Below are 56996 nucleotides of genomic sequence, written 5' to 3'. Positions count from 1 at the left end.
GACTGGAGCGCGGACGCGCCCTACCGACTCGACGCCCTGCAGCGGCTCTTCCTCTTCAGTCGCGCCGACACCATCTACGGCGGCTCCGACGAGGTGCAGCGGAACATCATCGCCGAGCGGGTGCTCGGTCTGCCGAGAGAGGCCAGGGGGCCTCGGTGAGGGGCATGCGTGATGAAGGGCGTTGTCTTCGACGGGACGCGGGCCGAGGTGGTCGACGACCTGGAGATACGGGACCCGGGGCCGGGGGAGGTGCTCGTCGCGGTGGCCGCGGCGGGGCTGTGCCACAGCGACCTCTCGGTGATCGACGGGACCATTCCGTTTCCGCCGCCCGTGGTGCTCGGGCATGAGGGGGCGGGGGTCGTCGAGGCGGTGGGCGCCGGGGTCACCCATGTGGGGCCAGGAGACCACGTGGCGCTCTCGACGATCGCGAGCTGCGGGGCCTGCGCGGACTGCAACCGGGGCCGTCCGACCATGTGCAGAAAGGCCATCGGCGCGCCGGACCAGCCGTTCTCGCGGGGCGGCAAGCCGGTGTACCAGTTCGCGGCCAACTCCGCCTTCGCGGAACGCACGATCGTCAAAGCGGTACAGGCCGTACGGATTCCCGACGACATTCCGTTCACGTCGGCGGCGCTGATCGGCTGCGCCGTCGTGACGGGCGTCGGGGCCGCGCTGAACCGTGCCCGGGTCGGGCTCGGCGACTCCGTCGTGGTCATCGGTACGGGCGGCATCGGGCTCAACGTGCTGCAAGGCGCGCGGATCGCGGGGGCCTCGACGATCGTCGCGGTCGACGCGAACCCGGCGAAGGAGGCGGTGGCACGGCAGTTCGGGGCCACGCACTTCTTCGCGTCGACGGAAGGGGTGCGGGAGGTGCTGCCCCAGGGGGCCGACCACGCCTTCGAGTGCGTGGGCCGGGTCGAGCTGGTCCGGGAAGCGATCGACCTCCTCGACCGGCACGGGCAGGCGGTGCTGCTCGGGATGCCCGGTGCCGGGGCGGAGGCGTCGTTCGTGGTCGCGTCCATGTTCCTGGACAAGTCCATCCTCGGCTGCCGGTACGGGAGTTCGCACCCGCAGCGGGATTTCGCGCTGTACGCGGAGCTGTACCGGAGCGGGCTGCTCCTCCTCGACGAACTGGTGACGACCACGTACGCGGTGGAGGACTTCGGGAAGGCGGTGGAGGACGCGGGGGCGGGGCGGGTCGCGCGGGGGGTTCTGACGTTCTGAGGGGTTCCGCGGTGGGTCCGGCGGGGGTGAAAACCCCGAGACTCCGAAGGTGGGGGCAACTAGCGTCGGCGTATGAGCTATCGCGAGATCGTGTCCGGCGCCGTGGTGCGATGGGCCGCGGTGGCCGTGGGGGCGAGGACGCCCGTGGCGGCCGCCCCCCTCGCCCTTGTGTTCCTCGTCAGGGACCGCCCCGGCGGCTACACGCTGGGAGCGGTGCTCGCCGCGGCGTACGTCGCGGGCGAGATCGCGGGCGCCCCCCTGCTCGGCATGCGGCTGCGCCCCGAACGCGCCCGCCCGCACCTCGCGGCGGGCCTGGCCGTGGGCGCCCTCGCGTTCACCGCACTGGGCACGTTGCCGGACGCGCACCCCGCCGCGCTCGGCGCCTTCGCCTTCCTCGCGGGGGCCGCGCCCGCCGCGTCCCCGGGCGGCCTGCGCGCCATGCTGACCAGCCTCGTGCCGGAGCGGGCCGCCGCCCAGGCCCTGGCGGTCGAGTCGATGCTGACCTTCGGCGTGTGGGCGGTCGCTCCCGCCGCCGTGACGGGCCTCGCCCTCGGAGTCTCCGCCGCGCTGCCGCTGCTCCTCGCGGGCGTGCTGATGGCGTCCTCCGCGGTGGGGCTGTGGATGCTGCCCGCGGGGTGGGAGTCGGACGCGGGCGACCGGGGCGGGGAGTCGATGGCGCGGATCCTCGTACGGGCCTGGCCGGTCTTCGTGACGGGCGCGGCCAGCCTGTCGATGCTCGCCCTCGCCGAACTGGTGCTGCCCGCGCTGCTCGAACAGCGGGGCATCGAGGTGGGCTGGGCGGGCCCCTTGCTGGCGGGGCTTGCGGTGGGGTCGGCCGTGGGGTCGTTCGTCTACGGGCTGCGGCGGTGGCCAGGCAGGCTCCGGACGCAGAGCATGGTGCTGATGTTCGCGGTCTCCGGGTGCCTGGCGCTGGTGGCCGTACTGCCCGGCGTCTGGTGGCTCCTGGCGGCCCTGCTCGTCGCCGGGCTGCTGCAGGCGGGGGCCATGCTCACCCGGAACCTCTCGCTGCGCGAGGTGCTGCCGCCGAGCGCCCTCGCGGCGGGCTATTCGGTGATGTACGCCTCCGTGGGCGCCGGTTACGCGGCGAGCGGCTCGCTGGCCGGCGGGCTGTTGAGCGTCGTCTCGCCGTCCACCGCGATCCTGGCGGGGGTGGGCCTCGGCGTGGTCCTCACCGTGATCGGGGTGCTGGGCGAGGTGAAGCCGGTGGGCGCGGAGGCGGGGCGCGCGGAGGCCGGGAGCGTTGAGGCCGGGCACGTCGCGGCTGGGCGCGTCGAGACCGGGCGCGTCGAGACGGCGGGGTCAGCGGGTGGCGACGTCACGGAAGGTGCGGCGGTACGTGGTGGGGGTGACCCCGACCGCTGCCTGTAGGTGCTGCCGCATCGACTGGGCCGTGCCGAAGCCCGCGTCCCGCGCCACCTGGTCGACGGAGAGCTCGGTCGACTCCAGGAGGTGGCGCGCGCGTTCCACCCGCTGCTGCGTCAGCCACTGGCCTGGGCTGATGCCCACTTCCTCGCGGAACCGCCGGGTGAACGTGCGGACCGACATCGACTCCTGTTCCGCCATGTCCCGCAGTTGCAGCGGCTGGTCGAGGCGGCCGAGCGCCCAGGCCCGCGCGGTGCGCGTGGTCGCCAACTGCGGTTCCGGCAGGGGCCGGTGGATGTACTGGGCCTGGCCGCCGTCCCGGTGCGGCGGTACGACGGTGCGGCGGGCCACCTCGTTGGCGACCGCGGTGCCGTGGTCGCGGCGTACGACATGGAGGCAGAGGTCGATGCCCGCGGCCACCCCCGCCGACGTCAGCACGTCGCCGTCGTCGATGAACAGCACGTCCGGGTCCACCCGGACCTGCGGAAAGAGCTGCTGGAAGTGGTCCGCGGAGGACCAGTGCGTGGTCGCAGGGCGGCCGTCGAGGAGGCCCGCGGCAGCCAGCACGTACCCGCCCGTGCAGATGGAGACCAGCCGCGTGCCGGGCCTGATGTGGGCGAGGGCGGCGGTCAGTTCGGGGGTGAGACGGCCCTCCTCGTAGACCGGTCCCAGTTCGTACGACGCCGGGATGACGACCGTGTCCGCGGTGGCCAGCGCCTCCGGGCCGTGCTCGACGAGGATCGCGAAGTCGGCGTCCGTGCGGACGGGGCCCGGCGGGCGGATCGAGCAGGTCACGACGGAGTAGAGGCGGCGCTGCTCGGGGGTGGTGCGGGCGCCCTTGAAGATGCGCTGGGGGATGCCCAGTTCGAAGGGGATCACACCGTCGAGGGCGAGGACGACTACGCGGTGCCTGGCCGGTTCGGCCGGTCCCGTGGGCGTCTCAGGGGGTGCGGTGAGGTGGGCCATGGCCCGATCTTAGCGAAGGCTGTCCCTCGGGCCACTCGTTCGGAACGAACCGTTTCCCGATCCTGAGTGACGTGACCCAGACAACCGAGACGCCCGCGCGGAGCTCCTCCCCGCCGAACGCGCCGCAGCGCCGTAAGCCCCGTATCCACCGCGCGTGGTTCGTCGCTGCCGTCACCTTCGTGACGATCATCGGCGCCGCCGCGTTCCGCTCCCTGCCCGGTCTGCTCTTCGACCCGCTGCACGACGACTTCGGCTGGTCGCGCGGCACCGTCGGGCTCGCGGTCTCCGTCAATCTCACGCTGTACGGGCTGACCGCGCCGTTCGCCGCCGCGCTCATGGACCGCTTCGGCATCCGCAGGGTCGTCGCGGTCGCGCTGGTCGTGATCGCGTGCGGGTCCGGCCTGACGGTGTGGATGAACTCGGTGTGGCAGCTGCTGCTGTGCTGGGGGCTGCTGGTGGGGCTCGGGTCGGGATCGATGGCCCTCGCCTTCGCCGCCACCGTCACCAACCGGTGGTTCACCAAGCGGCGCGGCCTGGTCAGCGGAATCCTGACCGCGGCCTCCGCCTCGGGCCAGTTGATCTTCCTGCCGCTGCTGTCCTGGATCGTCGAGACGTACAAGTGGCGGCCCGCCGCCGTGACCGTCGCGCTCACCGCCCTGGCGGTCGTCCCGTTCGTGTGGCTGCTGCTGCGGGACCACCCGGCCGACGTGGGCCAGAAGCCCTACGGGGCCACGGAGTTCGTCGCCAAGCCCCCGCCCGTCACGGGTGCGGCCCGGCGCGCGATCACCGCGCTCGTCAAGGCCGCCCGCACCGGGCCGTTCTGGCTGCTCGCGGGCAGCTTCGCGATCTGCGGCGCCTCGACGAACGGGCTCATCCAGACCCACTTCGTGCCCGCCGCCCACGACCACGGCATGGGCGTCAGGGCCGCCGCCTCGCTGCTGGCCGTCATCGGGATCTTCGACATCATCGGGACCGTCGCGTCGGGCTGGTTCACCGACCGCTTCGACTCCCGGCGCCTGCTCGCCGTGTACTACGCGCTGCGCGGTGTCTCGCTGCTCTTCCTGCCGGTCCTGCTCGCCCCGAACGTCCACCCGCCAATGGTCTTCTTCATCGTCTTCTACGGCCTGGACTGGGTCGCCACCGTCCCGCCGACCCTGGCCCTCTGCCGCGAGCAGTACGGCGACGACAGCGCGATCGTCTTCGGCTGGGTGCTGGCCTCGCACCAGGTGGGCGCCGCCCTGGTCGCGTTCCTCGGCGGCGTGGTGCGGGACGAATTCGGCTCGTACAACGTGGTCTGGTACGCCTCCGGGGCGCTGTGCGCGGCAGCGGCGCTGATGGTGCTCGTGATCCGGCGGCGGGGGCCGGAGGCGGGGACTGTGGCGGTCGCTGTGTGAGGCGGCGTGCGGGGGAGCGGATACGCGTGGGCGTCAGCGGGTGAAGCGGCCGAATTTTCCCCGGTGGAAGAGCAGCGGGTCCGCGTCGCCGTCGGCCGTCCCCAGGGCGTCCACCCGGCCCACCACGATGAGGTGGTCGCCGCCCGTGTGCACCGCCTGGATCGTGCAGTCGACCCAGGCGGGGGCGCCCGCCAGCCGCGGCGAACCGGACACCGGCGCCGCGTCGAAGACCACCCCGGCGAACTTGTCGGCGCCGCTCACCGCGAAGCCGCGGCAGAGCTCGCCCTGGTCGGCCCCGAGGACGTTCACACAGAAGACGCCCGCGCGCGCGATGCGCGGCCACGTCGTCGACGTACGCGCCACCATGAAGGAGACCAACGGCGGGTCCAGGGAGAGCGAGGCGAAGGACTGGCAGGCGAAGCCCGCCGGGCCCGCTCCGTCGCCCTCGCCCTCGGTGGGCGGCGCCGTGATCACGGTGACGCCCGTTGCGAAGTTCCCGAGCACCCGCCGGAATTCGCCCCGGTCGAGCGGCGCCCGCTCGTCATCGCCGACCGCGCGCAGCTGAGGGCGCGCCAGGCGAGGCAGGCGCGGCGGGCCCTCGACAGGGGCCGTGGTCGTGCTGGCCCCGACCGACCTGAGGTATCGGACGGCGGTGGCCGCCATTCCTGCGTGTCCCATCACATCCACCATTGAAGCTGACGGAGTGTCAGATGTGAAGGGCGTGGCCGGATCGCTGTGGTCCCAGGCGCATCTTCACCCCCTGGAGTGGGGGAATGCGTGTCTGACCTGGGGTGATGTGGATATGCGGGGGGGGCGTGGCCGGGCGGTCTGCTTCGGCCTGCACGCCCCCATTTGTCAGCGTCCGCGGTACGAGGGTGCGCGGCGCTCCACGAAGCCGGCCACGCCCTCGTTCGCGTCCGCCGTCGTCATGTTGATCTCCTGGGCCGCGGCCTCGGCGGCGAAGGCCGTCGCCCGGTCCGACTCCAGGGACGCGTTGACCAGTTGCTTGGTCAGGGCGAGGGCGCGCGTCGGGCCCGCCGCCAGCCGCTCGGCCCAGGCCCGTGCCGTCTTCTCCAGCTCGTCGGCCGGTACGACGCGGTTGACGAGCCCCATCCTCTCGGCGTCGGCCGCGGACACGGCATCCCCGAAGAACATCAGCTCCTTGGCCCGCTGCGGCCCCACAAGGCGCGGCAGCAGATACGCCCCGCCGCCGTCCGGCACGAGGCCGCGGCGCACGAACACCTCGATGAACCGGGCCTGTTCGGCCGCGACCACCAGATCGCAGGCGAACGCCAGGTGGGCGCCGATGCCTGCCGCGGTGCCGTTCACCGCGGCGATCACCGGCTTCTCGCAGTCGAGCACCGCGGAGATCAGCCGCTGTGCGCCCCGCCTGATGGTGCGGGCGACGTCCCCGGGCACGCGCTCGCCCGTCGCCGGTGCCCCGCGCAGATCGGCGCCCGCGCAGAAACCCTTGCCCGTCGCGGTGATCACTACCGCCCGCACCGTGGGGTCGCCGGATGCCTCATCCAGCAGCGCGATGACGCGTTCCCGCTGGTCCCATGTGACCGCGTTCATGGCCTCGGGGCGGTTGAGCGTGATCCAGGAGATGGCGTTGTCAGTGGTGTGGAGTATCAATGAATCGAGGGGGGCGGCGTTGGGGTGGGGTTGTTGGTCGTGGTGGGGGTCGGGGGAGGCTGGCATGGGGGCGTGGCTCCGTTTCGGGCGGGTGCGGGTGTGGGTGAGGGAGCAGGTGCGGGTGCCGGGGCAAGTGCGGGCGTGGGGGCCGGAGAAGGTGCGGGCGTGGGTGCGTGGGGTGTGGTCAGCGGCAGACCGCGAACGCGTCCAGCGCCACCGCCCCCTGCCCCCTGGGCAGCACCATCAAGGGGTTGATGTCCAGTTCCGCGATGTCGTCGCCCAGTTCGAGCGCCATGCGCTGCACCCGGAGCACCACCTCGACCAGCGCGTCGATGTCCGCGGGCGCCGCGCCCCTGACCCCGTCGAGCAGTGCGGCCCCGCGCAGCTCGGACAGCATCGCCTTCGCCTGGTCCTCACCGAAGGGAGGCACCCGCACGGCCGCGTCCCGCAGGACCTCGACCAGCACGCCGCCGAGCCCGACCGTCACCGTCGGACCGAACAGCGCGTCGTGCGTCACGCCGACCACCATCTCGACGCCCCGCTCCACCATCTGGCAGACGAGGATGCCGTCCAGCGCCACGCCCTCGTAGCGTGCCGTGTCCGTGAGCTCCCGGTAGGCGTCGCGCACCTGGCTAGCGGAGGTCAGCCCGATCTTCACCAGGCCCAGTTCAGTCTTGTGCGCGAGCTGCGGCCCCGACGCCTTCATGACGACCGGATAGCCGACGAGCCCCGCCGCCCGCACGGCCGCCGCCGCGCTGGTCACCAGCTGCTCCCTCGGCACCCGTATCCCGTACGCGCGCAGCAACTGCTTCGCCGCGTGCTCGCTGAGCTGCTGGCCGGGTCGCATCAGGGCCTGCGCCTTGCGGAAGGAGGGGGAAGGAGTGCGCGGCGCCTCGTCGAAGGGGGAGCGGTAGCCGGCCGTGAAGCGGTGGTGGTCCAGATAGGCGCGCACCGCCGTGATGCAGTTGGCGAAGGTGCGGAAGGTGGCGACGCGCGAGGAGCCGAGCAGCGTCTCGCGGTAGGCGTCCTCCGTGCCGACCGGCGATCCCCACACCACGCACACCAGCTTGTCCGTCCGCTCCGCCGCGTCCACCAGGTCCTGTGCGAGCTTGTCGCTCATCGGCGGGAAGGGGCCGGTGATCGGGCAGATCAGCACCCCCACCTCAGGGTCGTCCAGGATCGCGTCGATGATCTTGCGGCCGCGCCAGTCGCCGACGGGGTGCCCGCCGTTGTCGATGGGGTTGGCGACGTTCAGGTACTCCGGTATCCACTGGTGCAGCTCCGCCTGTTTGGCGTCGGAGAGCGTGGGCAGCGCGAGCCCCGCCTCGGTCGCCAGGTCCGAGAAGTGCGCGCCCGTGCCGCCCGAGATCGAATAGACGGCGACGCCGTCCGCCTGCGGCGTGCGGGCGCGGGCCAGCAGGGCCGCCGTATCCTGGAGCTCGTCGAGGCCGTCGACCCGGATCACGCCGAACTGCCGCATCGCCGCGTCCACCACGGTGTCGGCGCCGGTCAGTTTGCCGGTGTGTGAGGCCGCCGTGCGGGCGCCTGTCTCGGTGCGGCCGACCTTCACGGCGACCACCGGCACGCGGCGCCGGGCCGCTCGGTCGGCGGCGAGCAGGAAGGCGCGGCCGTCCTTGAGACCCTCGACGTAGCAGGCGATGGCGCCTACTTCGGGGCGTTCGGCAAAGTAGGAGATGAAGTCGGAGGTCTCTAGGTCGGCCTCGTTGCCGGTCGGCGCCCAGTGGGAGAGCCGGATGCCCAGCTCCTGCAGCGCGAAGACGGGGCGGCCCTGGTGGCCGGACTGGGTGATCAGCGCGATGGCCGGGCCTTCCAGGTCCTCGCGGAACTTCTCGAAGGCGTTCAGGTTCGTGTTCGGTCCGAGCATCCTGAGGCCGGAGCGTTGGACGGCGTCCGCCAGGCGGGCCTGGGCGGCCGCGCCCTCCTCGCCCGTTTCGGCGAAACCGGAGGCGAAAGCGACTGCGAACCTCACCTTCTGCTCTGCGAGTTGCTCGATCGCGTTGAGCGGGTCGCCGATCAGCAGCGCCGCCAGGTCGACCTGTTCGGGCAGGTCCGCGACGGTCGGGAAGCAGGGGATGCCGAAGACCTCGCTGCGGGTGGGGTGTACGGGGTGCACGCGCGCGCCTACCCGCTCGGCCCAAGTGATGAGCTGGCGCGTGATGCCCGTGTTGGGGCGCCCTTCCGTGTCCGACGCGCCGACTACGGCGACGGATGCCGGGCGGAAGAAACGGTCGAGATCGGGTACGCCGGCGTAGAGCGGGCGACCGCTGACGTCCAGGTCGTCCGCCGTGGCGGCTCTGCCGTGGACGGCGCTGGGAGGGAGTTCGCCGCAGGCCACAACATGCGCGCGGCGGGGGTCGGTGGTGAAGGTGCCGTGAGTCGATCCAAGCATCGGTCCGCCCGCTCCTGTGTGACAGCACTTAACTGACGCATAGTCAGATTACTGAACTGACGCTGTGTCAGGAATGGGGCTGCAGGCAAAGCCTGGCGGGGAGGGGTGGGGCGCGGGGTGTGTGCGTGGTGCGGAGTGTCTACGGAACCGTAGGGGCCGGGCGTTGCCAAGGTCGCGAATCAGCCGTCGGGGGGATCGGGGTGCTGTGGGGGCGCGTGAATGGTGGGTGGGGGTGTGGTGTGGTTCAGCGGGTGCGGGGGCTCTTTGGCCGGGGTGTTGTGGGGCGGGGGCGCGGGGGTATGTGCGTACTCGCTATCCCTGCGTCACGCCGTGCGGACAACGGCGGCACAGTGTGCTCGGTGCTCCGTTCGCACATACCCCCACACCCCCTCCGGAGCGCGATCACCTGCCGGCCGGTGGGGGGTGCCCGTTTCCCCCGGGTCTCCACAGCCCCCCCTTCGCTGAGGAGCCCCTCACGAACGCCATCTCGTCGACCTGACGCGAAATAGTCACATCCCACGCCTCCATCGGGATCGGTCTGAGATCCTGGAGATCGATCGAGAGGGGCCGCAGGCATGGAGTGGACGACCCACGGGGAGCGCCAGGTCTACACCAACAAGTGGGTGAATCTGTGTCTGGTCGACGTCCAGCAGCCCGACGGGCGCAGGTGGGAGTACCACGTCGTGCGCCTCCGGCACCTGGCCGTGGCCGCCGTGGTGAATGATCGCCAAGAGGTCCTGATGATGTGGAGGCATCGCTTCATCACGAAGTCATGGGCCTGGGAACTGCCCATGGGTCTGGTGGAGGAAGGCGAGACTCCTGAAGAGGCTGCTGGCCGTGAGGTCTTGGAGGAGACGGGCTACCAGCCTGGTCCCGTCAAGCCCCTCGTCTACGGCGAGCCTGCCAACGGGATCACCGACTCGCAGCACCACGTCTTCCGCATCGACGGCGGGACTTATGCGGGGCCACCGACCGAGAAGAACGAGTCGGACCGCATCGAGTGGATTCCCCTCTCAGAGGTACGCGGGATGATCGACCGCAAGGAGATCGTGAGCAGTGGTTCGCTCATCGGCCTTCTGTACCTCCTCATGGATGAATCGATCCGCTGACTGGTGGGAGGAGTGCCCGTAGCCTCGCTTCAAAGGCCAGGGCTACGGGCTCGTGCCTGTGCGGGGCGAGTTGGTCGTAGAGCTCCCTGAGGTGACCCGTCACTCGCTGAGACGCCACCGTCGAGGCCGACTCCAGGGCCAGCGTGGCGGTGTGGCAAGCCTGATCCAGCTTGCCCTGGTCCAACTGCGTGCGCGCGAGCCAGAACGAGTGGAACGCACGGCCGCGCTGGTTGGCTCGGTTCTCTCGACGTAGTGCGTCCGCGATCAACGGCTCCGCGATCACCGCCTCGCCCAGACGCCCGTGGGCAATGCCCGTGTCCACGATGAGCTTCGCCTCGTCGAAGTAGGACACCCACGAAGGATCCGGGTCGGCTGCCTGGATCTGTTCGAACACGCTCCACAGGCTCGGAGGGGGCGGGTCCCACATCTCCATCCGGAGGTGACCTGTGCGTGCATCCGGCTCCCCTGACGCGAAGGGGGTGCGCCCACAACAACTAAAACCGGCAACAACCGCGCTGCCCGGCCTATCGCGCTATCGCCTTCGCTATCTTCCGTGCGTCCAGCGCCAGTTCGCGGAACATGCCGCTGATCGGGTTCGTGAAGCCGGTGAAGTACAGGCCTGGGGTCTGCTTCGTCGTGCGGCGGCCGTGTGTGGTCGGGCGGCCTCGTGCGTCGAGGATGTCGAGGTCGCCGACCAGGTCTTCGAGGGCGCGGCGGTATCCCGTGGCCGCGATGACGACCTCCGGGGCGATCCTGCTGCCGTCGGCCAGGACGACCTTGCCCTCCTCGAAGGACTCCACGGCGGCGACCGGTTCGACGCGGCCCTTGCGGACGGCGTCGATCAGGCCTACGTCCTGCACCGGGATCGCGCCCTGCTTGGCCCGTGCGTACAGGCCGGTGTCCGGGCGCGGCAGCCCCTGCGCCGAGAGGTCGGGGACGCCGACCCTGGCCATCGGCTTCGCCAGGCGGTCGACGAGCGCGACCGGGAGTCTGCGGCACAGGATGCCGGAGAGTTGCGCGGGCCACCCCGCCGTGGAGCGGCGCACGATGTGCGGTGCGGTGCGGACCGCGAGGCGGACCCGGGCCGCGCCGCCGTCGATGAGGTCGACGGCGATCTCGGCGCCCGTGTTGCCGACGCCGACGACGAGGACGTCCTTGCCGGTGTAGGGGCGGGGGTTGCGGTAGCTGCCCGCGTGCAGGAATTCGCCGGTGTACGTGTCGAGGCCGGGCCAGTCCGGCAGGTGGGGGGTGTGGTTGTAGCCGGTGGCGACCACTACCGCACTGGCGTCGAGTTCGCGGCCGCCGGTGGCGCGCAGCAGCCAGCCCGCGCCGTCGGCGGCGCGCTCCAGGCCGGTCACCTCGACGCCGGTGACGACGTCGAGCTGGTGGTACTCGGCGTACTTCTCCAGGTAGCGGACGACGTTGTCGCGTGACACCCAGCGGCCGAACGACCGGGGGATGGACAGCCCCGGCAGGGCGGAGAGGCGGCGTGTGGTGTGCAGGTGGAGGCGGTCGTAGTGGCCGCGCCAGGAGGCGCCGACGCGTTCGGACCTCTCCAGGACGATCGCGCGGACGCCGCGTGCGCGCAGGGCCGCCGCGACGGCGAGGCCGCCTGGTCCGCCGCCGATGACGTACACGGGGCGGTCGTGCCGGGGCGTAAGCGGAGGGGGCGAGTCGGCCATGACTGGAGAGTAACCGCGCGATTACTTGATGGGTGACGGTCAAGTCCGAAACCGATTGCGAATTGATCACGGGGAGGGGGATGGAGGAGGCCTCCGCTTTTGCGTATTCGGTGCGTGCGAGGTTGAGCTGACGTACCGTCAGGTGTGAGGGGTTGGCTGTTCGTGCTTGGAGGGGCAGGGGGCTCTGTGAGGGAAATGGCTGGTTCGCGTGGGGGTGGGGTGTCGGCCTGTGCGGTTGGTGGGCCTCGTGCGCCCCGTACTTCCCTTGTGATCCACATCCCGACGACGTGATCGGACGGCTTCTCTGATGAGTACGGACCAGCGCGCCGCGCGCTTCGACCTTCCCGAGATCGATGCCTTCACCCGGCCCTATTGGGACGCCGCCGCCGAGGGGCGACTGCTGATCCGCCGCTGCGGCGCGTGTGGCGCGGCCCATCACTACCCGCGCGAGTTCTGCCCGCGCTGCTGGAGCGAGGACGTCACCTGGGAGCGGGCCAGCGGGCTCGCCACGCTCTACACCTGGTCGGTCGTGCACCGGAACGACCTGCCGCCGTTCGGCGGCCGCGTCCCCTACGTCGCCGCCGTCGTCGACCTCGCCGAGGGCCCCCGCATGATGACGGAGATCGTCGACTGCGAGGAGGGTGTGTTGCGGATCGGGATGGCGGTCGAGGTGACCTTCCGGGGTGCGGGTGCGGATGCGGATGCGGAGGTGGTGGCGGGGGTGGGGGTGGGGGGCTTGGCTGTCGCCGTCTTTCGGCCTGCTCTGTCCGTGGCTAATTCGGAGGCGGAGTCCGGGGGTTCGGGCGACGATGGCTCATGACTTCAGATGATGCCGCCGCGTTCTCCTCAGAGTCCTCGGGTGACGCGCCCGTGGCCCAAGGTTCCGGCCCCGGCTGGTTGTTGACCTACGACCTCGAAGCGTTCATGGTCCGCGCCGGGGAGTTTCTGCGCTCCGAGCCCGCCCTGCACACGGTCCTGCTCACCGTCACCGAGACGCTCCGCCTGCGGGGGCTCCAGGTGTACGGGAGCGGGGTGCCCCTCTTCGGCACCTACGCCGACGCCGACGGCACCGTCCGGGGCGCCTTCGCCCGCACCCCGCCCCACCACCTGGCCCTCAGCCCCGTCACCCCCGAGGCCGCCGACGCCCTCGCCAGGCAGCTCGCGGGCGCCGACCCCGAGCTGCCCGGCGTCACCGCCGAGTGGGCCACCGCCGAGGCCTTCACCCGGGCCTGGGAGCGGCACACCGGAGCCACCGCCACGCTCGACACCCGGCAGCGCCTGTACCGGCTCGGCACCCTCATGCCGCCGGAACCCGGGCCCGCCGGGCGAGCCCGTCTCGCCACCGAGGCGGACCGGGACCTGCTTGTCCGCTGGCACCAGGAGTTCGCCACAGCCGTCGGAGAGCCGCCCGCCATGGACTCCCGACCCTGGGTGGACGCCCGTCTCTCCTATGGAGGAGTCACCTTCTGGGAGACCCCCGACGGCGTCCCCGCCGCCATGGCCGGTGCCACCCGTCGGATCGCCGGTCAGGTCCGCGTGGCGCCCGTCTACACTCCTGCCGAGCTTCGCGGGCGTGGCTACGGCGGTGCCGCCACCGTCGCCGTCACCCGCGCCGCCCTCGACGCGGGCGCGGCCGAGGTCGTGCTCTTCACGGACCTGGACAACCCGACCAGCAACGGCCTCTACCAGCGCATCGGCTACCGCCCGGTGCGGGACTTCGCACAGCACAGCTTCCTGCGCCGGAGCGGGGCCTGACGGGCATGCATCACGGCCATAGCAGCTCCTTGGTCCAGCGTGCGCCGGAGGCCGCCCCGGCCTGCTCCGTCTTCCGGTACCGCAGCCGCACGTGCCGGCGCCGCGCGTCGCCCTGGAAGAACTCCGCCTCCAGCGGGTCGAGCACGTACAGGGTCCAGGTGGGGGCGTCCGCGTCCGGCTCCGCCTGCGCGCGCTCCCAGGCCGTCTCGGACGCCGCCGCCAACTCGGGGGTGGAGTGCAGGACTTCGCTCTGGTGGCCCACCAGCGCTGCTGCCAGTGCGCCGGTCGACCTGGCGTGCAGGTCGGCGAGGCTCTCGGTGTGCGGTGCCGTGACGACTCTGCCCCTGATCCGGATCTGCCGGGCCTGCGCCGCCCAGTAGAAGTGCAGGGCCGCCTCAGGGCGGGCCGCGAGCTGGCGGCCCTTCCTGCTGGTCGCGTGCGAGGCGAAGTGCCAGCCATGGCCGTCGGCGTCGTGCAGCATCACGGTCCGCACGTCCGGACCGCCGTCCTCCGCCACCGTCGCGAGCCCCATGGTGTGCGGCTCCGCCTGCCCGGCGGCCACCGCCTCCGCGAACCACGCGTGGAAGAGGGGGAGGGGCGCGGCGGGCGCCGAGGCGGGATCGAACCCGGGCAGCTCGACGTCCCAGACCCGCTGGGCTCTCAGCAGCTTCTGGAATGTGGAGGGGGGAGGGGTGGGGCGGGCGCCGGAGCTTGCGGCTGGAGGTGGCGGCGGTGTCGTCATACGGGGATTGTCACCGGTCGGCCCGCCTGCCCCGTCACCCCTGCCCCGTCACCCCCGCTCCGTCACCCCCGCTCCGTCACCCCTGCCCCATCACCCCCGCCCCAGCACCACCGTCCCCGACGAGCAGAACCACCCGCCCGTGCCTGACGCCACCGCCAGCTGGGGCAGGGTGCCGTCGGGGCGTGCCACCTGGCCCTCGCCCGCCTGGCCGCGGAGTTGTCTCACCGCCTCCACCAGGAGGAAGAGGCCGCGCATGCCGGGGTGCTGGGCGGAGAGGCCGCCGCCGTCCGTGTTGGTCGGGAGTGCGCCGTCCCGGAGCAGGCGGCCCTTCTCCACGAAGGGGCCGCCCTCGCCCTTCCCGCAGAAGCCGAGGTCCTCCAGGGTCACCAGCGTCATGTAGGTGAACGCGTCGTAGATCTCCGCGATGTCGATGTCCGCGGGCCGCACCCCCGCCCGCTCGAAGGCGAGGCGGCCGCTCACCGCCGCCGGGGAGACCGTGAAGTCGGCCCACTCCGACATCGTCGTGTGCGAGACGTGTTCGCCCGTGCCGAGCACCCACACCGGTTCGGCCGCGCAGTCCTGTACGTACTCCTCCGCGGCGAGCAGCACCGCACAGCCACCGTCGGAGCGTATGCAGCAGTGCAGCTTGGTGAACGGGTCCGCGATCATCGGGCCGTCCAGGACCTCGTCGACGGTGAGGGGGGCGCGGAACATCGCGTCGGGGTTGGTCGCCGCGTTCGCCCGTGCCTGTACGGCGACCTGGGCCAACTGCTCCAGCGTCGTGCCGTATTCGTGCATGTGGCGGCGGGCGGCCATCGCGTACTTGGCGATCAGGGAGTGCCCGTACGGGACCTCGAACTGGAGCGGGCCGCGCGCGCCGAAGGAGAGGTTCGACGTACGGCGCCTCGCCTTGATGTCCGCGCGGGCCGTCGACCCGTACACGAGGAGGACGGCGTTGGCGTGGCCCGCGGCGATCGCGTCGGCCGCGTGCGCCGCCATGACCTCCCACGTGGCGCCGCCGACCGAGGTCGAGTCCACCCAGCGGGGCGCGAGCCCGAGGTACTCGGCGACCTCCACCGGCGCCAGCGTGCCGAGGCCCGCAGACCCGATGCCGTCGATCACCTCGCGGCCGAGCCCGGAGTCGGCGAGTGCGCGCCGGGCCGCCTGGGCGTGCAGGGCATAGGGCGTGGCGTCGTCCACCCGGCCGCAGTCCGAGAGGGCGACCCCGACGACGGCGACCTTGCGGGGGCTGCAACAGGCGGCAGAAGACATGGATCTGACGGTACATCAGGTCGGGGGTGGCGGCAGTGGTCTGTGCATATTGGCGCTGTCGCCCTAATATGACGGCCCGTCAGAAATGGGGTCCGGGACCCGTGCCCGGGGGAGGAGCCTGCCGATGGACGCCGCCTTCAGTGCGGAGCAGGGCGAGATCCGCCGCACCCTTCGCGAAATGATCACCAAGCGGTGCGGGCCCGACGAGGTCAGGGCCGCCGTGCGCACCCCGGCCGGTCACGACCCCGCCCTGTGGGCCGCCCTCGCCGAACAGCTCGGCCTGCCCGGTCTCGCCATCCCCGAGGCGTACGGCGGGGTCGGCTGTACCAGCGCGGAACTGGCTCTCGGGTTCGAGGAGTTGGGGCGCGCGCTCGCCCCTACGCCGCTCTTCGCCACCGCCGTCCTCGCCGCCCCGCTCATCCTCGCCCTCGGCACCGACGGGCAGTGCACCGGACTCCTGCCCCGTATCGCCGGGGGTGAGCTGACCGCCGCCCTCGCCGTCCCCGGCGCCGGGCTCGCCACGGCACTCGGCCTCGTCGGGGACAACCGCGGCGACTGGGCGGGCGGTGGCCGCGCGGGCGGTGTGCAGGCGCGGTCGGTCGACGGGGTCTGGCGGCTCTACGGGCAGGCCGAGCAGGTCGTCGACGGGCACAGCGCGGGGCTTCTCGTGGTCGCCGCGCACGCGGGAGGCTTCGCCCGGTCCCGCACGCTCCTCTTCCTCGTACGCGAGGGCGAGCCCGGCATGGTGCGGACGCGGCAGACCGCGTTGGACGAGACTCGTACGCAGGCGCGGGTCGAAATGCGCGACGTGAAGGCGGAGTTGCTCGGTGGGGACGAGTCCGACGTGCCCGGCGCGCTCGCCGCCGTCGGGGACGTCGCCGCCACGGTCGCCGCCGCCGAGGCCGTCGGTGCCGCGGACCGCGCCCTGGAACGTACCGTCGAATACGTTCAGGAGCGCGAGCAGTTCGGTCGCGCGATCGGCTCCTTCCAGGCGGTCAAGCACCGCCTCGCGGACGTGTACGTGCAGGTGCAGGCGGCGCGGTCGGCCGCCTATTACGCGGCGTGGGCCGCGGGCGCGGAGGCCGCCGGGTTCGGCGGGCAGGGCGCGGAACGGGCCGGAGGGCTCGCGCTCGCCCAGGCGCTCGACGCGCTGCGGACCGCCGCGTCGGAGGCGGTGCAGCTGCACGGCGGCATCGGCTTCACCTGGGAGCACGAGGCGCATCTGTACTTTAAGCGGGCGTCCAGTGACGAGCTGCTCTTCGGTCCCGTGCACCGGCTTCGGGCGCGGGCGGCGGAGCGGGCCGCTCTGTTCGCGACCGGGGACGGAGAGGTTCGCTGATGCCGCCCGGGGTGCGTCTGATGCAGAAGATGTCGTCCACCCGGACCTTCGCGAAGCTCGCTCCGCACTTCATCCCCGCGCTGGACCGCGCCGTGCACCGGCTGACCCGCGGCAAGGTGCTGCTGAGCGCGCGGATGCTGCCCGGCGTCATTCTGACCGCGCGGGGCGCGAAGAGCGGGCTGCCCAGGCGTACGCCGTTGGCGTGCATGCCCGAGGGCGGGGGCGGGGGCGGGGGCGAGGGCAGGGGTGAGGTCGGTACGTGGGTGTTGGTCGGGTCCAATTTCGGGCGGCCCGGTCATCCGGCGTGGACCGTCAACCTGCTGGCCGAACCCGACGTCGAGATCAGCTGGCGGGGCGCCGACATCCCCGTACGGGCGCGGCTGCTCGGTGGTGCGGAGCGGGCGGAGGTCTGGGCCGCGGCGCTGACGTTCTGGCCGCCGTACGCCACGTATCAGGCCCGGGTGGACCGGGAGATCCGGCTGTTCCGCCTGGAACGCCGCTGAGTGGGGGAGGGTGTACAGACCACAGCGGCGGATCACCGTGGTGATCCGCCGTCGGGCTGACAGGACTTGGGAGTCGGGTGGGGGGCTGCCCGCCAGGGCTATTTCGTCGGCTTCTTGCCGGTTACGCCCAGATGCACGAGGAGTGCGAGGTTCGGCTTCAGTTCCGCCTGCTTCACGCCCCACGTCTGGAATCCGCGCTGGTGGGAGGCGACGGCGGCAAGCATCGCGACCAGGGAGCCCGCCATGGCCGCCGGGTTGACGTCCTTGTTGACCTTGCCCTTGGTCTGCAGTTCCTTGACGGTGTCCGTAAGGGAGTTGTTGACCGAGTTGAGGATCTTCATCCTGATTTTGTAGAAGCGCTTGTCGCCTTCGGCGGCGCCGAGGTCGACGACCCGGAGGATCGCGTCGTTCTTGCGCCAGAAGTCGAGGAAGCCGTCGACAAGGTCCTGTGAGGTCTGCCAGCCGGCCTTGCCGACCCACGATCGCCCGTCGAGCAACTGGGTCAACTCGGCACCCGCCGCGGCCATTTGCTCAGCGATCTCCAGGACGGCGCCTTCGACGTCCGGAAAGTACTGGTAGAAGGTCGCGGGTGAAGTCCCTGCCTTCCGGGCGACGTCGATGACTTTGACGTCCCGGTAGGGCGACGAGCTGAGCATCTCGCTGAGGCAGTCGAGCAGCTTCTGTCGCGTTGCCTGACCGCGCCGACCGGCCACTCGGCCGTCGACGGTACGTACCTGTCCTGTCATGCCGTCAGCTTACCGAGGGGTGATCGGAGCGCGATTCGGCCGAGTGCAAATGGGGTTGGGGCGGGTGAGTGCGGCGGTGGGCTCACCCCGGTGCACCCCACGAGAATGGGCCATACGTTCGAATGTATGCGCTGCGGAGGCCGGAGCGGGCCATTAGCTTGACTGGCATGGACTACGCAGAGCGGGAGCGGGCACCGGAGCCGGAGCGGGACACGGGGGGCGGGTACCCCGAGGGCGGGTACCCCGAGGGCGGGTACGCGGAGGGCGTGCCCTGCTGGGTCGACGCGATGCTCCCCGACGTCGCGGGCGGCAAGCGGTTCTACGGTGAGCTCTTCGGGTGGACCTTCGACGCGGGCGCGGGGCCCGAGTACGGGGCCTACGTCCAGGCGTACAGCGACGGCCTGCCCGTCGCCGCCCTCGCGCCCAAGGCCGACGGCCGCATGCCCACCGTATGGACGGTGTACCTGGCCACGCCCGACGTGGCCGCCCTTGCCGGGCGCATCAAGGCCGCGGGCGGCTCGATGATCACGGAGGCCAGGCCGGTCGGGCCGTTCGGGACGATGGGCCTGGCCGCCGACCCCGAAGGCGCCGTCTTCGGGCTCTGGCAGGGCGACACGCACCAGGGCTTCGGCAGGTTGCAGCGGCCGGGATCGTACTGCTGGACCGAGGTGTACTCGCGGGACAAGCACCTGGTCGACCCCTTCTACGAGGGCGTCTTCGGATACGGCGGCGCCGACCTCGACCTCGACGGCGAGGACTTCCGCGTCTGGTCGCCCGCGGGCGCCGAGCCCGGCCCCGACACGGCGATCGGCGGCCGCAGCCTGCTCGTGGAGCCGGGTGGCGGGGCCGGTTCCGGCGCCCTTGACCGGTATGGCCCGGCGCGGATGCCCGCGCACTTCCTCGTCTACTTCGACGTCGCCGACACCGACGCCGCGGCCGCCACGACGACCCGGCTCGGCGGGCGCGTCCAGGCGCCGCCCCGCGACACCCCGTACGGCCGGATCGCGGTCCTCACGGACAATCAAGGGGCGACGTTCGCCGTCCTGCAGGACTGAGAGCCTGTCCTTGCGCGGACGTCCGAGGGCCCGAGCGGGCCGCCCCGCGGCGACCGGCGGTGGGGTTTTGTCCGGAGACACCCCGATCCCGCCCCGGGTTCGCAACGACCGGCTCGGACAGGAAGAATCAGGGTGCGTGCCGCCGTAGCGGCTCGGTGGTGAGACGCTGCACGGGGCTGTCTTCTTCGACGGCCGCGTACGGGGAGGTGGCAAGGCAAGTGGTGGATCAGCTGACGCAGCACGATCCGAGGCGGATCGGCCCGTTCGAGGTCCTCGGGCGACTTGGTGCCGGTGGCATGGGACTGGTCTATCTCGCGCGCTCCGCCTCGGGGCGGCGCGTGGCGATCAAGACGGTGCGGACCGAGCTCGCCGAGGACCAGCTGTTCCGTGTCCGCTTCACGCGCGAGGTCGAGGCCGCCCGCGCCGTGTCCGGCTTCTACACGGCCGCTGTGGTGGACGCCGATCCGCGGGCCGCCGTGCCCTGGCTCGCCACGGCGTACGTTCCCGCGCCCTCCCTCGAAGAAATAGTGAATGAACACGGGCCGCTGCCCACCCAGGCGGTGCGCTGGCTGGCGGCGGGCGTGGCCGAGGCCCTGGAGTCCATCCACGGCGCGGGCCTGGTCCACCGTGACCTCAAGCCGTCCAACGTCCTCGTCGTCGAGGACGGGCCGCGCGTCATCGACTTCGGCATCGCGTCCGGCGTCTCCAACACCCGGCTGACCATGACGAACGTCGCCGTCGGCACCCCCGCCTACATGTCGCCCGAGCAGGCCAAGGACTCCCGCAGCGTGACCGGCGCGAGCGACGTCTTCTCGCTCGGCTCCACCCTCGTCTTCGCGGCCACCGGGCATGCGCCGTTCCACGGCGCCAACCCCGTCGAGACCGTCTTCATGCTGCTCAGGGAGGGCCCCGACCTCGAAGGGCTCCCCGACGAGCTGCGGCCCCTCATCGAGTCGTGCATGCAGATGGAGGCCGTGCTCCGGCCCAGCCCCGCCGACCTCCAGGCGCAGCTCGCACCGCACCTCTTCGCCTCCGAGAGCGCCGATAACGACGACAGCGGTACGGCGTCCGCCTGGCTGCCCGAGCGGGCCGTCGCGCTCATCGAGGCCCGCCGGGGCGGCCGTCCGCCCGCCCGGGTGCCCGCGGCGGCCGGGCGCAGCGGCGGCCGGGGCGCCGCGCCCGCCGCACCCGTCACCGCACCGCCGCCCCCGCAGCAGCCCCCGCCCGCGCCGTCCAGAGCTCCCTTCGCCGTCACGCCCGACGCGGGGCCCGTGCGGCTCGCCGGGGCGAAGGTGCCGATCGGGCCAGGACCGCGCGTGGCCGACGCCCGGGGCCCCGGCGCCCTGCCCGGCGACTCCGGACTCGCCGCCTCCTGGTCCCGGTCCGCCACCCACCGACCCGGCACCCACCGGCCCGGCGGCAACGGCGTCGACCCGGCGCCCGCCGCGGTGCCCGCGCCCGCCCCCGCGCCCGACGCGAGCCCCGCGTCGTGGCGGCCGTGGCGGTTCCGCATGTCCAACGACGTCTGGGGCACCCCCGCCGTCGCGGGGAACCTGGTCTACGTCACCTCCTTCGAGGTGCACGCCCTTGACGTCGGCACCGGCCGCCGCAGCTTCAAGACGCGGGACGTCGCCTGGTCCATGGCGGTCGCGGACGGCCGTATCCACGCCTCCGACGGCCCCACGCTCTACGCCCTCGACGGCGTCGAAGGATCCGACCTCTGGCGCCTGTCGACCGACGCCTGGGTGTACTCCCTCCAGGCCGACCGCGGCACGGTCGTCACCGGCACCCGCGGCGGCGGCGTCCAGGCCTGGGAAGCGGCCAACGGCGAGAAGCTCTGGGAGATCACCGGAGCCCAGACCGACTTCGAGACGTCCGAGGCCGGGCCGCTCGTCGTCGACGGCACGGTGTACGTGTGGAAGGGCGCCCGGCTGCGGGCGCTCGAAGCGCGGACCGGCGACGAACGCTGGTCCTACCCCGTGGGCGACGCGGCCTCCTGCGGCGGCGTACCGGTACGGCTCAGCCAGGCGCAGGACGGCTACGTGTACGTGGCCGCCGGTACCCGCGTCCTCGCCATCGACGTACACAGCGGGCACGTCCGCTGGCACTTCGAGGCACCGGCCGCCTTCCTCTGCCCGCCCGCCTTCGCGCCGGGCCCCGCCGTGACGGGCGGCGGCGTCTACCTCGCCGACTACCTCGGCACGGTGTACGCCCTCGACGCGACGGACGGCCGCGACCGCTGGCGCATCGCCACGGAGTCCCGCTCCTCGATCGAACCGGTCCTCGTCGCGGACGGCCACGTCCATGTCGGCAGCGGCAAGGGCCTCTACACCCTCGACGCGGTCACGGGCACGCCGAAGTGGCGCTTCCAGGCGGGCGGCGAGGTCGTCGGCGCGCCCGTCGTCGCCGACCGGCGCATCCACTTCGGCTCCACGGACCACCTGCTCTACACCCTGAAGGCGGACGACGGCCGCCTCCGCTGGAAGCTGGCCACGGGCGGAGAGATCACCGGGGCCCCGGTGGTGCGGGACGGCGTCGTCTACGCGTGCAGCAAGGACCGCTGCGTGTACGCGCTGGACGCGGAGCGGGGCACGGGGACGTCGCCGCGGGCTTAGGGCCTCATTCCTTACCAAGGACTCCGGGGGTGCCGGGTGCGTGACCCCCGCCACGTCACCTTGTGCGGAAGCCGCCCGTCCGGCGGGTCGTGAACAGGTCCGCCTGGCGGTCCGGCGGCAGGTTTCCCAGCGCGATCAGGTGGGGCGCGTGCGCGAGGGCCTGGGCGCGGGCCGCCTCCTTCGCCGACCAGAGAGCCCGTACGGTGCCCTGCACCGCCTCGGTGGGGTACGAGGCGATGATCGCCGCCGCCCGGACGGCCGCCGTCAACGCGCCGCCCGGCGCCGTCAGTTCGGAGACCAGGCCCGTCTCGTACGCGCGGCGCGCGGAGATCCGCTCGGCCGTGCCCATCAGCGCCATCCTCGCGACCTCGCCGAACGGCATGCGCTGCGCCATGTGGATCGACTCGTACGCGCTGACCATCCCGTACGTGGTGTGCGGGTCGAAGAACGTGGCGTGCTCGTCCGCGACGACGAACTCGGCCTCGCCGACGAGGTAGAAGGCGCCGCCGCACGCCATGCCGTTGACCGCGGCGATCACCGGTTTCCAGAGGTCGTTCGCCTTCGGGCCGATCGCGAGGAGCGGATCGTCGATCGTGTACGGGGAGGTGGGCTGGGGGACCTCCGCGGTGCGGTCGATGCCGGTGCAGAACGCCTTCTCGCCCGCCCCCGTCACCACCACCGCGCGGACGGTGTCGTCGAAGCGGAACTGCCGCCAGGCGGTGGTCAGTGCGGCGGCCGTTTCCAGGTCGATGGCGTTGTGGCGCTCCGGGCGGTCCAGGGTGAGGACCGCCACGCCCGTGTCCTCGTCGACCGTCGTGCGCAGCCCGGCCGCCCCCGGCTGCGGTGTCACGGCCGCTCCAGGATCCAGCGGGGGACGACGACACCGCCGACGTCCGCGAAGACGGCCTGCACCTTCGCGCCGATACGGAGCCGTTCCGGGGGCACGGAGTTCAGGGCGGCGTCGGGGGCGGTGACGAGGTTGCCCACGAGGCGGATGCGGGGGGCGTCGGCCAGCTCGACGACGATCGCGTTGTAGCCGGGCTGTGCGGCGTAGGCGGGCAGGAGGGGTGGGTGCGGGAAGACGTAGGACCAGATGCGGCCGCGGCCGGTCATCCTGCGCCAGTCGCTGTCGAAGGACTGGCAGTGGGGGCAGCAGGGGCGGGGTGGGAAGCGGAGTGCGCCGCAGGGGGTGCAGGCTTGTATGCGGAGTTCGCCTCGGGCGGCGTGGGCCCAGAAGGGGGCGCCGTCGTCGTCGATGGTGGGGGTGAGGAGGGCTTCTTTCGGTGTCGCGTCTGCCATGTGGGTGTCCCTTGCCGGGTGCGGGTCTGTTGGTGGGTGCTTGCGCAGTTCCCCGCGCCCCTTAGGGGGTCCGTTGTCGGGTGCGGGTTCGTCGTGGCTGGTCGCGCAGTTCCCCGCGCCCCTGGGAGCGCAGTTCCTGCGCCCCTTAGGGGGACCTCAGCAGTACTGCCGACGTGGGGACGCCCTCGCCCGCCGTCACCAGGCAGGTCGAGGCGTTCGGGACCTGGGCCGTGCTGGTGCCTCGGAGTTGCTTGACGCCCTCGTTGATGAGGTTGAAGCCGTGGACGTAGGCCTCGCTGAGGCCGCCGCCTCCCGTGTTGATCGGCAGGCGGCCACCGCTCTCCAGGGCGCCGCCCTCCGTGAACGCGCCGCCCTCGCCGCGGCCGCAGAAGCCGTAGCCCTCCAGGGAGAGCGGGATGAGCGGGGTGAACGCGTCGTAGATCTGGGCGACGTCCACGTCCTGCGGGCCGAAGTCCGCCTGTTTCCACAGGTGCCGGGCGGCTGTCCAGGCGGGCCCGGAGAGCGGGTCGTCGTTCCAGTAGTTGACCATGCCGTGGTGCTGGGCGGGCAGGCCCTGGGCGACGGAGTGGACGTAGACCGGCCGATGGCGGCAGTCGCGCGCCCGCTCGGCGGGGACGATCACGCAGGCCAGCGCGCCGTCCGTCTCCAGGCAGTTGTCGAAGAGGCAGAGCGGCTCGCTGATCCAGCGGGACGTCATATACATGTCGCGGGTCAGCGGGCGTTCGTACATCATCGCGGCCGGGTTCTGGTTGGCGCGGTTGCGGCAGGCGAGGGCGACGTTGAAGAGGTGGTCGCGGGTCGTGCCGTACTCGTGCATGTGGCGGCGGGCCAGCATGGCGATCTCGTCGGCGGGGCGGAGCAGGCCGAAGGGGCGCGTCCACTGGGCCGGTGTGGGGAGTTGGACCGCGGTGTTCTTCCAGGGGCGCGGACCGCTGCCGCGCTTGCGGGAGCGCCAGGCGACGCCGACGCCCGCCTGCCCGGTGGCGACGGCGGCGGCGAGGTGGGCGATGGTCGCGCACGAACCGCCGCCGCCGTAGCCGACCTTGCTGAAGAAGGTCACGTCGCCCGCGCCGATGGCCTTGGCGACCTCGACCTCGTCGGTCTCCTCCATCGTGTACGAGGCGAAGGCGTCGACCTCGGACGGGGCGATGCCCGCGTCGTCGAGCGCGGCGACGATGGCGCGGCACGCCAATTCCTTTTCGGTCTGGGGGAGTTGTTTGGCGAACGGGGTCTGGCCGATCCCCACTATCGCTGTAGCGTCCTTGAGTGAAGCCATGGGCAGCGGCACCTCCGGATTGCGGGTCCTGTTGTGGCCCGACGCCATGTCGCAGGCGTGTCCGGCCTGCTGACAGGGCGTCAGGCTACCGCTAATCTGACGGGTAGTCAGCTACACGTCGGGAGGGGCTTGCGATGCGCGGCGACCTGGAGTGGGGCAGCATCCCGGGACTGGTGCGGGCGGCCGCCGAGCGGTACGGGCCGCGTGAGGCGGTCGTCGAGGGCCGCACCCGCGTCTCGTACCGGGAACTGGGCGAGCGCGTGGAGCGGGCCGCTGCCGCCTGCGTGGCGAACGGTGTCGAACCCGGCGACCGCGTCGCCGTCTGGGCGCCGAACACCCTCGACTGGATCGTCTCCGCACTCGGCGCGGTCTCGGCCGGCGCGGTCCTCGTCCCCCTCAACACCCGCTTCAAGGGCGCGGAGGCGGCGTACGTCCTGGCGCGCAGCCGCGCCAAGCTCCTCTTCATCACGGGCACGTTCCTCGGCACCTCCTACGTCGCCTCGCTGCGGCGCGCGGCGGTCGAGGGCCCCGGTGAAGGACCGCTGCCCGGCCTGCCGCACCTGGAGCAGGTGGTCGTGCTCTCCGACGACGCCCCGCAGTCCTTCCGCACCTGGAAGGACTTCCTGGCGAGCGGCGACCCGGTCTCCGGTGAGGCGGTCCGCACCCGGGCGGCATCGGTCGACGGCTCCGCGCCTTCGGACATCATCTTCACGTCCGGCACGACGGGCCGCCCCAAGGGCGCCGTGCTCACCCACGCCCAGACCCTGCGCTGCTATGACGTGTGGAGCGACCTGGCAGGCCTTCGCGAGGGCGACCGCTACCTGATCGTGAACCCGTTCTTCCACACCTTCGGCTACAAGGCGGGCATCATCGCCTGCCTCATGCGGGGCGCGACGATGGTCCCGCAGCCCGTCTTCAACGTCGACACCGTCCTCGCCAACGTCGCCGCGGAACGCATCTCGGTCCTGCCGGGCCCGCCCACCCTGCACCAGTCGATCCTCGACCACCCCTCGCGCGGCCAGCACGACCTGTCCGCGCTGCGGCTCGTGGTGACCGGCGCCGCGGTGGTGCCGCTGCGGTTGGTGGAGCGGCTGCGGGCGGAGCTGCGCATCGCCACCGTCCTGACGGCGTACGGCCTCTCGGAGGCGAGCGGCATCGTCACGATGTGCCGCCGCGGCGACCCGGTCGAGGTCGTCGCGGCGACGTCGGGCCGCGCCATCCCCGACACGGAGGTACGGGTGGTGACGGCCGCCGGGGAGCCGCTCGCGCCGGGCCACCCGGGCGAGATCCTCGTCCGCGGCCACCACGTCATGCAGGGCTACTTCGAGGACCCGGCGGGGACGGAGCAGTGCGTGACGCCCGACGGCTGGCTGCGCACGGGCGACGTGGGCATCCTCGACGCGGCGGGCAACCTCCGCATCACGGACCGGATCAAGGACATGTTCATCGTCGGCGGCTTCAACGCCTACCCCGCCGAGATAGAGCAGCTCCTCGGCGTGCACCCCGATGTGGCGGACGTCGCGGTGATCGGGGTGCCGGACCCGCGGCTCGGCGAGGTGGGCAAGGCGTACGTGGTGCGGCGCCGGGGGTCCGTGGTGACGGCGGACGACCTGATCGCGTGGGCGCGCCGGGAGATGGCGAACTACAAGGTCCCGCGCGCGGTCGAGTTCGTGGCGGAGCTGCCGCGGAACGCGAGCGGGAAGGTGGTCAAGGGGGAGCTGCGGGGGCGGGCCGCCGGACAGCCGCTGATCTGAACGAAAGGCCCTAGTCACCGGCCGCCGTGAGGGCGGCTCGTTCGGCCGCGCTGCACTCCACGCAGAACTCGTTGCCCTCCGGGTCGGCGAGGAGGACCCAGCCCCGCCCGTCGGGGCGCCGCCGGTCGTCGACCTGCGTCGCCCCCAGCGCGGCGAGCCGCTCGACCTCCGCGTCGCGGCTGCGGTCCTGCGGCTGGAGGTCGACGTGCAGCCGGTTCTTGACGGTCTTGCCCTCCGGCACGGTCACGAAGAGCAGCGTGATGCCGTCGGCCCTCACCTGCGCCTCGGGGTCGCCGGGAAAGTCGTCGTCGGCGAGGTCGCCGCCGAGGACCTCGGCCCAGAAGACCCCCTGGCGGTAAGCGTCGTGGGCGTCGAACGTGAGGTGGCGTACGAGAGAAGTCATGGGCGGACTATCGGGGGGACGGGCCGGTCCTGTCCACACATATTCGTCCCGCGTACGGGAGTTCAGTGTCCGGACGGGGGCGTGAGGCAGCCGGTCTCCGGGAAGCGGCCGTTCGCCTGCGCGCTGTAGTTCGTCTTCTGGACGAAGGCGGTGACGCAGGCGTGGTCCCCTACGTAGAGCCCGATCGTCGCGCACTCGGGCGTGACGCTCTCGCCGTTCTCGTAGCGCGGGGACATCCCCTGCACGTCGAGCTCGCCGCCGAGCAGCGTGCCCGCGTCGGTCGTCTCGCGGATCTCGTACCCGAGCTTGCCGGTGAGCGCGGCGCGCACGCTCTCCGGGTCCCACTTGTGCTGCCGCCAGAGCTGCTTGAGGACGGGCTTCATCCGAGCGGCCTCGGTCCGCGCGGCCTTCTCGTCCGCCGCGGACATCTCGCCGGGGCGGCGGTAGGCGTTGTTCTCGCCGTTGTGGGGCGCGCCGTCGACGACTCCGGGTTCTACGTAGGGGGAGGCGCCGGGGGAGGGGGTGGTGGAGGAGGGGGTGGTCGACGGTGTTTCGGCGGGGGTCCCGGGGGCGGGGGCTCCGGGGGCGGTGGCGGCCGGGTGGCGGCCCTCGTCGCCGCAGCCGGTGAGGGAGAGCGCGGCGCCGAGCAGGAGCACGGGGGCGGCGAGGCGTCTTCGGTACGACGTCCGCGCCTTCTGCGTCGGCTGCGTCGTCGTCGATGAGGTGGCCATGCTCATGACTCTGCCACGTCCGTCCGGAGCCTCGGCAACGGCCCGGTGGACCGCTCTGCAACGATTGCGCGATGCGCACCGCACGACCGGCCTCCCGCCCTCATCCCCGCCCCCGCATCCTCTTCGTCACGGACCTCGCCTACCAGGCGAAGGGCCGCCGCTACTGCGACGAGGACATCCACCTCACCGCCCGCCTCCGCGAGGACTTCGACGTGGCCCTCTGTCACCCGCTGGACGCGGCGCCCCTGATGGAGAGCGGCGCGTTCGACACGGTGATGGTGCGCAACAGCGGCCCGGTCCTCAACTACCAGGCGTCGTGGGACGACTTCAGGGAGCGGGCGACGCGCGGTGGCTTCCGCACCTACAACCAGCTGACCGGCAAGGCCGACATGGTCGGCAAGCAGTACCTGCTCGACCTCACGGCGGCCGGCTACCCGGTGATCCCCACGGTCGACGACCCCCGGGAGGTGGACCGTCTCCCGGCGACGGACACGTACGTGGTCAAGCCGAAGGCGGGCGCGGACTCGATAGGCCTGGAGTTCGTGGCGAGGGACGGTCTCGCGGCGCTCGCGGACGCGTCCGGGGAGTCCGGCGCGTCCGGCGCGTCCGGGGAGTCCGGCGACTCCGGGATCCTGATCCAGCCGTGCATCGACTTCACGTACGAGGTGTCGTTCTACTTCGTCGACCGCGCCTTCCAGTACGCACTGCACGCCCCCGACCCCACCCGCCGCTGGCACCTTCAGGGCTACGCCCCCACCTCCGCCGACCTGGCCTTCGCCCAGCGCTTCGTCGACTGGAACGCGATCGACCACGGGATCCAGCGCGTCGACGCGTGCCGCGCCCCGTCCGGCGAACTCCTCCTCGTCGAGCTGGAGGACCTGAACCCGTACCTGTCCCTCGACCTCCTCGACGAGGAGACGCGGGACGCGTTCGTCGCCGCGGTGAAGCGTTCCCTGTCGGCCCACTTGTCGGACGATTGGCGCAGCGCTGTTGGTGCAGCGTCCGGTCTTCCGCCCCGCCCCGGCCGGGCTTAGCCTCGCAAGGGAGAAGAGCCTGCGCCGGTTCCGCAGGGCTGCGGCCTCGGCTTTTCTCCTCGCGGTCCCCGGACCCAGGACGCGCCGGATTTCCCGTTCCCTCCGACAAGGGAGTGGTGCAGAGACGGGGGCCCTTCCGGGTGGCACGCCCCCTCGAACCCTCACATACCTGGTCCGCAGCGTCGGGCCGTGGACGGCCGGAGCTGTGCCACCGACATGAACAGCTCCGGCCTGTGCCCTTCCGGCCTGTTCCGACCGGGGCGCTCCCGCACGCCCCGGCGCCGCAAGGGCACGTCGGCGCCGACTCGTGGAGGGGAGCCATGACGTCGGCGCGCTGGGACGGCCGCCGCCGCTACCGGCGCCCATGCCTCGGCGGCGGCCGTCGGCCACGTACTGGTGCTTTCGGTTGTTCTCCATTGAACGACGGGCGTGGCGTCACGGGAAGGCTTGTGCATGGGCCGGTTGGCCTGGCGCAGCGGAACGGGGCCGAGCGGTGTGCTCGGCCCCGTCGGGGTGGTGCGGGTGTCTGCCCCTGGATCCCTGGATCAGTCCTGCGGGGGAGCCGGTATGTGGCCGTCGCCCAGCGGTCCGGTGGGCACGTGGCTGTCCTGCGTGGTCACCACCGTGCTGTCCGCCGGCGGGGCCGGCGAGTGGCTGTCGGCGAGCGCCGGAGACGCGGCGGCGCCCGCGGCTGCCGCCGCGACGGCGAACGTGACGAGGATTCTCTTGGTGCGTGTCATTCCAGCTCCTGTGATGAGTCGGACATCCAGCGCCAAGTGACCCTAGCGACGGATCGGCTGAACGTTCGATTCCGCTGAGCGATAGGGCGTGGCGCCTCTTTTGCAGTCTGCCCAGATATGCGTCGGCCGCGACGGCTTCCCCTCCGCGCCGCCGCGGCCGACCGATCCCCCGTCGCAATAAGGCCTGAGTCAGTCCTTGGGCGGGGCAGGGACGTGGCCCTCACCCATGGTGGTGAAGCCGTCCTTGGGCGGAGCGGGAACGTGGCCCTCGCCCTGGGTGGTGATGCCGTCCTTGGGCGGGGCGGGAACGTGGCCCTCGTCCTGAGTGGTGGGGTTCTTGGGGTCACTCATAGTGGCAACTCCTCTGAATAGAAGGGGCTCTGGGACCGAACCGCCCGCTCAGCAACTCCCCCGAGGGTCGCCGAGCGGGCGGGTCTGGGCCGATCACCATATCTGTGTGGCCCGGGCGACCCGTCTGCCCCCCGACGCGACGGGTCGATGACATGAGGATGGCACCGCGTCATAAACGTTCGATGAACGTACCGGCGTCAGGCCGCAGCGACCGGACGTAGGAGCGTGCGCACCCCGTCAGCCTCGGAGGCCCCTGCCTCCTCGTAGAGCGCCAGGGCCTCCCGCCAGCAGGCCTGGGCCCGGTCCAGCTGACCGAGCGTGTTGAGGGACTCGCCGAGGAGCGTCAGGACGTTGGCGCGCATCCAGTCGCCGCCCACGCAGCCGGTGGCGAGCGCCTGCTCAGCGTACTGCGCCGCCTGGGCCGGGCGGCGGTCGGAGTAGTGGACCTGGGCGACCCGGAAGTGGGCGGTGCCCTCCCACAGCCGCTGACGGTTCTCCTTGAAGATCTGCAAGGCGTGCGTGAGTTCGGCGAGGGCCTCGCTCCGCTGGCCCGCGTGGTTGAGCGCCAGGCCGAGGGCGTACTTCGCGTTGGCGAGGCGGAAGGTGAGCCCGAGGTCGTCGTAGATGGCCATGCCCTGCCGCGCCAGGTCGATCGACCTCGCCGTGCTCCCCATGGCGAGGAGGGCCCGGGAGAGGTTGCAGAAGGCGCTCGCCTCGCTGTGCCGGTTGCCGTCGAGCCGGAAGACGTCGATGGCCTTGAGGAAGAAGGCCTCGCTCGCCGCGTACTTGTTCAGGCAGTAGGCGACGATTCCCTGCTCGTTGGCGGCGTTGCCGCTGGTCCAGGGGTCACCGGCCCGCAGGGCGAGCTTCGCGGCGCTTTCGAGCTCCGTCGCCGCCGCCTCGAAGTGGCCGACCTTGCTGAGGACTTGGGCGAGGCTGACGCGCGCCCGCCCTTCGGCCTGGGTGTCCGCGGCGGTGGCCGCGGCATCGGCCGCCGCCCGCGTCGCCCGCTCGTACCGGAGCGAGCTGGCGCCCGACTCGGCGAGATCCTTGGCCGCCAGGAGGAGGTCCACGGCCCGGCGCAGCGTCCCGGCGCCCAGCGACTGCTGGACGCACGCCAGGATGCAGTCGGCCTCCGCGTGCAGCCAGTCCAGCGCCTTCGTGTCGTCGCTGAAGCACTGCCCACCGTGGCGCGTCACTTCGAAGTGCTCCACCGTCCGGTCCCCGGGCCGCTCGATCGCATAGACCCGCGCCGCCGACGCCAGATAGAAGTCCAGGAGCCGCGACATCGCCGCGTCCCGCTCGCTCGGCGGCTGTTCGTCGCGTTCGGCGCACGAACGCGCGTAGAGGCGTACGAGGTCGTGGTAGCGGTAGCGGCCCGGTGCCGCCGACTCCACGAGGGACGTGTCGACCAGGGATTCCAGGACGTCTTCCGTCTCGTCCAGGGGGAGGTCGAGGACGGCCGAGGCCGCCGCGAGGGAGAGGTCGGGGCCGTCCGCGAGGCCGAGGAGGCGGAACGCGCGGGCCTGGGCCGGCTCCAGCTGGCCGTAGCCCAGTTCGAACGTCGCCTTGACCGCGAGGTCGCCCGCCTGGAGCTCGTCCAGGCGGCGCCGCTCGTCGGCCAGCTTCGCGGCGAGCGTCGAGACCGTCCAGGTGCGGCGCGCCGCCAGGCGGGACGCCGCGATCCGGATGGCGAGCGGCAGGAAGCCGCACGCCGCCACCACGTCGAGGGCCGCCTCGCGCTCCGAGGTGACGCGCTCCTCGCCGACGATGCGGGTGAAGAGCAGGAGCGCCTCCTCGGGGGACATCACGTCGAGGTCCACCAGGTGCGCGCCCGCGAGGTCGACCATGCGCACCCGGCTCGTGACCAGGGCCGCGCAGCCCTCCATGCCGGGGAGCAGCGGTCTGACCTGGGCCGCGTCGCGGGCGTTGTCCAGGAGGACGAGGATCCGGCGGCCGTCGAGGACCGAGCGGTACAGGGCCGCGCGCTCCTCCAGGGAGTCCGGGATCGCCGAGTCGGCCGTGCCGAGGGCGCGCAGGAAGGCGCCGAGGACAGTCTCGGGCTCCGCCGCCCGCGCGCCCGCGCCCTGGAGGTCCACGTACAGCTGGCCGTCGGGGAAGTGGGTCCGGGCCGCGTGGGCGACGTGGACGGCGAGGGTCGTCTTGCCCACGCCGCCGATGCCCGCGAGCGCCGAGACCGCCATCACCCGGCCCTCGGCGGCGGACAGGATGTCGCTCAGCTCGTCGACGAAGGAGCCGCGGCCCGTGAAGTCGGGCACGGTGGCGGGGAGTTGGGCCGGGCGCACCACCGTCGCCGTCGGTTCCTGGGCGGCGGCGGAGGGCTCCGTGAGGCCGGGGTCGGCTTGCAGGATGCGCTGCTGGAGCTCCTTCAGGCCCGGCCGCGGGTCCACGCCGAGCTCGTCCGCGAGCAGGCGCCGCGTGTCCGCGTACACGGCCAGGGCCTCCGCCTGGCGGCCGCTGCGGTACAGGGCGAGCATCAGCAGTTCGCGCAGCCGCTCCCGCAGCGGGTGTGCCGCGGTCAGGGCCGTCAGCTCCGACACCGCCTCCGCGTGGCAGCCCTGTTCGAGGTCCATGTCCAGGCGCGTCTCCAGGAGCTGGAGGCGCCATTCGTCGAGGCGGGTGCGCTGGGTGTCGGCGTAGGGGCCGGGGACGTTGGCGAGGGGCTCGCCGTCCCAGAGGTCGAGGGCCTGGTTGACCAGCGTGCGCGCCTGGCACAGGTCGCCGGTGCTGCGTGCCTTCTCGGCGGCCGCCCAGAGGTTTTCCGCCGCGGCCAGGTCAAGGGCGCCGTCCACCGCCTGGATCGCATAGCCGCCGGACTCGCTGACGAGGACGCCCGGAGGCAGCACCTTGCGGAGCCGGGACGCGTACGTACGTACCGCTGCCAGTGCCTGCGAGGGCGGCTCCTCGCCCCAGAGGGCGTCGATCAGCTCCGCGGCCGTGGCCGTGCGGCCGTCCCTCAGCAGGAGGGCGGCGAGCAGCGCCCGCTGCTGCGGGGAGCCGGTGTTGAGCTGTTGCGTGCCGTGCCACGCGCGCACCGGTCCGAGCACGCTGAAGCGCGACGCCGGGACCTCGGGGGGATGCCCCTCGGTCCGCTCCTCGGGGGTGTCCCCCGAGGCCGGACGCCGCTGCTCCGGTACTCGCGGTACATCGACCATCGCTCCCCCTGCCGCCCTGCCGTTCCCGATCCTGCCGGTCGCGGGTCTGCCCGCCCGCGTGGTGCTCCGTACATGCCGCTCGGTTCTTGCTCCCCGCCAGTTTGCCTTGTTCATGGCGGATGCGTCAGCCGTGCGAGACGGCTCTCACAGGGTCCTCGCACGACATTCCGCGCCGCTTTCCCGCCACGGGAGGCGGGCGGGTGGCCGAGGGGCGTCCGCCGGGTGGCGCCTGGGCCGCGCCAGGTGTCCGCGTACGAGTAGCCGACGAGTAGCCGACGAGGAGCTGACGGGTCGTCAGATCAACGCTACCGTGGGCCATATGGAGACCATGGAGACCCCGGAGAGCTTCCCGAAGATCATCTCGGTGGACGACCACACGGTCGAGCCCCCCCATGTCTGGCAGGACCGGCTCCCGTCCAAGTACCAGGACCGCGGCCCCAGGATCGTCCGCGCACCCCTCAAGGAAATGTCCTTCCTGGGCGGTAAGTTCGCCCCGGTGATGGGCGCGAAGGGGGACGAAGGCCCCATAGGCGACTGGTGGATCTACGAAGACCTGCACCGGCCGCTCACCCGCCTCGACACCGCCGTCGGGTACGACAGGGACGAGATCAAACTGGAGGTCATCACCTACGAGCAGATGCGGCCGGGCTCCTTCAGCGTCCCCGACCGCCTCGCCGACATGGACGTCAACCACGTCCAGTCCGCCCTCTGCTTCCCCACCTTCCCGCGCTTCTGCGGGCAGACCTTCACCGAGGCCGGGGACCGGGAGCTCGGGCTCCTCGGCGTCCGGGCGTACAACGACTGGATGGTGGAGGAATGGTGCGGACCCGAGGCCCGCGGCCGCCTCATACCCCTCACCCTCATCCCCCTCTGGGACGCCGGACTCGCCGCCGCGGAGGTACGCCGCAACGCCGCCCGCGGGGTACGCGCCGTCGCCTTCTCCGAGATCCCGCCCCACCTGGGCCTGCCGTCCATCCACACCGACGAGTGGGACCCCTTCCTGCGCGCCTGCGACGAGACCGGCACGGTCATCGCCATGCACATCGGGTCGAGCAGCAGGATGCCGAGCACGTCGGCGGACGCGCCACCCGCCGTGGGGTCCACGATCACCTTCGCCAACTGCTGCTTCTCGATGGTGGACTGGCTGATGAGCGGCAAGTTCGAACGCTTCCCGAACCTGCGGATCATGTACGCCGAGGGGCAGATCGGGTGGATCCCCTACATCCTCGAACGCGCGGACGTCGTGTGGGAGGAGAACCGGGGCTGGGGCGGCGTCGCCGACAAGGTCATGCGACCGCCGTCCGAGCTCTTCACCGAGCACGTCTACGGCTGCTTCTTCGACGACGCGTTCGGCCTGAAGAACCTCGACTCCATCGGGGTCGGGAACGTGCTCTACGAGACGGACTATCCGCACTCCGACTCCACGTGGCCGAAGTCCCGGCAGGTCGGGGAGGAGCAGATGGGGCACTTGGACGCGGACGTGGTGGACCGGATCGTGCGCCGCAATGCGATTGACCTGCTCGGTCTGACGGGGGAGGGGTTGTGGCCCGGCCCGTAAGGGCGGGAGCAGCTGGAACATCGCGAGCAGCCCGAACGGGGCCGCACACCAAGACCGCACACCACAACCGCACACCAAGACCGCACACCACAACCGCACATCAAGACCGCGCACCGTCAACAGTGGGGACACCCATGCTCGTTCACGGAATGCAGCTGCCCATTCAGTCGCAGAGTTCTCTCTACGTCGAGACGTGGGAGGCCGACGCCACCCCCGAAGACCTCGCCGAGATCGCCCGCACCGCCGACCGCGAGGGCTTCGCCTACATCGCGAGCTGCGACCACGTCGCCATCCCGCGCCGCCTCGCCGACGCGATGAGCACCGTCTGGTACGACCCCGTGGCCACGCTCTCCTTCCTCGCGGGCGTCACCGAGAACGTCCGCCTGATGAGTCACGTCGCCATCGTCGGCCTGCGCCACCCGCTCCTCTCCGCCAAGCAGTACGCGACCCTCGACCGGCTGAGCGGCGGCCGCCTGATCCTCGGGGTCGGGGCCGGACACGTACCGGAGGAGTTCGAGGTGCTCGGCGTCGACTTCGAGCGGCGCGGCCCCCTCCTGGACGAGACCGTCGACGCGCTGAAGGCGGCCCTCGGCCCCGACGAGTACCCCGAACACCACGGCAGGCGCTACGACTTCAGCGGGCTCGGGCAGCAGCCGCGCCCCGCCCAGGACCGCGTGCCCATCTGGGTCGGCGGCTCGTCGCCCGCCGCCGTGCGCCGCGCCGCGACCCGGGCCGACGGCTGGCTGCCGCAGGGCGATCCGAGGGACAAGCTGCCCGCGCAGATCGCGCTCCTCAAGCGGCTGCGGGAGGAGGCGGGGAACGAGGAGCCGATCACGGTCGGGGCGATCACCGAGGCCCTCTACGTGGGTGACCCCGGCCGGCCCGTGGGCCGCCGCACGCTCACCGGCAAGCCCGACGCGATCGCCGAGTCCTTGCGGGAGTACGCGGCGATGGGCGTCGACCAGATCCAGGTGCGGTTCCGCAGCCGGGCCCGTACCGAACTCACCGACCAGATGGCCGCGTTCGCCGCCGACGTGGCCCCGCACCTCAACGACTAGCACTGACCACTGACCAGCACGGATCAGTAGCGACCAGCAGGGAGTACCGCATGGGCAAGCTGGACGGCCGCGTCGTCATCGTGACCGGCGCGGCACGTGGGCAGGGCGAGCAGGAGGCGCGCCTCTTCGTGGAGGAGGGCGCCAAGGTCGTCGTCGCCGACGTGCTCGACGAGCAGGGGGAGGCGCTCGCCAAGGAGCTCGGGGAGGAGGCGGCGGCGTACGTACATCTGGACGTCGGGGACGAGGCCGACTGGCAGCGGGCCGTCGCCACCGCGAAGGACACGTTCGGGAAGATCGACGGCCTCGTCAACAACGCGGGGATCCTTCGGTTCAACGAGCTGGTCAGCACCCCGCTCGAGGAGTTCAAGGAGATCATCCAGGTCAATCAGATCGGCTGCTTCCTCGGCATTCGTACCGTCGCGCCCGAGATAGCCGCCGCCGGTGGCGGCACGATCGTGAACACCGCCTCCTATACGGCCCTCACGGGCATGGCGTTCGTCGGCGCGTACGCCGCGACCAAGCACGCCATTCTCGGTCTCACCCGGGTCGCCGCCGTGGAGCTCGCGGGCCAACACATCCGGGTCAACGCCGTGTGCCCGGGGGCGGTCGACACGCCCATGACCAACCCCGCGCAGCTCGACCCGGACGCCGATCCCGAAGCGGCGCGGGAGGCGGTCGCTGAGCTGTACAAGAAGCTGGTGCCGCTCGGGCGGATCGGGCGGCCGCAGGAGGTGGCCGCGCTTGCGCTCTTCCTGACCGGGGACGACTCGGCGTACATCACCGGGCAGCCGTTCGTCATCGACGGCGGGTGGCTGGCCGGGGTCAGCGTCGTCTGACGCCACGCCGACTGACGTCACACCGTCTGACGTCAGAGTAGCTGACGCTGCATCAGGTATTGACGGTCCGTCGGGCCGGTGGAACAGTCGACGCATCGCAATCTGACGGGTCGTCAGAAACCGTCAGTACTTCACGAGGACGGTGAACTTCCTTGGAATTCGGTCTCTTTGTACAGGGATACGTGCCCGCCCAGCGGGCCAAGGTCGACCCCGAAGCGGAGCACAAGGCGCTCATCGAGGAGACCGAGTACGTCATCCAGGCGGACAAGTCGGGCTTCAAGTACGCCTGGGCCTCCGAGCACCACTTCCTGGAGGAGTACTCGCACCTCTCCGCCAACGACGTCTTCCTCGGGTATCTCGCCCACGCGACCGACCGCATCCACCTGGGCTCGGGCATCTTCAACCCGCTCGCCCCCGTCAACCACCCGGTGAAGGTCGCCGAGAAGGTCGCCATGCTCGACCATCTCAGCGAAGGGCGCTTCGAGTTCGGTACGGGGCGCGGTGCCGGTTCGCACGAGATCCTCGGCTTCATGCCGGGCATCACGGACATGAACCACACCAAGGAAATATGGGAAGAGACCATCGCCGAGTTCCCCAAGATGTGGCTCCAGGACGAGTACGTCGGCTTCCAGGGAAAGCACTGGTCGCTGCCGCCCCGCAAGATCCTGCCCAAGCCGTACGGGAGGTCGCACCCGGCCATGTGGTACGCCGCCGGGTCCCCGCCCTCGTACGCCATGGCCGGGAAGAAGGGGCTCGGGGTCCTCGGCTTCAGCGTGCAGAAGGTCTCCGACATGGAGTGGGTCCTGGAGTCGTACAAGTCGGCCATCAAGGAAGCGGAAGCGATCGGCGACTTCGTCAACGACAACGTCATGGTGACGTCGACGGCGATCTGCGCGGAGACCCACAAGAAGGCGGTCCAGATCGCCGTCGGGGGTGGGCTGAACTACCTGCAGTCGCTCCTCTTCCGCTACCACGACACGTTCCCCCGGCCCGAGGGGATTCCCCAGTGGCCCGAACTGCTTCCCGAGTACAGCGAGGAGATCATCGAGCTCCTCATCGCCGAGGAGCTGATGATCTGCGGCGACCCGGACGAGGTCCTCACCCAGTGCAAGCGGTGGGAGCAGGCGGGGGCGGATCAGCTCAGCTTCGGGCTGCCGATCGGGATCTCTCCCGAGGACACGAAGAACACGATCAAGTTGATCGGTGAGCATGTGATTCCGAAGATCGATACGGATCCGGTGCACCGGACTTCGCGGTTCCGGTCTGCTGCGGGGGCGTGAGCGCCTCTCTTATAGCCGCCCCGGCTTCCCCTCCCGGACGGAGGCCGGGGCCCTCGCCGGGCGGGCGGCGGAAGTAGTGGTTGCCGTCGCGGGGCGCTGCCCCGGGCCCCGTTGTCGCCCTGCGGGCTCGTCCTCAAACGCCGGACGGGCTGGAATCCCGGGCTCGTCCTCAAGCGCCGGACGGGCTGGAATCCCGGGCTCGTCCTCAAGCGCCGGACGGGCTGGAATCCCGGGCTCGTCCTCAAGCGCCGGACGGGCTGATGGTCGCCGCCCCAGCTGTTCGCTTTCCCCTGGAAGGGACGTCATGCTCGATCACCTCATCAAGGGTGCGACCGTCGTCGACGGGACCGGTGCCCCCGCCTTCGTCGCCGATGTCGGGATACGGGACGGGCGCATCGCCGTCATCGCCGAACCCGGTGCCGTTGTCGAGGAAGCGCGGGGGAGTGAGGATGCGAGCGGGCGGGTGCTTGCGCCCGGGTTCGTTGATCCGCATACGCATTACGACGCCCAGCTCTTCTGGGACCCGTACGCGACGCCCTCCCTCAACCACGGTGTGACGACGGTCGCGGGCGGCAACTGCGGGTTCACTCTCGCGCCGCTCCATCCCGACCGGCCCGGTGACGCCGACTACACGCGGCGGATGATGTCGAAGGTCGAGGGCATGTCGCTGGTCGCTCTGGAGGAAGGGGCGCCCTGGACGTGGAGTTCGTTCGGGGAGTACTTGGAGGCGCTCGACGGGCGCATAGCCGTCAACGCCGGGTTCATGGTGGGGCATTGCGCGCTGCGGCGGTACGTGATGGGCGCGGACGCGGTCGGCGGGCAGCCGTCCGGGGAGCAGTTGGAGGAGATGCTGCGGCTCTTCCACGAGGCCATGGACGCGGGCGCCTGGGGCCTCTCCACCACGCAGTCGTCCACCCACTCCGACGGTGACGGGCAGCCGGTGGCGTCCCGGCACGCGCGGCCCGCGGAGCTGCTCGCCCTCAGCCGTGCCGTCGCCGAGCACGAGGGAACGCAGTTGGAGGCGATCGTCGCCGGGTGTCTCGATCAGTTCAGCGATGACGAGATCGAGCTGTTGGTGGAGATGAGCGCGGTGGCCGAGCGGCCGCTCAACTGGAATGTGCTCACCATCGACGCCGCCGTCCCCGAACGCGTGCCGCGCCAGCTCGTGGCGAGTGAGCGCGCCCGCAAGGCGGGTGGCCGCATCGTCGCGCTCACCATGCCTATCCTCACGCCCATGAACATGTCGCTCGGCACGTTCTGCGCCCTCAACCTCATCCCGGGGTGGGGCGAGGTGCTCGGGCTTCCCGTGCCCGAGCGGATCGCGGAGCTGCGCGATCCCGCCGTGCGGGAGGAGATGCTGCGGCGGGCGCGGAGCAAGGAGGCGGGCGTCTTCCGGCGCCTGGCCCGCTTCGACCGGTACGTCATCGGAGACACGTACTCCGAGGCGAACGAAGGGCTCACCGGACGCGTGGTCGGGGACATCGCGGCCGAGCGCGGGCAGGAACCGTTCCACTGCCTCGTCGAGATCTGTGCCAATGATGACATGCGGACCGTGCTGTGGCCCATGCCTACCGACAACGACCCGGACTCCTGGGCCCTGCGCGCCGAGACCTGGCAGCACGAGGACGTCATGCTGGGCGGCTCGGACGCGGGCGCGCATCTGGACCGCATGTGCGGGGCCCCGTACACGACCCGGTTCATCGGGGACTGTCTGCGCGGGCGGCGGCTGATGGGGCTCGAACAGGCCGTGAAGATGCTCACCGATGATCCGGCGCAACTCTTCGGGCTGCGTGAGCGGGGGCGGATCGTCGAGGGGTTCCACGCCGACCTGGTGCTTTTCGATCCCGAGCGGATCGACGCGGGCAAGGCCACCCTCGTGCACGATCTGCCCGGCGACAGCCCGCGTCTGGACTCCAGGGCGATCGGCGTCAACGCGGTCTGGGTCAATGGAGTCGAGGCGATACGTGAGGACGTGGTGACGGGCGCCGTGCCGGGGAAGGTGCTGCGCTCCGGGCGTGACACCAGGACGGTGAGCACCAAGTGACCAGGTCCGGGCGGGCCCGGCGGCTCTTCATCGGCGGCGAGTGGACCGAGCCCGACGGCGGGCACTACGAAGTGGTGGACCCGGCGACCGAGGAGGTCGTCGGGCTCGCGCCCGAGGCGAGCGCCGCGCAGGTCCACGCGGCGACGGAGGCGGCGCGGGAGGCGTTCGGGGGCTGGTCGCGGACGAAGCCGGAGGAGCGGGCCACGATCCTGGAGCGCGCGGCCGCCGTCCTGCGGCGGGACTTCGACGAGTACGCCGAGCTGGCCGCGGCCGAGAGCGGCGCGACGACCGGCACCGCGCGCGGCATGCAGGTCGCGGTGGCGGTGGCGCGCTTCCAGCGGTACGCCAAGGGGGCGCTTGAGCCGGTCGAGGAGGCGCTGCCGCCGCAGATCCACGAGGCGGGACCCATGGGCAGGGCGGGCGTCGTGGGGGCGGTCGCCGTCCGGCAGCCGGTCGGCGTCGTCACCTGCGTCACCTCGTACAACAACCCCTGGGCGAACCCCGCGGGCAAGGTCGCGCCCGCCCTCGCCATGGGCAATACGGTCGTCGTGAAGCCCGCGCCGCAGGACCCGCTGTCGGTGTACGGGATGGCGGCGGCGCTGGCGGAGGCGGGCGTGCCGCCCGGGGTGGTGAACGTCGTCTCCGGGACGGACGTGGCCGTGGGCGAGGCGGCCGTCGCCTCCCCGCACGTCGACATGGTGAGCTTCACCGGCTCGACGGCCGTGGGGCAGCGCATCGGCGAGGTGTGCGGCCGCGACATGAAGCGGCAGCTGATGGAGCTGGGCGGGAAGGGCGCGGCGATCGTCCTGGACGACGCGGACCTGGATGCGGCGGTGGCGGGCATCGGTACGACGTTCTCCTTCTACAGCGGGCAGATCTGCACGGCGCCGACCCGCGTCATCGTCCAACGGGGCGTGTATGAGCGGGTGGTGGAGAAGCTCGCCGCCTATGCCGGGTATCTGAAGGTGGGTGATCCGCGCGAGCAGGGGACTGTTGTCGGGCCCGTCATCTCTGCGGGCCACCGCGACCGGATCGAGGCGTACGTCGACCTCGGCCGCAAGGAGGGGGCGCGGCTCGTCGCGGGCGGTGAGCGTCCGGCGTTCGCGAAGGGCTTCTACGTCGCCCCGACCCTCCTGGCCGACTGCACCAACGACATGCGGGTGGTCCGCGAGGAGATCTTCGGTCCTGTCGTGGCCGTCGTCCCCTTCGACGCCGACGGGCCCGATGAGGCCGAGGAGACGGCCGTCGCCCTCGCCAACGACAGCGACTACGGCCTCATCGACTACGTGTGGTCGGGTGACGTCGCCCGCGCCTTCCGGGTGGCCCGCCGGCTGCGCGCGGGCGGTGTCGGCGTGAACACGATCGCCCGGAACATGGAGGCGCCGTTCGGCGGCTTCAAGAGGAGCGGCGTGGGGCGGGACGTCGGGTCGTACGCCCTGCACGCGTACAGCGAGCTGCAGTCGGTGGTGTGGCCGGGGTGAGGGGCCGCCCGGACACGGCCCCCACCCCGGGGTGACGCGGCTACATCCGGCCCAGGAAGACCGGGTTCGTGAACGCCGTCAGGGCGCCGGGGAGCGGAGGCGTCGTCGCCGGGTGGCGGACCTCCGCCCGTACGTACGCCGCGTACGACGCGGTCGTGCGCCACTCGACCGTTCCCGTGCCCGCGTCCGTCCCCGAGGCCGGGAGCGGCGCGCTCGTGTGGAGGACGCCCTGGTCGGTGACGAAGCGGACCGTGCAGCCGGGCGCGCCCCGCACGTCCAGGCGGACGGTGACCGGGGCGTCGAGGTCGACGTCGAGGCGGTCGCCGATGCCCGCGTGGCGGCCCTTGCCGCCCGCCGCCGAGAAGGTGAGCTCGACGGACTTGGACTCGGCGATGTACGAGTGGCCGCGCCGGATGCCGTCCTGGATGGCCTCGCGGGTCAGGTCGTCGGCGAGGACGACGGTCTGCGGGCCGCCGATGCGGTCGGGGTCGCGGTGCGCGTCGCTGTTGCCCATCGCCGGGATCCACGGCTTGCCGCCGCGTACGGAGGCGACGAGCTGGCTGTCCCAGTCGGCGAGGGCGATCTCGTCGTCCGGGGTGTAGGCGCCGTTCCACGCCTCGATCGCGTCCGCCTCGCCGAAGCCGAACTTCCAGTTGCAGCCGACGCAGGTGGCGTGCGGGTGGGCGGGGACGACGAGGCCGCCCGCGTCGCGGATCTTCCGCGCGTACTTGCCGAAGCGGTTGTCGCGGGCACGGTAGCGCCAGTCGATGAACGTGCCGGGGTCGATGCCGAGGGCGACCACGTGGCCGTTGCGGGTCGTCACCTCCTCGCCGAGCATGATCAGGAGGTCGCCGCCCGCGTGCTCGGCCCAGTGGGCGTGCGCGGCATGGGTGTTGTGCTCGGAGCTGTTGATGAAGTCGAGGCCCGCCGCGCGGGCGAGCGCGGCGATCTCGGCGAGCGTGCGCCTGCCGTCCGAGTGCACGGAGTGCAGGTGGCAGTCGCCGCGGTACCAGGCGCGGCCGCGGCCCTTCGCACGCTCGGGCGGGTACACCGGCTTCGGGGTCCTGCCCGGCGCTCCGTAGGTGAGGGTGATCGTCACCTCGTAGGGGAGGCCCTCGGGGGCGACCGTGTACGGGCCGAGCGCGATGTGCCAGGTGCCCTCGCGGACCCGGCCGGGAAGGTAGCCGGGCGTCGCCTCGTCGGCGCGGATGAAGAACTCGGTGCGGGCGCCGCCGGACCAGCCGCGGAAGCCCTTGCCGCCGAGCTCCGTGCCGCGCTCGTCGAAGACGCCGATGTCCAGGGCGTTGCCCTGGGTGCCGGGCGGCACGGTGGGCTTCTCGTAGGTGTAGGCGACGCGGAACTCGGAGACCCCGTAGGGGACCTCGACCGGCAGGTACACGTAGTCGGGGGAGCCGGTGGGCAGCGTGCCGCGCACCGTTCTCGTCTCCTTGGCCCCCGGCGCCCTGTCACGCGCGGGGGCGCGCCGCTCGGCGCCGCTGGCGAAGCTCACGCTGCCCAACGTAAGCGTGGCCGCGGCTCCCGTCACGAACAGTCCGCGCCGGTTCATTCCCCCGTGTTGCGGGTGGTCCTCGCACATGCTGCGGCTCCCCAGGGTGTCGGTGGTGACGTGGGTGGTGCGGGCAACCCTGGTATTGAGCCGTGAACTGCGCGCCAAGGGAAGGCGGTTGACGTGTTTACGCCCGGTTGCCGACCGATTCGTCGTCGGTGGCGCCCGCCGCGAGGAGCGCGGCCTCGGTCTCCGTGTGCGGCCCGGGAGCGCCGTTGCGCGCCCACCACAGCGGGCTGTTCCCCGTGCCGTGGTCCTCGCGCAGGTTCGGGTCGGCGCCGTGGTCGAGGAGTGCGCGCACCGTGGCGAGGTGGCCCCAGGCGGCGGCCGCGCACAGAGGGGTGCCCTCCGTGACGTCGTTGCTCTCGGTGTCGGGCCGGGCGCCCGCCCGCAGCAGCACCCGCACGGTGGAGGCGGCGCCGTGCACCGACGCGGCGTACAGCGCCGTCGTGCCGTCGGCCTCGGGCAGCTCCGGGTCGATCCCGGACCGCAGCACGGTGCGCACGGTGTACGTGTCGCCGACCGACGCCGCCCAGACCAGGCGATGGGTGAGCTTCTTCTGCTTCCGTCTGTTCATCGGCGTCAGGTTAATGAGCGCGCGGGCATGGACCAACCGGGTTTCCAGGGATAGGAAGAGTGCCCCGGACCGACCGACACTCCCGGACACGCTCGGAGGAATCGTGCGCATCTCCGCGACGCTCTACATGACCGACAGAACGATCACGCCGATACGCCTGGCCCAGGAGGTGGAGCAGCGGGGCTTCGCCGGGCTCTACCTCCCCGAGCACACCCACATCCCCTTCCCGCGCGAGACCCCCTACCCGGGCGGTGAGCTGCCGCCCGAGTGCGCCCGCATGCTCAGCCCCTTCGTCGCCCTCGCCCAGGCCGCCGCCGTCACGGAGCGGATCACGCTCGGCACGAACATCGCCCTGATCGCCCAGCACGACCCCATCGACCTGGCCAAGCAGATCGCGACCCTCGACCACCTGTCCGGCGGCCGCGTCACGCTCGGCATCGGCTACGGCTGGAACCGCGAGGAGGCCGAGGACCACGGCGTGCCGTGGCCGCGGCGCCGGGCGGTGGTGCGCGACCGGATGGCGGTCATGCGGGCGCTCTGGTCGGACCATCCGAAGCCGTACGAGGGCGAGTTCGGCTCCGTGCGGGCGAGCGAGGTGCATCCCAAGCCGCGGCGCACGCCCCGCAAGCGGCTCGCGAAGGGGCCGCTGTTCGGGCCGCGCACGCTCATCGGCGGGGCCGCGGGTCCGGGGCTCTTCGCGCACATCGCGGAGTACGCGGACGGCTGGATGCCCGTCGGCGGCAGCGGCCTGCGCGACGCGCTGCCCGTGCTGCGGTCGGCGTGGGCGGACGCGGGCCGCGAGCCCGGCGACCTGTATGTGGCGGTGACGGCCGTCGAGCCGGACACGGACAAGCTCGCGTACTACCGGGACCTCGGCGTCGACGAGGTGATCGTGCAGCTGCCGCCGGACGGGGACGCGGAGGTGTGCGCGGCGCTCGACGGGCTCGGGCGGTACGTGGGTCCGTGAGCCCCGCGTGGTCCTGTGAGCCCCGGATGGTCCCGTGGGCCCCGCGTGGTCCCGGGGGGTCGGCGATGTCAGGGGAAGTTCAGCAGGTGGAGGTATCTGTATGAGGCGGGAGTTATCGCTCGTATGCTCGGAGACATGACCAACAGCGCGCAGCCCCCGGAGGCCGGACGACCCACCGCCAACGCCATGCGGCGCGCGCTCAGGAGGGCCAGGGACGGCGTCGCGCTCGACGTGACGGAGGCCGCCGTCCTGCTGCGGGCGCGGGGCGAGGACCTCGACGACCTCACCGCGTCCGCGGCCCGGGTGCGGGACGCGGGGCTCGACGCCGCGGGCCGCCCCGGCGTCATCACGTACTCCAAAAGCGTCTTCATCCCGCTCACCCGCCTCTGCCGTGACAAGTGCCACTACTGCACCTTCGTGACCGTGCCCGGCAAGCTGCGGCGCGAGGGCCACGGCATGTTCATGTCCCCGGACGAGGTCCTCGACATCGCCCGGCGCGGCGCCGAACTGGGCTGCAAGGAAGCCCTCATCACCCTCGGGGACAAGCCGGAGGACCGCTGGCCCGAAGCGCGCGAGTGGCTGGAGGCCGAGGGATACGACGACACCATCGCGTACGTCCGCGCCATCTCGATCCGCATCCTGGAAGAGACCGGGCTGCTCCCGCACCTCAACCCGGGCGTGATGACCTGGACGGACTTCCAGCGGCTCAAGCCCGTCGCGCCCAGCATGGGGATGATGCTGGAGACCACCGCCGAGCGGCTGTGGAGCGAGCCGGGGCAGCCGCACTTCGGCTCGCCCGACAAGGAGCCCGCCGTCCGCCTCCGGGTCCTGGAGGACGCGGGCCGCTCCTCCGTCCCCTTCACCAGCGGGCTGCTCATCGGCATCGGCGAGACCTACGAGGAGCGCGCCGACGCGCTGTTCGCGCTGCGCCGCGTCGCCCGCTCGTACCACGGCATCCAGGAACTGATCATCCAGAACTTCCGCGCCAAGCCGGACACGGCGATGCGCGGCATGCCCGACGCCGAGATCGACGACCTGGTCGCGACCGTCGCCGTCGCCCGGCACATCATGGGCCCCTCGGGCTGCATCCAGGCGCCGCCCAACCTCGTCGACGGCGAGTACAAGCGGCTCATCGGCGCGGGCATCGACGACTGGGGCGGCGTCTCGCCCGTCACCATCGACCACGTCAACCCCGAGAAGCCGTGGCCGGGCATCGAGGAGCTCGCCGAGAAGTCCGCTGCCGAAGGCTTCACACTCCGGGAACGCCTCTGCGTCTACCCCGAGTTCGTGCAGCGCGGCGAGCCCTGGCTCGACCCGCGCCTCCTGCCGCACCTGCGCGCCCTCGCCGACCCGGAGACCGGCCTCGCCCGGCCCGACGCGGTGGTCGAGGGCCACCCCTGGCAGGAGCCCGACGAGGGGTACGTCGCCTCGTCCGGCCGCACCGACCTGCACCGCACCATCGACACCACAGGACGCACCACCGACCGGCGCGACGACTTCGACGAGGTGTACGGCGACTGGGAGGCGCTGCGTGAGCAGGCGGCGCCCGGCATGGTGCCCTCCCGCATCGACGGTGACGTGCGGGCCGCCCTGAAGCAGGCCGCCGACGACCCGACGAAGCTCACCGACGACGAGGCCCTCGCCCTGCTGCACGCCGACGGGCCCGCGCTCGACGCGCTGTGCTCCGTCGCGGACGACATCCGTAAGACGGTCAACGGCGACGACGTCACGTACATCGTCACGCGCAACATCAACTTCACCAACGTCTGCTACACCGGCTGCCGCTTCTGCGCCTTCGCCCAGCGCAGGACGGACGCCGACGCCTACACGCTCTCCCTGGACCAGGTCGCCGACCGGGCCGCGCAGGCCTGGGACGTCGGCGCCGTCGAGGTCTGCATGCAGGGCGGCATCCACCCCGACCTGCCGGGCACCGCCTACTTCGATATCGCGCGGGCGGTGAAGGAGCGCGTGCCGGGCATGCACGTGCACGCCTTCTCGCCGATGGAGGTCGTCAACGGCGCGACACGGACGGGCCTCTCGATCCGCGAGTGGCTCACCGCCGCCAAGGAGGCGGGGCTCGACTCGATCCCGGGGACGGCCGCCGAGATCCTCGACGACGAGGTGCGCTGGATCCTCACCAAGGGCAAGCTGCCGACCGCCACGTGGAAGGAGGTCGTCTCCACCGCCCACGAGCTCGGCATCCGGTCGAGCTCCACCATGATGTACGGGCACGTGGACCAGCCCCGGCACTGGCTCGGCCACTTCCGCACCCTCGCCGCCATGCAGGAGTCCGCCCTCGCCAAGGGCGTCGAGGGCTTCACGGAGTTCGTGACGCTGCCCTTCATCCACACCAACGCGCCCGTCTACCTGGCGGGGATCGCCCGGCCGGGACCGACCGCCCGCGACAACCGCGCCGTGACCGCCATGGCACGCGTCCTGCTCCACCCCCTCATCCCCAACATCCAGACCAGTTGGGTGAAGCTCGGCCAGGAGGGCGCCGCCGAGATGCTGAGGTCCGGCGCGAACGACCTCGGCGGGACGCTGATGGAGGAGACCATCTCCCGCATGGCGGGCTCCAGTTACGGCTCCTACCGGTCGATCGAGGACCTCGTCGCCATCGCCGACGCGGCGGGACGCCCGGCGAAGCCCCGGACGACGCTGTACGGAGAGGTGCCCGAGGAGCGGCAGCTCGCGGCGGCGGCCTCGGACGGGCATCTGCCGGAGCTGCTGCCGGTGTTGGAGCCGTAAGCGGTACGGGGGTGAGGAGTGGGGGCGGGGGCCAGTCGGCGCCCCGCTCGGGGGCGCCGAGCGCCGCAGGGCCGAAGGAGACCACTGGGCGCTGCGCCGCCGACGCGACCGGGAGCACCCACACCGCGCCCGCGCCCGGCACCGCGCTGCCCGCGCCGCCGCGCCGTCGACGGTCAGGTCACCCGCCGCGAGGGCGGCCCCGAAACCGTCGACGGCGCCCGCGAGCAGGGCCACGGACACGAGGGCGGCCCACCAGGGCCGAATGCGTCGGCGAGGTGTGCGCATCGTGTCCGCGTCCCTTCACTCACGGGCGCTCGCGGATGGTGCGGGTGTTACGGGTGATGCGGGGCCAACTGGTGGTGCGGGTGTCAGTCGGCCAGGACGTCGCCGAAGCGGACACCGGCCGTGGCGGGGGCGTTGATCGCCGCCGGGCCGAAGGAGTCGATGCCCGTGACGGTCAGACCGCCCGCGGCGCCGCGCAGGTGCCAGACCGAACCGGTGTCGGCGGCGTCGCCGTCCTCGTCGGGCGCGGCCACCGTCAGGTCGGCCTTGCCGTCCTTGTTCGTGTCGGACAGCAGGACGTGGCTGCCGAACTTGTCGCCCTTCTCGGAGGCGCCGGGGACACCGGCCGTGGACTGGTCGAAGGCCTGCGAGCCCGTGCCGGTCAGACCGGTGCGGGAGCCCTTGAGGAGGACGACGCTGCCGGCGTCGGCGGTCGTGCCGATGGCCTCGTTGGGAACGCCGACGGCGACGTCGGCGTAGCCGTCGCCGTTCACGTCGCCCGCGCTGATGGCGGTGCCGAACTGGTCGCCCGCCTCACCGGTGCCGGGGACGCCCGCGGTGTCCTGGGTGATCTTCGTGGAGCGGTCCGAGAGGCCGGACGCCGAGCCGTAGCGGACGAGGACCGTGCCCTTCTGGGACGGCATGTCCTCGAAGCTGGTGCCGATGTCGCGGGTGACGAAGTCGCCGTAGCCGTCGCCGTCGATGTCCGCGACCGCGCCGCCGAGGGAGGGGGCGAGCTTCTGCGAGGTGGTGCTCACCCCGTTCTTGCCGCCCTTCCAGAGCTGGCTCTTGTGCGCCGTCTCCTCGAAGCCATGGCTGGTGACGATGTCGTCGGCGCCGTCGCCGGTCACGTCGCCCACGACGAAGTCACCGGGGCCGAAGGTCAGGCTCGTGGCGATCTGCTGGGTGCTCGCGGCCTTCCCGTCGTGCTTGAACGGGCCGTACGCGATGGTCATGCCCTTGTCGTCGTTGTCCATCGGGTCCTCGGGCTCCGGGTACTCGGCCGTGACCAGGTCCCCCTTGCCGTCGCCGTTGAAGTCACCGGCGGTCACGAGCGCGCCGTTCGAGTCCAGCTCGGAGCTGCCCGCGCCGGTGAGGCCCTGAGCGGAGCCCCACAGGACGACGGGCTTCTTGCCGCCGGTGACGACGAGGTCGGTGTAGCCGTCGCCGTCGAGGTCGGAAGCGCTCGTCTGGCCGCCGAAGTGGCCCTCGTCCGTCGCGGAGCCGGGCACGCCGGGCGTGGCGCGGCTGATGGTGACGGCGTGCGCCTTGTCCGGGCCGTTCGCCGAGCCGTACACGATCGAGACGCTGCCGGAGACATCGTTGTCGTAGTTGCCCGGGGCCGATATGGCGAGGTCGGCGTAACCGTCGTGGTTGAAGTCGGTGACCGTAGCCTTCGGCGGGGTGGGCGCGGCCGACGCCGAACCCGCGGCGACGAGGGCAAGGGGTGCCGTGAGCGAGGCGACGGCCACGGCGGTGATGAGAGAGCGACGCACTGGTCCTCCAGAGAGATCGTGTCGTGTGGTCATGCGGTCAGGTGGTCTTGGGGTGGTCAGCTGCCGAGCAGCAGACCGAACTCGGCGTCCTTCTCGGGATCGCCGAGCTTCACCGGGGCGAGGGTGCCCGCGCCCGCGGTGGTCAGGCCGCTCGCGGAGCCGTAGAGGTTCCACAGGGCGCCCGAGTCGGTGTAGGTGCCGTCCTCGCCGGGGGCGGTGGCGGTCAGGTCGGCCTTGCCGTCCTTGTCGAGGTCGGTGAGGCGCACCTGGCGGCCGAAGTCGTCGCCCGTCTCGGAGACGCCGGGCACACCGGCCGTGGACTGGTGGTAGGCCACGGCTCCCTTGCCCGTCATGCCGCCGTCGGCCTTGGACGCGCCTTTGAGCAGGACGACCGCGCCGGTGCCGGTGCTCGCGCCGAGGCTCTCGCCGGGGACGCCGACGGCGACCTCCGCCCTGCCGTCGCCGTTCACGTCGCCCGCGCTGAGCGAGGCGCCGAACGCGTCGTTCTCCTCGCCGGTCCCGGGGACGCCCGCGGTGGCCTGGGTGATGACCTTCTTGCGCGCGTCGGTCGGCCCGGCCGAACTGCCGTACTGGATCGTGATGCTGCCCGGGGCGGAGTCGATGACCTCGGTGACGCTGCCGATGTCACGGGTGATCAGGTCGCCGTACCCGTCGCCGTCGACGTCGCCGACGGTGCCGCTGTAGGCCGTGCCGAGGGCCTTGTACGCGTGGCCGACACCGCTGCGGCCGCCCTTCCAGAAGCGGGCGTCGTGCGTCATCTCCTCGAAGCCGTGCGTGGTGACGATGTCGTCGACACCGTCGCCCGTCAGGTCGCCGGTGATGAAGCGGGCGAGACCGGACGGTCCGTCGCCGGTGGTGATGGTGTCCTTGGCGGCGGGCTTGCCGACGCGGGTGAACGGGCCGTACTGGATGGTCATGCCGGAGACGTCGGGGTCGTCGCTCGGGGTGTCGTTGACGACGAGGTCGCGCTTGCCGTCGCCGTTGAAGTCCCCCGTGGCGAACTCGGAGTAGTCGTGGGGCAGGACGGTGTCCTTGCCGGTCAGGCCGTCCTTGGAACCCCACAGGACGGTCGCCCTGTTGCCGTGGTCGTCGCCGCCCGTCACGAGGAGGTCGGTGTAGGAGTCGCCGTCCAGGTCGGCGGGGAGGGTCTGGGCGCCGAAGGCGTAGGTGCCGCGGAGTTCGCCGGGAACGCCCGGTGTGGCGCGGCTGATGCGCTGGTGGCGCTCGGTGCCGGGCCCGGAGGCGGTGCCGTACACGAGGGAGAGGTAGCCCGCCTTCTCGACGCCGTCGACGGTGCCGTGGGGCGCGGCGACGGCGAGGTCGGCGTACCCGTCGTGGTTGAAGTCGGTGACCGGCGTCCGGGGCGGCCGCGGAGCGGCCGCCGCGGTGCCGGAGGTGACAGAGACGGCGAGAGGGGCGGTCAGCGCGGCGACGGCGATGGCGCTGATGAGTGTGCGGCGGGGCACGGGTCCTCCTGTGGCGAACGTCTGTGACGTAGGAGGAGACAGCACTTCGCGGAGGAAGGTTGCACACTGCAGGAACTCCGTTACGTGATCCGGACGTTTGCCGTACGACCTCTGTTGTTCACCTCGCGCCCGGCAGGGGTGCGGGAGACCGGCCGCGGGGGCAGGGGAGGGTTCTACGGTGGTGGCACGGCCCGCGGGGATGTCCCTGCAAGAGGTTCTGCGGCGGCGCAGGCGGTCGGGGTTCGTCGGACGGCGCGGTGAACTCGGCTCGTTCCGGGAGAACTTCGACCTGCCGGTGGACGACGAGCGGCACAGCTTCCTCTTCCACGTCCACGGCCTGAGCGGGGTCGGAAAGACGTTCCTGGTCCGGGAGTTGGAGCAGATCGCCCGCGAGCGCGGCGCCCTGACCGCCTACGTCGACGAGGCCGCGGGCAGCCTGCCCGAGGTGATGGGCGCCGTCAGCGCCGAGTTCGCCCGGCAGGGACGGCGGTGCAAGGACCTCGACCGGGAGCTCGCCGCGCACCGGGAGCGCCGCCGGGAGGCCGAGTCGCTCGCGGCGCTCGCGGCGGCGGGTGACCTGCCGTCAGGGCCGGGCCCTGCGGCGTCCGTCGGCAGCATGGCGGCCGCTCGCGCGGGGCTGGCCGGACTGGGCCTCGTACCGGGCATCGGGCCCTTCGCCGGAGCACTCGACCCGGCACAACTGGCGCAAGGAGCGGACCGGTTGCGGGCCGGTATCGGCAACCGGCTGCGCGGTCACGACGAAGCGCAGTCGCTGCTCTCTCCGGAGCGGGCGCTCACCCCGGTGCTGCTCGGTGAGCTGAGCCGGGTGGCCGCGGACGCTCCGTGGCTCGTCCTGTTCTTCGACACGTACGAGCGGACCGCGCCGTTCCTCGACCGCTGGCTCCACGACGTGCTCACCACGGAGCGGCACGGCACGCTGCCCGCCAACACCGTGATCGTGACGGCGGGCCAACGGCCCTTCGACGCCGCGCTCTGGGGCGACTCCGCGGGCTTCGTGGCCGATCTGCCGCTGGAGCCGTTCACGGATGCCGAGGCGCGCGGACTGCTCGCGGCCAGGGGGGTCACGGCGGAGCCCGTCGTCGAGGAGGTCCTGCGGCTCTCCGGGCGCCTGCCGGTCCTGGTGTCGACGCTCGCCGCGAGCCGTCCCGCCGACGCGGACGACGTGGGCGATCCCAGTGCGACGGCCGTCGAGCGGTTCCTGAAGTGGGAGCCGGACCCGGCCCGACGGGAGGCGGCGCTCGCCTGCGCGCTGCCGCGCGGACTCGACGCGGACGTGTTCGGCGCCGCCGTGGAATGTGCGGCCGAGGACGTGATGCCCTTGTTCGACTGGCTGCGGGGCCTGCCGTTCGTGCACACCGGGGGCGGGCGGGCCCGGTACCACGACGCGGTGCGGGCGCCGATGCTGCGGCTGCTCAGGAGCCGGTCGCCGAGAGGGTGGGCCGAGCGGCACCGGAAGCTGCACGAGACGTTCGGGCAGTGGCGCGCGGAGGCGGAGGCGCGCCTCGCGCGGGAGGACCTGTGGGCGGACGACGGCTGGCGGGAGCTGCGGTTGGCGGAGAGCTATCACCTGCTCTGCGCTCAGGGGCTGGGCTCGCTGCCGAAGGTCCTTGTCGACATCCTCATGGCGTGCGGCAAGGGGGAGGACGTGGCCCGGCGGTGGGCGCGGGCCCTTGAGGCGGTGGGTCAGGACGCGGACGCCGAGGCGGTCGGGGCGTGGGGGCGTGATCTGCTGCGGGCCCTGGACGAGGGCGGCACGGCGCAGGCGCTGTGGCTCCTGCTCGACCGGATCGACTTCGACCCCCGTGGTGAGGCGGCTGTCCGGTCCCTGCGGGGACGGCACCTCAGGGACCTCGGCCGGCACGCGGAGGCGGCGGCGGAGTTCACCAGGGCGCTCGAACTCCACCCGGAACAGGCGATGCTGCACAGCCTGCGCTCCTGGTCCCTGCTGCGGCAGGGCGGGCACGAGGAGGAGGCGCTGCGGGACGCGCGACGGGCCGTGGCCCTGGAGCCCGGCTCGGTCCGCTACCTCCGCGAGTGCGCCTGGGCCCACTCGTTCCTGGGCCGGTTCGAGGATGCCGAGCGGGAGGCGGACCGGGCACTGGGGATCGACGGCGAGGACGCGGACGCGCTGGTGGCCAGAGGCGTCGCCCGTACTTCCCTGTGCCGGTACGACCTCGCGCTGGAGGACCTGGACCGGGCGCTGGCCAACGGTGCGGAAACCGCGTGGGTGCTTGTGCTCAGGGCGCGGGCGCTCGGGGCCATGGGCGAACCGGAGCGGCAGCTGCGGGACCTGGACCGTGCCGTCGCCCTGGGGGCCGACGACGAGGCGTGGGTGTTCTGTCAGCGCGGCGACGTCCTGCGCGACGCGGGCCGCGACGAGGACGCCCTCGCCGACTACCGCAGGGCGCTGGAACTCGACCCCGACTACACGCCCGTGTACAGCAGCCGGGCCGTGCTGCTCAGCAGGCTGCGGCGGTACGAGGAGGAACGCGCGGACTGGGACAGAGTGGTGGAGCGCCACCCGGACGTCTCCTGGGTGCGGGTCGCGCGGGCCGCGGTGCTGCGCCGCCTGGGAGCCGGCGACGACGCGCTCGCGGACCTCGACCGGGCGGGCGCACTGACGCCGGACGACGTGCAGGTGTGGAGCGGCCGGGGGGCCGTGCTGTCCGGGCTCGGGCGCTTCGAGGAGGCTCTCGCCGCCCTGGACAGAGCGGTGGAGCTGGCCCCGGACGACGCGCGGGTCCGTGCGAAGAGAGCGAAGGTGCGCTCTGAACTCGCCCTGTTCGACGAGGCGTTGAGTGATCTGGACCGGGCGCTCGGCCTAGCGCCGGAAGAGGTCGCGCTGCACGCGGGCCGGGTGGCCGTCCACCTGGCCGTCGGCCGCCTCGACCAGGCCCTGACCGGCCTCTCGCGCTGCGTCGAGCTGGGCGCCGAGCCCGCCTGGGCGGCCGGTCAGACCTGCCGTATCCAGCTGCATCAGGGTCGTATCGCGCAGGCACTGGCAGCCCTGTCCGGCCTCAGCGAGGAGGAGGCCGGGTCACGTGCGGCCCTCTCGGCGCGGGCCAGGGCGCACCGCGCCGCGGGGGACTGGGACGCGGCCGTCCTGGCCGCCGAGCGGCTCCGTCCGCTCGACGCGGCGCGGGGGTCGGTGGCGCTCGCCCTGGCCGTGGCCGGGCGCGACGGTGTGGTGGCCGCCGTTCCGCTGTGGCGCGAGGCGGAACCGCTCGTGCTCGGCGCGGGCTTCTCGGTGCGGGCCCGCGCGTTCTTCGGCGTACGGGTGGCGTCGGGTCTCGGTGACTGGGCCGAGCTGGACGCCGGACTCGCGACGCTGCTCGCCTCGTGCCGGTGGTGGGAGCATCTCGCGGACCTCGCCGCGGACCTGCGTCACCTCCGGGACAGTCCGGGCGCGGACCGCGGACGTCTGGAGCCGTGCCTGACGAGGGTGACCGCGGCACGGGACGAGGTGCGGGCCCGGCACGCCGTACGGGGTTGAGCAGAGCGGTCCGGAAGGTGACAGAAGCCCGGCGAATCCGTAGCAAGTGCGAAGCTCCCGTGAACGTCGTTCAAAAGCCGCCTCAAGGGCGACTCTTCGCATACCACTTGGCGACTGAACCGATCGTTCGCGGTCGATTACAGTGCTGCAAAGGTACGGAGGGAGGTCCGCGTGGGTACCGCAGCAGCCACCGGTGTCTGGGGCCGCGCCGAGCAGCAGGACTTCCGCAGCCGGGTGCGCGGCACGCTCCTCGGGGCGGCCCTGGGTGACGCCCTGGGCGCACCCGTCGACGGGCTCTCCCTGGAGGGGATACGCGAGGCGCACGGGGCCGAGGGGGTCGCCGGGCCCGTACCGGCGTACGGGCGGCGCGGCGCCGTCACCGCGGCCACCCAGCTGACCCTGTTCACCGTCGACGGGCTGATACGCGCCCAGGTGCGGCGCGACACCGGCGCATGGCACCCGCCGACCGATCTGCACCGCGCCTACCGCCGCTGGGCCGCGACCCAGAGCGACTGGGGCCCCGACGAGCGGCGCAAGGAGGACGGCTGGCTGGCCCGCGAGGAGTGGCTGTACGTGCGGCGCGACCCGGCCCGCGCCTGCCTGACCGGACTCGGCGACGAGGTCATGGGCACCCTCGACGCCCCCAAGAACCCCGACGAACGCGGCGCCGACGCCGCCGTCAGATCCGCGCCCTTCGGACTCCTCGTCGGCTGGGAGCCGCAGCTCGTGCTGCAGCTCGCCGTCGAGTGCGCCGTCCAGACCCACGGTCACCCCACAGCCCACCTGGCCGCCGGTGCGCACACCGCCATCGTGCACGGCCTGGCCCGCGGGGAGTCCCTCGACGGCGCGATCCAGCGGTGCCTCGCCCTGCTCGCCACCCGCCCCGGCCACCAGCCGGTCACGGACGCGCTCCGGCACGCGCTCGGCGCCGTACGGCAGGGCATGCCGACGCCCGCGCGCGTCGAGGAGCTCGGCACGGACGGGACGGCCGAGGGAGTGCTCGCCGCCGCCGTGTACTGCGCCCTGGTCGGCGAGGACATCCGGCACGGGCTCAGGCTCGCCGTGAACCAGGGCGGCCCTTCGGCCGCGTGCGGCGCGCTGTGCGGGGCGCTGCTCGGTGCGCTGCACGGGGAGACCGCGCTGCCGCCGGGGTGGCTCACGGAGTTGGAGGGCCGCCCCACGATACTGGAGCTCGCGGACGACTTCGCCATGGAGATGACGCAGGGGCCCGCGCTGCACGGCCCCGGGCTCTCGTCGCCGGGGTGGCTGGCCCGCTACCCGCGGGCCTGACCGGACTCAGCTCGCGGGGGCCACGTCGGGGTCGGCCGCGAACGTGCGGCTCAGCAGGTCGTGGAGGGTGGCGCGCTCGGCGTCGTCCAGGGACTCAAGGCCCGCCAGCGTGGTGTGCATGGTGGCGCGGATCGCGTCGACGGCCCGCTCGCCCTCGGGCGTGAGCAGCACGTTCTTGACGCGGCGGTCCGTGGGGCTCGGCTCCCGGTGCACCAGGCCGCGCTTCTCCAGACGGTCGATGATCCCCGTCATGTTGGAGGCGTCGCAGGACAGTGTCCGGGCGAGGACGCGCATCGCGGCGGGGCCCCGGCGCAGCACGCTGAGCGTCTTGCCCTGGCTCGCGGTGAGGTTCTCGCGCGCCGCCGCCTCCGTGAAGTCCCCGTAGTAGGCACCGAGCGACACCGCGAGCAGCTCCATGAGCTGGGCCGTGTCGACGCGTGGGGTTCCAGGCATGTGAGCCACCTTACGCCATAAAACTTGACGATCTCAAATATTGAGGCTTACCTTCTTATGCGTTACTTGAAGTAATCAAGTATCGATGTCATCAAGTATCGAGGTTCTCAAGTATCGAGGCCTCACGCAGTTGAGCAGCTGGAGAAGAAGCCACCGTGTCCCACGCACAGCAGCAGGCGGCCCCGCCGAACCCCACCGGACAGACCGTCCTCGTCCTGGTGCTCGGGCTCGCCGCCATGGTCGTCTCGATGATGCAGACCCTGGTCGTCCCGATCCTGTCGATCATCCAGAAGGACCTGGACGCCACCACCGCAGGTGTGAGCTGGGTGACCACCGCAACCCTGCTCTCCGCCGCCGTCTTCACCCCGCTGCTCGGCCGCTTCGGCGACCAGCACGGCAAGAAGCCCACCCTGATCGGCGTCCTGCTCGTGATGATCGCGGGCTCCGTGCTCGCCGCCACCACGACCTCACTGACCTGGCTCATCGTCGGCCGGATCATGCAGGGAGCGGCCACCGCGATCTTCCCGCTCGCCCTCTCCGTACTCCGAGAGGAGATCAGGCCCGCCAAGCTCCACGGGGCCATGGCCCTGGTCAGCGGCACCCTGGCGTTCGGCAGCGGTCTCGCCCTGGTGGGCGCGGGCCTGCTGACCCAGGGCTCCGACCCCGACTACCACCGGGTGTTCTGGCTCGCGGTCGTCCTCGCCGTGCTCGCCCTGATCGGCGTGGTCCTCGCCGTGCCCGCCTCGCGCTCGAAGACCGGCGGGCGCACCGACTGGCTGGGCGCGGGCACCCTCGCGCTCCTCCTCGTCCTGCTGCTCCTGCCGATCTCGCAGGGCCACGAGTGGGGCTGGACCTCCGGCCGCACCCTCGGCTCCTTCGCCGGCGCCGTCGTCATGGCGGGCGTGTGGGTCCTGACCGAGCTCAAGGTCAAGGAGCCGATGGTGGACATGAAGATGTTCGCCCACCGCCCCGTCCTCTTCACCAACCTGGCCGGACTGCTGCTCGGCTTCGCGATGTTCGCCCAGTTCATCGGCGTCTCGTACCTCGTGCAGATGCCCGAGAGCGTGGCCGGGTACGGCTTCGGGGCCTCGGTCCTCGGCGCGTCCGTCGTCTACCTCCTGCCGACCACGATCGTCTCGCTGATCGGCGCCCAGTTCGGCGGCATCCTGGTCCGAAGGATCGGCGCGCGCGTCACGCTCGCCGCCGGCGCCGCGTTCGGCGTCATCGGCTTCGCCTGGCTGACCCTGGCGCACGGCACCAGCGCCTCCGTGATCGGCGCGGGCATGGTCATCGGCCTGGCGATCAGCTTCGGCTACGCCTCGATGCCCGCGCTCATCGTCGCCAGCGTCCCGGCCCACCAGACCGGCATCGCCAACGGCATCAACTCCATCTCCCGCTCGGTCGGCAGCGCCATCGCCAGCGCGATGATCACCTCGCTGCTCGCGTCGAAGACGATCCCGCTCCCGGCGGGCATGCCCGCGCTGCCGCAGGAAAGCCAGTTCACGCTGAGCTTCGCCATCGCGGGGGCGGCCTTCGTCCTGGTCGTGGCGGTCGCCCTGGTCGGCCTCACGGCGCTGCACGCCCCGCGTACGCCGCGGCTGCGGAAGGTCGCGGAGTCCGGCGCGGGGGCGCCGGAGCGCGCGGGGGTCTGACCGAGGGGGTGCCCCGTCAGGGGCGCGGGGAACTGCGCGCTCAGCCCCCGAAAAGCCGCAGTCGCGTCTGCGGGGATCCCGGCAGACGCGACTG

Annotated in this window: 45 protein-coding genes and 1 pseudogene (1 of these 46 running past the window's edge); 24 read left to right on the top strand and 22 right to left on the bottom strand. The window is 72.2% G+C overall.

Annotation, left to right across the window (positions count from 1 at the left end):
• From ABZ953_RS12615 to ABZ953_RS12605, 3 genes are all read left to right on the top strand, one after another.
• A protein-coding gene (locus ABZ953_RS12615; protein WP_361721154.1) for an acyl-CoA dehydrogenase family protein crosses the window boundary here: on the top strand, positions 1-159 show its 3' portion. The gene continues 1197 nt to the left of window position 1, outside the view; the window shows 159 of its 1356 coding nt (coding positions 1198-1356); its start codon lies off the left edge, out of view; its stop codon occupies positions 157-159.
• A 12-nt stretch (positions 160-171) separates the two neighbouring features.
• Positions 172-1221, top strand: a complete 1050-nt coding sequence (locus ABZ953_RS12610) for a Zn-dependent alcohol dehydrogenase (RefSeq protein WP_361721151.1) — start codon at positions 172-174, stop codon at positions 1219-1221.
• A 72-nt stretch (positions 1222-1293) separates the two neighbouring features.
• A complete protein-coding gene (locus tag ABZ953_RS12605; protein ID WP_361721148.1) occupies positions 1294-2610 on the top strand; it encodes an MFS transporter in 1317 nt (438 codons plus the stop codon).
• Here ABZ953_RS12605 and ABZ953_RS12600 read toward each other — a convergent pair.
• Positions 2542-3570, bottom strand: a complete 1029-nt coding sequence (locus ABZ953_RS12600) for a helix-turn-helix domain-containing protein (protein WP_361721145.1) — start codon at positions 3568-3570, stop codon at positions 2542-2544. The two genes, ABZ953_RS12605 and ABZ953_RS12600, sit on opposite strands and share 69 nt — an antisense overlap.
• A gap of 71 nt (positions 3571-3641) precedes the next feature.
• Here ABZ953_RS12600 and ABZ953_RS12595 point away from each other — a divergent pair, with 71 nt between their 5' ends.
• The gene (locus tag ABZ953_RS12595) at positions 3642-4964 is read left to right on the top strand and encodes an MFS transporter (protein WP_361721142.1); all 1323 of its coding nucleotides are present in this window, start codon (positions 3642-3644) and stop codon (positions 4962-4964) included.
• A 33-nt stretch (positions 4965-4997) separates the two neighbouring features.
• Here ABZ953_RS12595 and ABZ953_RS12590 read toward each other — a convergent pair whose 3' ends face one another.
• The 3 genes from ABZ953_RS12590 to ABZ953_RS12580 all read right to left on the bottom strand — a co-directional run bounded on the left by ABZ953_RS12590 (position 4998) and on the right by ABZ953_RS12580 (position 9009).
• Positions 4998-5642, bottom strand: coding sequence for a flavin reductase family protein (locus ABZ953_RS12590; protein WP_361721140.1), 645 nt, complete (start codon positions 5640-5642; stop codon positions 4998-5000).
• A 177-nt stretch (positions 5643-5819) separates the two neighbouring features.
• Positions 5820-6665: an enoyl-CoA hydratase-related protein gene (locus ABZ953_RS12585; RefSeq protein WP_361721137.1), complete on the bottom strand. Its 846-nt coding sequence runs from the start codon at positions 6663-6665 to the stop codon at positions 5820-5822.
• Between the two features lie 118 nt (positions 6666-6783).
• A complete protein-coding gene (locus ABZ953_RS12580; RefSeq protein WP_361721134.1) occupies positions 6784-9009 on the bottom strand; it encodes an acetate--CoA ligase family protein in 2226 nt (741 codons plus the stop codon).
• A gap of 575 nt (positions 9010-9584) precedes the next feature.
• On the opposite strand from ABZ953_RS12580, the gene ABZ953_RS12575 reads away from it, so the two are divergent.
• On the top strand, positions 9585-10118 hold the full coding sequence (locus tag ABZ953_RS12575; protein WP_361721131.1) for an NUDIX hydrolase: 534 nt from the start codon (positions 9585-9587) through the stop codon (positions 10116-10118).
• Here ABZ953_RS12575 and ABZ953_RS12570 read toward each other — a convergent pair.
• Both ABZ953_RS12570 and ABZ953_RS12565 read right to left on the bottom strand, forming a co-directional pair.
• Positions 10096-10509 (bottom strand): annotated as a pseudogene (locus ABZ953_RS12570) (hypothetical protein); the annotation flags it as partial. The gene ABZ953_RS12575 and the pseudogene ABZ953_RS12570 sit on opposite strands and share 23 nt — an antisense overlap.
• A gap of 133 nt (positions 10510-10642) precedes the next feature.
• Positions 10643-11800 (bottom strand): NAD(P)/FAD-dependent oxidoreductase, encoded by a 1158-nt coding sequence (locus tag ABZ953_RS12565; protein ID WP_361721128.1) that lies wholly within the window; start codon positions 11798-11800, stop codon positions 10643-10645.
• A 307-nt stretch (positions 11801-12107) separates the two neighbouring features.
• On the opposite strand from ABZ953_RS12565, the gene ABZ953_RS12560 reads away from it, so the two are divergent.
• Entirely contained in the window at positions 12108-12620 is a 513-nt protein-coding gene (locus ABZ953_RS12560) for a Zn-ribbon domain-containing OB-fold protein (protein ID WP_361721125.1), read from the top strand.
• Positions 12621-12724: 104 nt separating this feature from the next.
• Positions 12725-13555, top strand: coding sequence for a GNAT family N-acetyltransferase (locus ABZ953_RS12555; protein ID WP_361721879.1), 831 nt, complete (start codon positions 12725-12727; stop codon positions 13553-13555).
• A gap of 10 nt (positions 13556-13565) precedes the next feature.
• On the opposite strand, the gene ABZ953_RS12550 is transcribed toward ABZ953_RS12555, so the two are convergent.
• Positions 13566-14297, bottom strand: coding sequence for a pyridoxal 5'-phosphate synthase (locus tag ABZ953_RS12550; RefSeq protein WP_361721122.1), 732 nt, complete (start codon positions 14295-14297; stop codon positions 13566-13568).
• A 90-nt stretch (positions 14298-14387) separates the two neighbouring features.
• Complete coding sequence (locus ABZ953_RS12545) at positions 14388-15569, bottom strand: acetyl-CoA acetyltransferase (RefSeq protein WP_361721119.1); 1182 nt, start codon at positions 15567-15569, stop codon at positions 14388-14390.
• 124 nt (positions 15570-15693) lie between these two features.
• Here ABZ953_RS12545 and ABZ953_RS12540 point away from each other — a divergent pair, with 124 nt between their 5' ends.
• Positions 15694-16908, top strand: coding sequence for an acyl-CoA dehydrogenase family protein (locus ABZ953_RS12540; RefSeq protein WP_361721116.1), 1215 nt, complete (start codon positions 15694-15696; stop codon positions 16906-16908).
• Entirely contained in the window at positions 16908-17411 is a 504-nt protein-coding gene (locus ABZ953_RS12535) for a nitroreductase family deazaflavin-dependent oxidoreductase (protein WP_361721113.1), read from the top strand. Before ABZ953_RS12540 ends, ABZ953_RS12535 begins: the two co-directional genes overlap by 1 nt.
• 98 nt (positions 17412-17509) lie before the next feature.
• Here the strand turns inward: ABZ953_RS12535 and ABZ953_RS12530 are convergent, their stop codons facing one another.
• Positions 17510-18157: a TetR family transcriptional regulator gene (locus tag ABZ953_RS12530; protein ID WP_361721110.1), complete on the bottom strand. Its 648-nt coding sequence runs from the start codon at positions 18155-18157 to the stop codon at positions 17510-17512.
• 287 nt (positions 18158-18444) lie between these two features.
• Here ABZ953_RS12530 and ABZ953_RS12525 point away from each other — a divergent pair, with 287 nt between their 5' ends.
• A complete protein-coding gene (locus ABZ953_RS12525; protein ID WP_361721876.1) occupies positions 18445-19212 on the top strand; it encodes a VOC family protein in 768 nt (255 codons plus the stop codon).
• A gap of 218 nt (positions 19213-19430) precedes the next feature.
• Positions 19431-21827: a serine/threonine-protein kinase gene (locus tag ABZ953_RS12520; protein ID WP_361721107.1), complete on the top strand. Its 2397-nt coding sequence runs from the start codon at positions 19431-19433 to the stop codon at positions 21825-21827.
• 55 nt (positions 21828-21882) lie between these two features.
• On the opposite strand, the gene ABZ953_RS12515 is transcribed toward ABZ953_RS12520, so the two are convergent.
• The 3 genes from ABZ953_RS12515 to ABZ953_RS12505 form a co-directional block, all read right to left on the bottom strand.
• A complete protein-coding gene (locus tag ABZ953_RS12515) occupies positions 21883-22677 on the bottom strand; it encodes an enoyl-CoA hydratase/isomerase family protein (RefSeq protein ID WP_361721104.1) in 795 nt (264 codons plus the stop codon).
• The gene (locus tag ABZ953_RS12510; RefSeq protein WP_361721101.1) at positions 22674-23126 is read right to left on the bottom strand and encodes an OB-fold domain-containing protein; all 453 of its coding nucleotides are present in this window, start codon (positions 23124-23126) and stop codon (positions 22674-22676) included. Before ABZ953_RS12510 ends, ABZ953_RS12515 begins: the two co-directional genes overlap by 4 nt.
• A gap of 145 nt (positions 23127-23271) precedes the next feature.
• Positions 23272-24423, bottom strand: coding sequence for a lipid-transfer protein (locus tag ABZ953_RS12505; RefSeq protein WP_361721098.1), 1152 nt, complete (start codon positions 24421-24423; stop codon positions 23272-23274).
• Between the two features lie 134 nt (positions 24424-24557).
• On the opposite strand from ABZ953_RS12505, the gene ABZ953_RS12500 reads away from it, so the two are divergent.
• Entirely contained in the window at positions 24558-26177 is a 1620-nt protein-coding gene (locus ABZ953_RS12500; RefSeq protein ID WP_361721095.1) for a FadD3 family acyl-CoA ligase, read from the top strand.
• A gap of 10 nt (positions 26178-26187) precedes the next feature.
• Here ABZ953_RS12500 and ABZ953_RS12495 read toward each other — a convergent pair whose 3' ends face one another.
• Together ABZ953_RS12495 and ABZ953_RS12490 are read right to left on the bottom strand one after the other, a co-directional pair.
• On the bottom strand, positions 26188-26580 hold the full coding sequence (locus tag ABZ953_RS12495) for a VOC family protein (protein ID WP_361721093.1): 393 nt from the start codon (positions 26578-26580) through the stop codon (positions 26188-26190).
• A 62-nt stretch (positions 26581-26642) separates the two neighbouring features.
• A complete protein-coding gene (locus ABZ953_RS12490) occupies positions 26643-27311 on the bottom strand; it encodes a hypothetical protein (protein ID WP_361721090.1) in 669 nt (222 codons plus the stop codon).
• A gap of 71 nt (positions 27312-27382) precedes the next feature.
• On the opposite strand from ABZ953_RS12490, the gene ABZ953_RS12485 reads away from it, so the two are divergent.
• A complete protein-coding gene (locus ABZ953_RS12485; protein ID WP_361721087.1) occupies positions 27383-28345 on the top strand; it encodes a hypothetical protein in 963 nt (320 codons plus the stop codon).
• A gap of 545 nt (positions 28346-28890) precedes the next feature.
• Here ABZ953_RS12485 and ABZ953_RS12480 read toward each other — a convergent pair.
• The 3 genes from ABZ953_RS12480 to ABZ953_RS12470 all read right to left on the bottom strand — a co-directional run bounded on the left by ABZ953_RS12480 (position 28891) and on the right by ABZ953_RS12470 (position 32612).
• Complete coding sequence (locus ABZ953_RS12480; RefSeq protein ID WP_361721084.1) at positions 28891-29085, bottom strand: hypothetical protein; 195 nt, start codon at positions 29083-29085, stop codon at positions 28891-28893.
• A gap of 189 nt (positions 29086-29274) precedes the next feature.
• On the bottom strand, positions 29275-29436 hold the full coding sequence (locus tag ABZ953_RS12475; RefSeq protein WP_361721081.1) for a sigma-like protein: 162 nt from the start codon (positions 29434-29436) through the stop codon (positions 29275-29277).
• Positions 29437-29633: 197 nt separating this feature from the next.
• The gene (locus tag ABZ953_RS12470; protein WP_361721078.1) at positions 29634-32612 is read right to left on the bottom strand and encodes a BTAD domain-containing putative transcriptional regulator; all 2979 of its coding nucleotides are present in this window, start codon (positions 32610-32612) and stop codon (positions 29634-29636) included.
• Between the two features lie 328 nt (positions 32613-32940).
• Here ABZ953_RS12470 and ABZ953_RS12465 point away from each other — a divergent pair, with 328 nt between their 5' ends.
• The 6 genes from ABZ953_RS12465 (at position 32941) to ABZ953_RS12440 (ending at position 40869) form a co-directional block, all read left to right on the top strand.
• Complete coding sequence (locus ABZ953_RS12465; protein WP_361721873.1) at positions 32941-34170, top strand: amidohydrolase family protein; 1230 nt, start codon at positions 32941-32943, stop codon at positions 34168-34170.
• Between the two features lie 134 nt (positions 34171-34304).
• Positions 34305-35228 (top strand): TIGR03619 family F420-dependent LLM class oxidoreductase, encoded by a 924-nt coding sequence (locus tag ABZ953_RS12460; protein ID WP_361721075.1) that lies wholly within the window; start codon positions 34305-34307, stop codon positions 35226-35228.
• Between the two features lie 50 nt (positions 35229-35278).
• Entirely contained in the window at positions 35279-36064 is a 786-nt protein-coding gene (locus tag ABZ953_RS12455; RefSeq protein WP_361721072.1) for a glucose 1-dehydrogenase, read from the top strand.
• Between the two features lie 152 nt (positions 36065-36216).
• Positions 36217-37344, top strand: a complete 1128-nt coding sequence (locus ABZ953_RS12450; protein WP_361721069.1) for an LLM class flavin-dependent oxidoreductase — start codon at positions 36217-36219, stop codon at positions 37342-37344.
• A gap of 304 nt (positions 37345-37648) precedes the next feature.
• Positions 37649-39388, top strand: coding sequence for a D-aminoacylase (locus ABZ953_RS12445; protein ID WP_361721066.1), 1740 nt, complete (start codon positions 37649-37651; stop codon positions 39386-39388).
• Complete coding sequence (locus ABZ953_RS12440; RefSeq protein ID WP_361721063.1) at positions 39385-40869, top strand: aldehyde dehydrogenase family protein; 1485 nt, start codon at positions 39385-39387, stop codon at positions 40867-40869. Before ABZ953_RS12445 ends, ABZ953_RS12440 begins: the two co-directional genes overlap by 4 nt.
• 40 nt (positions 40870-40909) lie before the next feature.
• Here ABZ953_RS12440 and ABZ953_RS12435 read toward each other — a convergent pair whose 3' ends face one another.
• Together ABZ953_RS12435 and ABZ953_RS12430 are read right to left on the bottom strand one after the other, a co-directional pair.
• Complete coding sequence (locus tag ABZ953_RS12435; protein WP_361721060.1) at positions 40910-42466, bottom strand: CehA/McbA family metallohydrolase; 1557 nt, start codon at positions 42464-42466, stop codon at positions 40910-40912.
• 97 nt (positions 42467-42563) lie between these two features.
• Complete coding sequence (locus ABZ953_RS12430; RefSeq protein WP_361721057.1) at positions 42564-43013, bottom strand: ankyrin repeat domain-containing protein; 450 nt, start codon at positions 43011-43013, stop codon at positions 42564-42566.
• Between the two features lie 103 nt (positions 43014-43116).
• Here ABZ953_RS12430 and ABZ953_RS12425 point away from each other — a divergent pair, with 103 nt between their 5' ends.
• Together ABZ953_RS12425 and ABZ953_RS12420 are read left to right on the top strand one after the other, a co-directional pair.
• Positions 43117-43980: an LLM class F420-dependent oxidoreductase gene (locus ABZ953_RS12425; protein ID WP_361721054.1), complete on the top strand. Its 864-nt coding sequence runs from the start codon at positions 43117-43119 to the stop codon at positions 43978-43980.
• Between the two features lie 123 nt (positions 43981-44103).
• Positions 44104-46728, top strand: coding sequence for a bifunctional FO biosynthesis protein CofGH (locus tag ABZ953_RS12420; protein WP_361721051.1), 2625 nt, complete (start codon positions 44104-44106; stop codon positions 46726-46728).
• A 368-nt stretch (positions 46729-47096) separates the two neighbouring features.
• Here the strand turns inward: ABZ953_RS12420 and ABZ953_RS12415 are convergent, their stop codons facing one another.
• Both ABZ953_RS12415 and ABZ953_RS12410 read right to left on the bottom strand, forming a co-directional pair.
• A complete protein-coding gene (locus ABZ953_RS12415; RefSeq protein ID WP_361721048.1) occupies positions 47097-48506 on the bottom strand; it encodes an FG-GAP-like repeat-containing protein in 1410 nt (469 codons plus the stop codon).
• Between the two features lie 56 nt (positions 48507-48562).
• Positions 48563-49993, bottom strand: coding sequence for an FG-GAP and VCBS repeat-containing protein (locus tag ABZ953_RS12410; RefSeq protein ID WP_361721045.1), 1431 nt, complete (start codon positions 49991-49993; stop codon positions 48563-48565).
• A 178-nt stretch (positions 49994-50171) separates the two neighbouring features.
• Here ABZ953_RS12410 and ABZ953_RS12405 point away from each other — a divergent pair, with 178 nt between their 5' ends.
• Together ABZ953_RS12405 and ABZ953_RS12400 are read left to right on the top strand one after the other, a co-directional pair.
• Entirely contained in the window at positions 50172-53507 is a 3336-nt protein-coding gene (locus ABZ953_RS12405) for a tetratricopeptide repeat protein (protein ID WP_361721042.1), read from the top strand.
• 171 nt (positions 53508-53678) lie between these two features.
• The gene (locus ABZ953_RS12400) at positions 53679-54797 is read left to right on the top strand and encodes an ADP-ribosylglycohydrolase family protein (protein ID WP_361721039.1); all 1119 of its coding nucleotides are present in this window, start codon (positions 53679-53681) and stop codon (positions 54795-54797) included.
• A gap of 6 nt (positions 54798-54803) precedes the next feature.
• Here ABZ953_RS12400 and ABZ953_RS12395 read toward each other — a convergent pair whose 3' ends face one another.
• Entirely contained in the window at positions 54804-55250 is a 447-nt protein-coding gene (locus ABZ953_RS12395) for a MarR family transcriptional regulator (RefSeq protein ID WP_361721036.1), read from the bottom strand.
• A gap of 155 nt (positions 55251-55405) precedes the next feature.
• Between ABZ953_RS12395 and ABZ953_RS12390 the strand changes: the two genes are divergently transcribed.
• Positions 55406-56902 carry an MFS transporter gene (locus tag ABZ953_RS12390; protein WP_361721033.1) on the top strand — a complete coding sequence of 499 codons (1497 nt, stop codon included), beginning with the start codon at positions 55406-55408 and terminating at the stop codon, positions 56900-56902.
• Positions 56903-56996 lie beyond the last annotated feature (94 nt).

The organism is Streptomyces sp. NPDC046465, assembly GCF_040646035.1.
GTDB lineage: Bacteria > Actinomycetota > Actinomycetes > Streptomycetales > Streptomycetaceae > Streptomyces.
Note: the sequence above shows the minus strand (reverse complement) of the source record. Positions and strands in the feature narration are given on the sequence as shown.

What these genes read in the sequence shown, in the direction of transcription:
- ABZ953_RS12605 (WP_361721148.1), top strand. Translation starts at nt 1,294, where the DNA reads ATGAGCTATCGCGAGATCGTGTCCGGCGCCGTGGTGCGATGGGCCGCG.
- ABZ953_RS12590 (WP_361721140.1), bottom strand. Translation starts at nt 5,642, where the DNA reads ATGGGACACGCAGGAATGGCGGCCACCGCCGTCCGATACCTCAGGTCG.
- ABZ953_RS12395 (WP_361721036.1), bottom strand. Translation starts at nt 55,250, where the DNA reads ATGCCTGGAACCCCACGCGTCGACACGGCCCAGCTCATGGAGCTGCTC.
- ABZ953_RS12475 (WP_361721081.1), bottom strand. Translation starts at nt 29,436, where the DNA reads ATGAGTGACCCCAAGAACCCCACCACTCAGGACGAGGGCCACGTTCCC.
- ABZ953_RS12490 (WP_361721090.1), bottom strand. Translation starts at nt 27,311, where the DNA reads ATGGCCACCTCATCGACGACGACGCAGCCGACGCAGAAGGCGCGGACG.
- ABZ953_RS12575 (WP_361721131.1), top strand. Translation starts at nt 9,585, where the DNA reads ATGGAGTGGACGACCCACGGGGAGCGCCAGGTCTACACCAACAAGTGG.
- ABZ953_RS12445 (WP_361721066.1), top strand. Translation starts at nt 37,649, where the DNA reads ATGCTCGATCACCTCATCAAGGGTGCGACCGTCGTCGACGGGACCGGT.
- ABZ953_RS12510 (WP_361721101.1), bottom strand. Translation starts at nt 23,126, where the DNA reads ATGGCAGACGCGACACCGAAAGAAGCCCTCCTCACCCCCACCATCGAC.
- ABZ953_RS12545 (WP_361721119.1), bottom strand. Translation starts at nt 15,569, where the DNA reads ATGTCTTCTGCCGCCTGTTGCAGCCCCCGCAAGGTCGCCGTCGTCGGG.
- ABZ953_RS12495 (WP_361721093.1), bottom strand. Translation starts at nt 26,580, where the DNA reads ATGACTTCTCTCGTACGCCACCTCACGTTCGACGCCCACGACGCTTAC.
- ABZ953_RS12610 (WP_361721151.1), top strand. Translation starts at nt 172, where the DNA reads ATGAAGGGCGTTGTCTTCGACGGGACGCGGGCCGAGGTGGTCGACGAC.
- ABZ953_RS12565 (WP_361721128.1), bottom strand. Translation starts at nt 11,800, where the DNA reads ATGGCCGACTCGCCCCCTCCGCTTACGCCCCGGCACGACCGCCCCGTG.
- ABZ953_RS12555 (WP_361721879.1), top strand. Translation starts at nt 12,725, where the DNA reads ATGGTCCGCGCCGGGGAGTTTCTGCGCTCCGAGCCCGCCCTGCACACG.
- ABZ953_RS12600 (WP_361721145.1), bottom strand. Translation starts at nt 3,570, where the DNA reads ATGGCCCACCTCACCGCACCCCCTGAGACGCCCACGGGACCGGCCGAA.
- ABZ953_RS12580 (WP_361721134.1), bottom strand. Translation starts at nt 9,009, where the DNA reads ATGCTTGGATCGACTCACGGCACCTTCACCACCGACCCCCGCCGCGCG.
- ABZ953_RS12435 (WP_361721060.1), bottom strand. Translation starts at nt 42,466, where the DNA reads ATGTGCGAGGACCACCCGCAACACGGGGGAATGAACCGGCGCGGACTG.
- ABZ953_RS12530 (WP_361721110.1), bottom strand. Translation starts at nt 18,157, where the DNA reads ATGACAGGACAGGTACGTACCGTCGACGGCCGAGTGGCCGGTCGGCGC.
- ABZ953_RS12535 (WP_361721113.1), top strand. Translation starts at nt 16,908, where the DNA reads ATGCCGCCCGGGGTGCGTCTGATGCAGAAGATGTCGTCCACCCGGACC.
- ABZ953_RS12470 (WP_361721078.1), bottom strand. Translation starts at nt 32,612, where the DNA reads ATGGTCGATGTACCGCGAGTACCGGAGCAGCGGCGTCCGGCCTCGGGG.
- ABZ953_RS12465 (WP_361721873.1), top strand. Translation starts at nt 32,941, where the DNA reads ATGGAGACCCCGGAGAGCTTCCCGAAGATCATCTCGGTGGACGACCAC.
- ABZ953_RS12505 (WP_361721098.1), bottom strand. Translation starts at nt 24,423, where the DNA reads ATGGCTTCACTCAAGGACGCTACAGCGATAGTGGGGATCGGCCAGACC.
- ABZ953_RS12560 (WP_361721125.1), top strand. Translation starts at nt 12,108, where the DNA reads ATGAGTACGGACCAGCGCGCCGCGCGCTTCGACCTTCCCGAGATCGAT.
- ABZ953_RS12585 (WP_361721137.1), bottom strand. Translation starts at nt 6,665, where the DNA reads ATGCCAGCCTCCCCCGACCCCCACCACGACCAACAACCCCACCCCAAC.
- ABZ953_RS12525 (WP_361721876.1), top strand. Translation starts at nt 18,445, where the DNA reads ATGCTCCCCGACGTCGCGGGCGGCAAGCGGTTCTACGGTGAGCTCTTC.
- ABZ953_RS12430 (WP_361721057.1), bottom strand. Translation starts at nt 43,013, where the DNA reads ATGAACAGACGGAAGCAGAAGAAGCTCACCCATCGCCTGGTCTGGGCG.
- ABZ953_RS12500 (WP_361721095.1), top strand. Translation starts at nt 24,558, where the DNA reads ATGCGCGGCGACCTGGAGTGGGGCAGCATCCCGGGACTGGTGCGGGCG.
- ABZ953_RS12550 (WP_361721122.1), bottom strand. Translation starts at nt 14,297, where the DNA reads ATGACGACACCGCCGCCACCTCCAGCCGCAAGCTCCGGCGCCCGCCCC.
- ABZ953_RS12485 (WP_361721087.1), top strand. Translation starts at nt 27,383, where the DNA reads ATGCGCACCGCACGACCGGCCTCCCGCCCTCATCCCCGCCCCCGCATC.
- ABZ953_RS12460 (WP_361721075.1), top strand. Translation starts at nt 34,305, where the DNA reads ATGCTCGTTCACGGAATGCAGCTGCCCATTCAGTCGCAGAGTTCTCTC.
- ABZ953_RS12455 (WP_361721072.1), top strand. Translation starts at nt 35,279, where the DNA reads ATGGGCAAGCTGGACGGCCGCGTCGTCATCGTGACCGGCGCGGCACGT.
- ABZ953_RS12540 (WP_361721116.1), top strand. Translation starts at nt 15,694, where the DNA reads ATGGACGCCGCCTTCAGTGCGGAGCAGGGCGAGATCCGCCGCACCCTT.
- ABZ953_RS12420 (WP_361721051.1), top strand. Translation starts at nt 44,104, where the DNA reads ATGCTCGGAGACATGACCAACAGCGCGCAGCCCCCGGAGGCCGGACGA.
- ABZ953_RS12480 (WP_361721084.1), bottom strand. Translation starts at nt 29,085, where the DNA reads ATGACACGCACCAAGAGAATCCTCGTCACGTTCGCCGTCGCGGCGGCA.